The organism is Halomonas sp. SpR1, from assembly GCF_031010175.1.
Classification (GTDB): Bacteria; Pseudomonadota; Gammaproteobacteria; order Pseudomonadales; family Halomonadaceae; genus Vreelandella.
The window spans coordinates 1-56884 of record NZ_JAUAMB010000031.1 but is presented as its reverse complement, the minus strand read 5'-3'; the positions used below and the strand labels follow the sequence as shown (position 1 = coordinate 56884).

58 protein-coding genes and 1 pseudogene (1 of these 59 cut by a window edge) are annotated in these 56884 nt (G+C 54.2%); 32 read left to right on the top strand and 27 right to left on the bottom strand.

Annotation, left to right across the window (positions count from 1 at the left end):
• The 5 genes in view from QT231_RS18525 to QT231_RS18505 are tightly spaced (at most 53 nt apart) and all read left to right on the top strand, a layout consistent with a single transcriptional unit that may run on beyond the window.
• Positions 1 to 260, top strand: partial view of a tripartite tricarboxylate transporter permease gene (locus tag QT231_RS18525; RefSeq protein WP_308338309.1) — the end only. 1303 nt of this gene lie to the left of the window's left edge; 260 of the gene's 1563 nt are visible here — the last part of the coding sequence; its start codon lies off the left edge, out of view; the stop codon is at positions 258 to 260.
• A complete protein-coding gene (gene garD / locus QT231_RS18520; RefSeq protein WP_308338308.1) occupies positions 241 to 1809 on the top strand; it encodes a galactarate dehydratase in 1569 nt (522 codons plus the stop codon). The genes QT231_RS18525 and garD overlap by 20 nt, the downstream gene beginning before the upstream one ends.
• Before the next feature lie 50 nt (positions 1810 to 1859).
• Entirely contained in the window at positions 1860 to 3185 is a 1326-nt protein-coding gene (locus QT231_RS18515; RefSeq protein ID WP_308338307.1) for an enolase C-terminal domain-like protein, read from the top strand.
• Between the two features lie 53 nt (positions 3186 to 3238).
• On the top strand, positions 3239 to 3997 hold the full coding sequence (locus QT231_RS18510) for a FadR/GntR family transcriptional regulator (RefSeq protein WP_308338306.1): 759 nt from the start codon (positions 3239 to 3241) through the stop codon (positions 3995 to 3997).
• A gap of 48 nt (positions 3998 to 4045) precedes the next feature.
• Positions 4046 to 5623 (top strand): aldehyde dehydrogenase (NADP(+)), encoded by a 1578-nt coding sequence (locus QT231_RS18505; protein WP_308338305.1) that lies wholly within the window; start codon positions 4046 to 4048, stop codon positions 5621 to 5623.
• Between the two features lie 218 nt (positions 5624 to 5841).
• On the opposite strand, the gene QT231_RS18500 is transcribed toward QT231_RS18505, so the two are convergent.
• From QT231_RS18500 to QT231_RS18485, 4 genes are all read right to left on the bottom strand, one after another.
• On the bottom strand, positions 5842 to 6780 hold the full coding sequence (locus tag QT231_RS18500) for a 2-hydroxyacid dehydrogenase (RefSeq protein ID WP_308338304.1): 939 nt from the start codon (positions 6778 to 6780) through the stop codon (positions 5842 to 5844).
• A 33-nt stretch (positions 6781 to 6813) separates the two neighbouring features.
• Complete coding sequence (locus QT231_RS18495; RefSeq protein WP_308338303.1) at positions 6814 to 8295, bottom strand: tripartite tricarboxylate transporter permease; 1482 nt, start codon at positions 8293 to 8295, stop codon at positions 6814 to 6816.
• Between the two features lie 9 nt (positions 8296 to 8304).
• The gene (locus QT231_RS18490; RefSeq protein WP_308338301.1) at positions 8305 to 8817 is read right to left on the bottom strand and encodes a tripartite tricarboxylate transporter TctB family protein; all 513 of its coding nucleotides are present in this window, start codon (positions 8815 to 8817) and stop codon (positions 8305 to 8307) included.
• Between the two features lie 67 nt (positions 8818 to 8884).
• Positions 8885 to 9856 (bottom strand): tripartite tricarboxylate transporter substrate binding protein, encoded by a 972-nt coding sequence (locus QT231_RS18485; RefSeq protein ID WP_308338300.1) that lies wholly within the window; start codon positions 9854 to 9856, stop codon positions 8885 to 8887.
• Between the two features lie 958 nt (positions 9857 to 10814).
• On the opposite strand from QT231_RS18485, the gene QT231_RS18480 reads away from it, so the two are divergent.
• From QT231_RS18480 to QT231_RS18460, 5 genes are all read left to right on the top strand, one after another.
• Positions 10815 to 11576, top strand: a complete 762-nt coding sequence (locus QT231_RS18480) for an NAD(P)-dependent oxidoreductase (RefSeq protein ID WP_308338299.1) — start codon at positions 10815 to 10817, stop codon at positions 11574 to 11576.
• A 65-nt stretch (positions 11577 to 11641) separates the two neighbouring features.
• Positions 11642 to 12397, top strand: a complete 756-nt coding sequence (locus tag QT231_RS18475) for a FadR/GntR family transcriptional regulator (RefSeq protein WP_308338298.1) — start codon at positions 11642 to 11644, stop codon at positions 12395 to 12397.
• 104 nt (positions 12398 to 12501) lie between these two features.
• Positions 12502 to 14037 (top strand): aldehyde dehydrogenase (NADP(+)), encoded by a 1536-nt coding sequence (locus QT231_RS18470; protein WP_308338297.1) that lies wholly within the window; start codon positions 12502 to 12504, stop codon positions 14035 to 14037.
• A 117-nt stretch (positions 14038 to 14154) separates the two neighbouring features.
• Positions 14155 to 15171, top strand: coding sequence for an Ldh family oxidoreductase (locus QT231_RS18465; protein WP_308338296.1), 1017 nt, complete (start codon positions 14155 to 14157; stop codon positions 15169 to 15171).
• 86 nt (positions 15172 to 15257) lie between these two features.
• Complete coding sequence (locus QT231_RS18460; RefSeq protein WP_308338295.1) at positions 15258 to 16205, top strand: AEC family transporter; 948 nt, start codon at positions 15258 to 15260, stop codon at positions 16203 to 16205.
• A 54-nt stretch (positions 16206 to 16259) separates the two neighbouring features.
• Here QT231_RS18460 and QT231_RS18455 read toward each other — a convergent pair whose 3' ends face one another.
• Positions 16260 to 17648, bottom strand: a complete 1389-nt coding sequence (locus QT231_RS18455) for a PLP-dependent aminotransferase family protein (RefSeq protein WP_308338294.1) — start codon at positions 17646 to 17648, stop codon at positions 16260 to 16262.
• Positions 17649 to 17785: 137 nt separating this feature from the next.
• Between QT231_RS18455 and QT231_RS18450 the strand changes: the two genes are divergently transcribed.
• On the top strand, positions 17786 to 18946 hold the full coding sequence (locus QT231_RS18450; RefSeq protein ID WP_308338293.1) for an MFS transporter: 1161 nt from the start codon (positions 17786 to 17788) through the stop codon (positions 18944 to 18946).
• A gap of 28 nt (positions 18947 to 18974) precedes the next feature.
• Here QT231_RS18450 and QT231_RS18445 read toward each other — a convergent pair whose 3' ends face one another.
• Entirely contained in the window at positions 18975 to 19904 is a 930-nt protein-coding gene (locus tag QT231_RS18445) for a cation diffusion facilitator family transporter (protein WP_308338314.1), read from the bottom strand.
• Between the two features lie 233 nt (positions 19905 to 20137).
• On the opposite strand from QT231_RS18445, the gene QT231_RS18440 reads away from it, so the two are divergent.
• The 8 genes from QT231_RS18440 (at position 20138) to QT231_RS18405 (ending at position 31304) form a co-directional block, all read left to right on the top strand.
• Complete coding sequence (locus QT231_RS18440; protein ID WP_308338292.1) at positions 20138 to 22258, top strand: type VI secretion system tip protein TssI/VgrG; 2121 nt, start codon at positions 20138 to 20140, stop codon at positions 22256 to 22258.
• Between the two features lie 2 nt (positions 22259 to 22260).
• Entirely contained in the window at positions 22261 to 23184 is a 924-nt protein-coding gene (locus QT231_RS18435) for a DUF4123 domain-containing protein (protein WP_308338291.1), read from the top strand.
• An 11-nt stretch (positions 23185 to 23195) separates the two neighbouring features.
• Positions 23196 to 26681, top strand: a complete 3486-nt coding sequence (locus QT231_RS18430; RefSeq protein ID WP_308338290.1) for a toxin VasX — start codon at positions 23196 to 23198, stop codon at positions 26679 to 26681.
• Between the two features lie 14 nt (positions 26682 to 26695).
• A complete protein-coding gene (locus QT231_RS18425; RefSeq protein ID WP_308338289.1) occupies positions 26696 to 27829 on the top strand; it encodes a hypothetical protein in 1134 nt (377 codons plus the stop codon).
• A gap of 54 nt (positions 27830 to 27883) precedes the next feature.
• Positions 27884 to 28258 (top strand): hypothetical protein, encoded by a 375-nt coding sequence (locus tag QT231_RS18420; RefSeq protein ID WP_308338288.1) that lies wholly within the window; start codon positions 27884 to 27886, stop codon positions 28256 to 28258.
• A gap of 8 nt (positions 28259 to 28266) precedes the next feature.
• On the top strand, positions 28267 to 29019 hold the full coding sequence (locus tag QT231_RS18415; RefSeq protein ID WP_308338287.1) for a hypothetical protein: 753 nt from the start codon (positions 28267 to 28269) through the stop codon (positions 29017 to 29019).
• 74 nt (positions 29020 to 29093) lie between these two features.
• Positions 29094 to 29492 carry a hypothetical protein gene (locus tag QT231_RS18410; RefSeq protein WP_308338285.1) on the top strand — a complete coding sequence of 133 codons (399 nt, stop codon included), beginning with the start codon at positions 29094 to 29096 and terminating at the stop codon, positions 29490 to 29492.
• A 138-nt stretch (positions 29493 to 29630) separates the two neighbouring features.
• Positions 29631 to 31304: a hypothetical protein gene (locus QT231_RS18405; RefSeq protein WP_308338284.1), complete on the top strand. Its 1674-nt coding sequence runs from the start codon at positions 29631 to 29633 to the stop codon at positions 31302 to 31304.
• 171 nt (positions 31305 to 31475) lie between these two features.
• Here the strand turns inward: QT231_RS18405 and nirD are convergent, their stop codons facing one another.
• Genes nirD through QT231_RS18390 form a run of 3 tightly spaced genes read right to left on the bottom strand, consistent with a single transcriptional unit; the run spans position 31476 to position 35814 of the window.
• The gene (gene nirD / locus QT231_RS18400; protein WP_374694413.1) at positions 31476 to 31913 is read right to left on the bottom strand and encodes a nitrite reductase small subunit NirD; all 438 of its coding nucleotides are present in this window, start codon (positions 31911 to 31913) and stop codon (positions 31476 to 31478) included.
• 47 nt (positions 31914 to 31960) lie between these two features.
• Entirely contained in the window at positions 31961 to 34468 is a 2508-nt protein-coding gene (gene nirB / locus QT231_RS18395) for a nitrite reductase large subunit NirB (protein WP_308338282.1), read from the bottom strand.
• A gap of 2 nt (positions 34469 to 34470) precedes the next feature.
• A complete protein-coding gene (locus QT231_RS18390) occupies positions 34471 to 35814 on the bottom strand; it encodes an FAD-dependent oxidoreductase (RefSeq protein WP_308338281.1) in 1344 nt (447 codons plus the stop codon).
• A gap of 733 nt (positions 35815 to 36547) precedes the next feature.
• Between QT231_RS18390 and QT231_RS18385 the strand changes: the two genes are divergently transcribed.
• The 7 genes from QT231_RS18385 to QT231_RS18355 all read left to right on the top strand — a co-directional run bounded on the left by QT231_RS18385 (position 36548) and on the right by QT231_RS18355 (position 45677).
• Positions 36548 to 39265 carry a molybdopterin-dependent oxidoreductase gene (locus tag QT231_RS18385; RefSeq protein WP_308338280.1) on the top strand — a complete coding sequence of 906 codons (2718 nt, stop codon included), beginning with the start codon at positions 36548 to 36550 and terminating at the stop codon, positions 39263 to 39265.
• A complete protein-coding gene (gene cobA, locus QT231_RS18380) occupies positions 39225 to 40118 on the top strand; it encodes a uroporphyrinogen-III C-methyltransferase (protein ID WP_308338279.1) in 894 nt (297 codons plus the stop codon). The genes QT231_RS18385 and cobA overlap by 41 nt, the downstream gene beginning before the upstream one ends.
• 32 nt (positions 40119 to 40150) lie before the next feature.
• On the top strand, positions 40151 to 40960 hold the full coding sequence (locus QT231_RS18375; protein ID WP_215093853.1) for a formate/nitrite transporter family protein: 810 nt from the start codon (positions 40151 to 40153) through the stop codon (positions 40958 to 40960).
• A 255-nt stretch (positions 40961 to 41215) separates the two neighbouring features.
• Complete coding sequence (locus QT231_RS18370; protein ID WP_308338278.1) at positions 41216 to 42928, top strand: bifunctional protein-serine/threonine kinase/phosphatase; 1713 nt, start codon at positions 41216 to 41218, stop codon at positions 42926 to 42928.
• A gap of 108 nt (positions 42929 to 43036) precedes the next feature.
• Entirely contained in the window at positions 43037 to 43855 is an 819-nt protein-coding gene (dkgB, locus tag QT231_RS18365) for a 2,5-didehydrogluconate reductase DkgB (protein WP_308338277.1), read from the top strand.
• A gap of 148 nt (positions 43856 to 44003) precedes the next feature.
• Positions 44004 to 44153 (top strand): alternative ribosome rescue factor ArfA, encoded by a 150-nt coding sequence (gene arfA, locus QT231_RS18360; RefSeq protein WP_308338276.1) that lies wholly within the window; start codon positions 44004 to 44006, stop codon positions 44151 to 44153.
• A gap of 183 nt (positions 44154 to 44336) precedes the next feature.
• Complete coding sequence (locus QT231_RS18355) at positions 44337 to 45677, top strand: site-specific integrase (protein ID WP_308338275.1); 1341 nt, start codon at positions 44337 to 44339, stop codon at positions 45675 to 45677.
• Here QT231_RS18355 and QT231_RS18350 read toward each other — a convergent pair whose 3' ends face one another.
• From QT231_RS18350 to QT231_RS18285, 15 genes are read right to left on the bottom strand one after another with little or no spacing between them, the layout of a single operon-like run.
• A complete protein-coding gene (locus QT231_RS18350; RefSeq protein ID WP_308338274.1) occupies positions 45678 to 45995 on the bottom strand; it encodes a hypothetical protein in 318 nt (105 codons plus the stop codon).
• Positions 45992 to 46288 (bottom strand): hypothetical protein, encoded by a 297-nt coding sequence (locus QT231_RS18345; protein WP_308338273.1) that lies wholly within the window; start codon positions 46286 to 46288, stop codon positions 45992 to 45994. The genes QT231_RS18350 and QT231_RS18345 overlap by 4 nt, the downstream gene beginning before the upstream one ends.
• A complete protein-coding gene (locus QT231_RS24330) occupies positions 46288 to 46458 on the bottom strand; it encodes a ClpX C4-type zinc finger protein (RefSeq protein ID WP_374694412.1) in 171 nt (56 codons plus the stop codon). The genes QT231_RS18345 and QT231_RS24330 overlap by 1 nt, the downstream gene beginning before the upstream one ends.
• On the bottom strand, positions 46458 to 46952 hold the full coding sequence (locus tag QT231_RS18340) for a hypothetical protein (RefSeq protein WP_308338271.1): 495 nt from the start codon (positions 46950 to 46952) through the stop codon (positions 46458 to 46460). Before QT231_RS18340 ends, QT231_RS24330 begins: the two co-directional genes overlap by 1 nt.
• A gap of 9 nt (positions 46953 to 46961) precedes the next feature.
• Positions 46962 to 47156, bottom strand: coding sequence for a hypothetical protein (locus QT231_RS18335; RefSeq protein WP_308338269.1), 195 nt, complete (start codon positions 47154 to 47156; stop codon positions 46962 to 46964).
• Positions 47149 to 47679, bottom strand: a complete 531-nt coding sequence (locus QT231_RS18330; protein ID WP_308338268.1) for a dATP/dGTP pyrophosphohydrolase domain-containing protein — start codon at positions 47677 to 47679, stop codon at positions 47149 to 47151. Before QT231_RS18330 ends, QT231_RS18335 begins: the two co-directional genes overlap by 8 nt.
• A 14-nt stretch (positions 47680 to 47693) precedes the next feature.
• Entirely contained in the window at positions 47694 to 50009 is a 2316-nt protein-coding gene (locus QT231_RS18325; protein WP_308338267.1) for a replication endonuclease, read from the bottom strand.
• Complete coding sequence (locus QT231_RS18320) at positions 50009 to 50278, bottom strand: hypothetical protein (protein ID WP_308338266.1); 270 nt, start codon at positions 50276 to 50278, stop codon at positions 50009 to 50011. The genes QT231_RS18325 and QT231_RS18320 overlap by 1 nt, the downstream gene beginning before the upstream one ends.
• Entirely contained in the window at positions 50275 to 50532 is a 258-nt protein-coding gene (locus QT231_RS18315) for a hypothetical protein (protein ID WP_308338265.1), read from the bottom strand. The genes QT231_RS18320 and QT231_RS18315 overlap by 4 nt, the downstream gene beginning before the upstream one ends.
• Positions 50529 to 50939: a hypothetical protein gene (locus tag QT231_RS18310; RefSeq protein WP_308338264.1), complete on the bottom strand. Its 411-nt coding sequence runs from the start codon at positions 50937 to 50939 to the stop codon at positions 50529 to 50531. Before QT231_RS18310 ends, QT231_RS18315 begins: the two co-directional genes overlap by 4 nt.
• A 24-nt stretch (positions 50940 to 50963) precedes the next feature.
• Complete coding sequence (locus QT231_RS18305; protein WP_308338263.1) at positions 50964 to 51341, bottom strand: hypothetical protein; 378 nt, start codon at positions 51339 to 51341, stop codon at positions 50964 to 50966.
• Positions 51338 to 51664 (bottom strand): ogr/Delta-like zinc finger family protein, encoded by a 327-nt coding sequence (locus QT231_RS18300; protein WP_308338262.1) that lies wholly within the window; start codon positions 51662 to 51664, stop codon positions 51338 to 51340. The genes QT231_RS18305 and QT231_RS18300 overlap by 4 nt, the downstream gene beginning before the upstream one ends.
• Positions 51657 to 51860 (bottom strand): hypothetical protein, encoded by a 204-nt coding sequence (locus tag QT231_RS18295; protein ID WP_308338261.1) that lies wholly within the window; start codon positions 51858 to 51860, stop codon positions 51657 to 51659. Before QT231_RS18295 ends, QT231_RS18300 begins: the two co-directional genes overlap by 8 nt.
• Before the next feature lie 46 nt (positions 51861 to 51906).
• Positions 51907 to 52107, bottom strand: a complete 201-nt coding sequence (locus tag QT231_RS18290; RefSeq protein WP_125746381.1) for a ribbon-helix-helix protein, CopG family — start codon at positions 52105 to 52107, stop codon at positions 51907 to 51909.
• A gap of 33 nt (positions 52108 to 52140) precedes the next feature.
• A complete protein-coding gene (locus QT231_RS18285) occupies positions 52141 to 52353 on the bottom strand; it encodes a hypothetical protein (protein ID WP_308338260.1) in 213 nt (70 codons plus the stop codon).
• 41 nt (positions 52354 to 52394) lie between these two features.
• Between QT231_RS18285 and QT231_RS18280 the strand changes: the two genes are divergently transcribed.
• The 6 genes from QT231_RS18280 to QT231_RS18255 all read left to right on the top strand — a co-directional run bounded on the left by QT231_RS18280 (position 52395) and on the right by QT231_RS18255 (position 55841).
• Positions 52395 to 52700, top strand: coding sequence for a hypothetical protein (locus QT231_RS18280; RefSeq protein ID WP_308338259.1), 306 nt, complete (start codon positions 52395 to 52397; stop codon positions 52698 to 52700).
• On the top strand, positions 52687 to 53043 hold the full coding sequence (locus tag QT231_RS18275; RefSeq protein WP_308338258.1) for a hypothetical protein: 357 nt from the start codon (positions 52687 to 52689) through the stop codon (positions 53041 to 53043). The genes QT231_RS18280 and QT231_RS18275 overlap by 14 nt, the downstream gene beginning before the upstream one ends.
• Positions 53044 to 53241: 198 nt before the next feature.
• The gene (locus QT231_RS18270; RefSeq protein WP_308338257.1) at positions 53242 to 53925 is read left to right on the top strand and encodes a S24 family peptidase; all 684 of its coding nucleotides are present in this window, start codon (positions 53242 to 53244) and stop codon (positions 53923 to 53925) included.
• Between the two features lie 34 nt (positions 53926 to 53959).
• Positions 53960 to 54751 carry a hypothetical protein gene (locus QT231_RS18265; protein ID WP_308338256.1) on the top strand — a complete coding sequence of 264 codons (792 nt, stop codon included), beginning with the start codon at positions 53960 to 53962 and terminating at the stop codon, positions 54749 to 54751.
• Positions 54752 to 54800: 49 nt separating this feature from the next.
• The gene (locus tag QT231_RS18260) at positions 54801 to 55478 is read left to right on the top strand and encodes a hypothetical protein (RefSeq protein WP_308338255.1); all 678 of its coding nucleotides are present in this window, start codon (positions 54801 to 54803) and stop codon (positions 55476 to 55478) included.
• A gap of 3 nt (positions 55479 to 55481) precedes the next feature.
• A complete protein-coding gene (locus QT231_RS18255) occupies positions 55482 to 55841 on the top strand; it encodes a hypothetical protein (RefSeq protein ID WP_308338254.1) in 360 nt (119 codons plus the stop codon).
• 51 nt (positions 55842 to 55892) lie between these two features.
• On the opposite strand, the gene QT231_RS18250 is transcribed toward QT231_RS18255, so the two are convergent.
• From QT231_RS18250 to QT231_RS18240, 3 genes and pseudogenes are all read right to left on the bottom strand, one after another.
• A complete protein-coding gene (locus QT231_RS18250; RefSeq protein ID WP_308338253.1) occupies positions 55893 to 56297 on the bottom strand; it encodes a type II toxin-antitoxin system HicB family antitoxin in 405 nt (134 codons plus the stop codon).
• Positions 56298 to 56328: 31 nt separating this feature from the next.
• The gene (locus tag QT231_RS18245) at positions 56329 to 56511 is read right to left on the bottom strand and encodes a type II toxin-antitoxin system HicA family toxin (RefSeq protein WP_308338252.1); all 183 of its coding nucleotides are present in this window, start codon (positions 56509 to 56511) and stop codon (positions 56329 to 56331) included.
• Between the two features lie 85 nt (positions 56512 to 56596).
• Positions 56597 to 56884 (bottom strand): annotated as a pseudogene (locus QT231_RS18240) (phage late control D family protein); the annotation flags it as partial.

Here is a 56884-nt window from a genome sequence, read left to right as displayed (position 1 = left end):
CGCCGCTTATCATTGGTTTCATTTTGGGGAGTCAAGCTGAGGTCTATTTCGTCAAGAGTCTGGAGTCGTTTGGCACTTACTCTATCTTTTTCACCAAAAGTCCCATCGCGCTAGTGCTTTGGGGGCTGATTGTGGCCTCAGTGGTGTTCGCTATCGTCATGGGCTTCAAGTCCCGCGCCAGAGAGAAGATGGAACTGTCCCAGGTGACTGGTAGTACACACACATCGGCAGGGAAGGGCCATGATAGAAACAATGACTAATGCGCGCGTGATTCGAGTACATCCCAGCGATAACGTTGCCATTGTGGTTGAGCAGGGTGGCCTTAAAGAAGGCACTGTCATAGAAGGCGGTGTCACCACCACGATGGCTATTCCGCAGGGGCACAAGGTGGCCCTTGCGGATCTGGCAGAGGGTGAGCGAATCATTCGCTACGGTGAAGTTATCGGCACGGCGGCCACGCCTATTCCCCAGGGCGGCCATGTCAGTGAGACCAACTTGCACATGCCGACACCCCCTCCGCTTGCGGATCTACCGCTGGCGACCCGGCCAGCACCTGAGGCCGAGCCGCTTGAAGGTTATACCTTCGAGGGGTTTCGCAATGCTGACGGCAGCGTGGGTACCAAAAATGTGCTGGGTATCACCACTAGCGTGCAGTGTGTCGCCGGTACCGTCGACTTCGTCGTGCAGAGGATCAAGCGCGAGCTGCTGCCGCGATTTCCCAATGTGGATGACGTGGTGGGGCTTAATCACTCTTATGGCTGTGGGGTCGCCATTAATGCACCCGCGGCTATTGTGCCCATTCGCACACTCAAAAACATCGCTCTGAATCCAAATTTTGGCAACGAGATAATGATCATCGGCTTGGGTTGCGAGAAGCTGCAACCCTCCACGCTGCTTGATGATCGACCGGTGAGAATTTACGAAAACACCGAGGCAGCCGACCCAACTGCCAACGTGCTGAGTCTTCAGGATGACTCTTTTCAGGGCTTCGGCGAGATGGTCGAGGGTATCCTGGCCATGGCCGAACGCCACCTTGAGCGACTCAATCGCCGTCAACGCGAAACCTGTCCCGCTTCCGAGCTGGTGGTAGGCATGCAGTGTGGCGGTAGCGATGCCTTTTCCGGCGTGACGGCCAATCCTGCGGTGGGTTTTGCAACCGACCTGATTGTGCGGGCTGGCGGTAGCGTGATGTTCTCGGAGATTACCGAGGTGCGCGATGCCATTCACCTGTTAACCCCGCGTGCTATTGACGAAGATGTGGGCAGGGCGTTGATTGAGCAGATGGCGTGGTATGACAACTACCTGGCGCAAGGCCAGGCAGACCGTAGCGCCAACACCTCACCGGGCAACAAGAAGGGTGGTCTGTCCAATATCGTCGAGAAGGCGCTGGGGTCGGTAATCAAGTCTGGTAATTCGCCGATTGTTGATGTCATCGGCCCCGGTGAACGGCTACGCCGCAAGGGGCTGACATTCGCTGCTACCCCGGCCAGCGATTTCATTTGCGGCACACTCCAACTAGCCGCAGGGATGAACCTGCAGGTATTCACCACGGGGCGCGGTACACCTTATGGGCTAGCCATGGTGCCGGTGCTGAAGGTGTCCACCAACTCGGCGCTGGGAAAACGTTGGCACGATCTCATCGACCTCGATGCCGGGCGTATCGCCACTGGCGAGGCCAGCATCGAGACAGTGGGCTGGGAGCTTTTTCATCTGATTCTCGACGTGGCAAGTGGACGTCAACAGGCCGCCGCTGACCGTCTTGGAATCCATAACGATCTGGTGCTGTTCAATCCCGCACCCGTGACATAACCCCCTGGGTTAACCCCCTTTAGACTGATTATTTAAGAGGCGAGAACAATATGTTTCCCAAGATTAAATCCATGCGTATTGTACCGGTGGCTGGCTATGATGGTTTTCTGCTCAATCTGAGCGGCGGCCATGCCCCCTGGTTCATCCGCTGTGTGCTAATTCTCGAAGATGACGCCGGTAACAAAGGGGTCGGGGAGATTCCTTCAAGCGATGGCATTATCAAAGGATTAGAGCAGTGCCGCTCGCTCGTCGAAGGCTCGCACGTCAATAACGTCAAGCAGACGCTGAATCAGGCGCGCCAGGTGTTGGCCCGCAATGGGCGTGAAGAGCGTGGTCGCCAGACTTTCGATCTGCGCGTGGCGGTTCACGTGATCACAGCCATTGAGTCGGCGCTATTCGATCTGTTCGGTCAAGCGTTGGGTATGCCCGTGGCCGATCTGCTGGGGCAATACGGCCGCCAGCGCGATGAAGTCGAAGCGCTCGGCTATCTCTTCCTGCTGGGTGATCCGGAAAAGACCGACCTGCCATACCCCAAGGCCGAGAACCCCAAGGATGCCTGGGATGAAGTGCGCTATAAAGAAGCGCTCACTCCGGACGCTGTGGCCAAGCTGGCAAAAGCTGCCTATGATCGCTACGGCTTCAAGGATTTCAAACTCAAGGGCGGCGTGTTACGTGGTGAGGAAGAGGCCGACTGCATTCGTGCGCTCCACGAAGCTTTCCCTGAAGCGCGCTTGACCCTCGACCCCAACGGTGCCTGGAAACTCGATGAAGCGGTACGTGTGCTCGACCCGATCAAGCACCTGCTAAGCTACGCTGAAGACCCCTGCGGTCAGGAGGAGAGCTACTCGGGTCGTGAAACCATGGCTGAGTTCAAGAAGCGCACCGGCCTGCCTACAGCAACCAACATGATTGCGACTGATTTCAAGCAATTACAGTATGCCGTGCAGCTTAATTCCGTCGATATCCCCCTGGCGGACTGTCACTTCTGGACCATGCAGGGTGCCGTGATGGTAGGGGAACTGTGCAACGAGTGGGGCATGACCTGGGGCTCACACAGCAACAACCACTTCGATATTTCCCTGGCAATGATGACCCATGTGGCCGCAGCCTGCCCTGGTCAAATCACCGCTATCGATACCCATTGGATCTGGCAGGACGGCCAGCGCATCACCAAGGAGCCGTTCCAGATTCGTGACGGTAAGCTGACCGTACCCAAGACGCCGGGGTTAGGAGTAGAGCTGGATGAAGAGAAGCTGAAAGAAGCGCACGCGCTTTACAAGAGCCTTGACGTGACCCAGCGCAATGATGCCATGGCGATGCAGTATTTGATTGCTGGCTGGGAATTTGATCCTAAGCGTCCTGCGCTCGTAAGGTAAAAACATTGTCGTTCTGATATGATGTATAACATCATATTTTTATTTAAGGATTAATGATCAAGGAAAGCGAAATGATATCGGTTCTTGCTCCTCTCAACTTAAGCAAGGTTACAAGGCAGGGAAGTCTTTCCGAGCATGTTGCCGAGCAGTTAGAGGCCTTGATCATGGAGGGCAAGGTGTCGGTGGGCAACAAGCTGCCCACCGAAAACAGCTTGTGCGAATCCTTTGGCGTCAGCCGGACTGTGGTACGAGAGGCCATTACCCACCTGAAATCGCTGGGGCTGGTGGAGACTCGCCGTGGAGTGGGCACCACAGTTCTGCGAGCCACAGCAGAGGAGCCAAAACCTGCGCAGCACATCAATCCGACAACGGTTGCTGATATTCTGTACCTGCTTGAGCTAAGGTCAAATCTGGAGCCCGCGGCTGCAGAGCTGGCGGCGCTGCGTCACGACGCCGCCGACCGAGAGCACCTAAGGGTGCAGCACAACGCCTTCATCAAAGCTCATGCCGAGAAGAGGCTAGCGCGGCAAGAGGATTACCTCTTTCATTTTGCGATCGCAAAAGCGACCAAGAACCCCTTCTTTATATCTTTCTACGAGCAGTGGAGCCAAAGCGTCATTCCCAGAGCTAAGCTGCTCAGTATCGAAATCGATCCTAAATCATCTGACCGTTACCTGGAGCGTGTCCAGGCAGAGCATGACGAGATCATCGAGGCGATTTTGTCGCGTGACTCACAAAAAGCCCGCGAAATGATGTTTCAGCATCTTAATCGGGCCAAGAACATGTATGCCCAGTATCGCGACCAGGCGTAGCACATTAGGTATTCAATACGCCTGATAATCTAAGCTAAGGAGGAATCTATGACGATCCGTGGTGAAATGCTGATTGGTCAGCAAGCCGTTAGCGGCAATCAAGCCGACATTCAAGCAATCAACCCCGCCACCGGCGAGAAGATGGAGCCGACCTACGGGGGCGGAAGCAAGGCTGAAGTTGAACGCGCCTGCGAACTCGCGGAAGCAGCTTTCGCCAGCTACCGCGAGACCGGCCTCGAAGAGCGTGCCACATTCCTCGACACCATCGCCGCTGAAATCGAAGGTATTGGTGATGAACTCATCGAGCGCGCCGTGGCCGAGACCGGTTTGCCACGTCCGCGCCTAGAGGGCGAGCGTGGCCGTACCTGCGGCCAGCTGCGCCTGTTCGCCTCCGTGGTACGCGCCGGTGAGTGGCTTGATGTACGCATCGACCCGGCATTGCCTGACCGTGCGCCGATGCCCCGTACCGATCTGCGTCAACGTCATATCGGCCTCGGCCCGGTTGCCGTGTTCGGCGCTTCGAACTTCCCGCTGGCGTTCTCGGTAGCTGGTGGTGACACGGCTTCAGCACTCGCTGCTGGCTGTCCGGTCGTAGTGAAAGGCCACTCTGCCCACCCAGGTACGTCTGAGCTTGTCGGTCGTGCGGTTCAGCGTGCCGTAGCCAAGTGCAACTTGGCCGATGGTGTTTTCTCGCTGCTGTTTGGCTCAGGCAAGGATATTGGCCAGGCGTTGGTCAATGATCCGCGCATTCAGGCGGTGGGCTTTACCGGTTCTCGCGGTGGCGGTACGGCGCTGATGGCGACTGCTCAGGCGCGCCCACAGCCTATCCCGGTATACGCCGAGATGAGCAGCATCAACCCAGTGTTCCTGCTGCCCCAGGCGCTTAAAGCGCGCGGCGAGCAGATTGCTGAGGGCTTTGTCGGTTCACTCAATATGGGCGCGGGGCAGTTCTGTACCAACCCTGGGCTTGTCATCGCCGTTAAGGGCCAGGAACTGGACGCCTTTATCGATGCCGCTGGCGAGGGCGTGAAAGCCAGCCCCAGCCAGACCATGCTCTCCCCGGGCATTCATCAGGCCTATGAGCAGGGTGTGGACGCCCTCTCCTCGCATGCCAAGGTGCGCGAAGTGGCCCGTGGTCAGGTTGGCGAAGGCGCTAACCAGTGCTGTGCGGGCTTGTTCGTTGCTTCTGCCGCCGACTTCCTCGCCGATGAAGCGCTGCAGGCCGAGATGTTCGGTGCCAGTTCGCTGGTTGTTGAGTGCGCCGATCAAGCTGAGGTGAAGCGTGTTGCCGCTGAGCTTGAGGGGCAGTTGACCATCACCCTGCAAATGGATGATGGCGACGTGGACGTGGCGAAAGCGCTACTTCCGACTCTGGAGCGCAAAGCGGGCCGCATTCTGGCCAACGGCTGGCCGACCGGTGTCGAAGTATGCCACGCTATGGTTCATGGTGGCCCTTATCCGGCGACGTCTGACTCGCGCACCACTTCCGTGGGCAGTGCAGCGATTCATCGCTTCCTGCGTCCGGTTTGCTACCAGGCACTGCCGGAGGCGTTACTTCCCAGTGCACTGAAAGATGCTAATCCCGAGGGCGTTAGCCGCTTGGTGGATGGCAAACGCGAAGCCTGAACTGGCGTGCAGGTAATCGTAAAGTAGCTGCTTGTTTAGCGCCTAGCAAAGTAGTCTGAAAATTACTGCTTCCTTCGCTAGAGCTACTGTAAGTATTTCCGCCTCTCTTCCCCTTATGGGGGAGGGAGGCGTTTTAATTTGTATAAAGCGCCTGACGTCGTGTCTTACTAGGGCACTGGTGTAAGCTGAGAGGAAAGGCCGTAAGACTCAAGCCGAGTTTAAAAAGCCGGTGTTTTTACCTGACCACTTTCGAAAAAGTATTTAAGATTTTCCAGTACAAGTTCTTCCATGTCCTTACGCGTCTCAATCGTGCCGCTGGCCATATGCGGCGCCAGTACGACGTTGTCCATCGCCAACAGTGATGATGGGACTTTAGGTTCTTCGACAAACACATCCAGCCCGGCGCCTTTGATCTGACCTTGCGATAGTGCCTTAATCAATGCGTCTTCATCGACGACAAACCCCCGTGAAACATTTATTAAAAAACCTTCTTTACCGAGTGCTTGCAGAACAGAGCGTGAAATTAGGTTTTTTGTATGAGCGTTACCCGCCACCGTGATTACTAAAAAATCGCACCATTCGGCGAGCTCTTCCAGATTTTCTTTAAATAAGTGCGGACTGCCTTCAACAGGTTTGCGGTTGTGGTAGGCGATGTCCATATCAAAGCCTTGCGCGCGTTTGGCGACTAAAGATCCGATTTCTCCCATTCCCACGACGCCCAGACGTTTGCCGGATACGCGTGTAGTGAGAGGATAACGACCTTTCAGCCACTCACCGTTACGCACATAACGGTCAGCCGTGCTGACTTCGCGAACAGTGTCTAACAGCAGTGCGAATGCCATATCCGCAACGCACTCATTAAGCGCACCAAAAGTGCCACTTACCTGAATTTTTTTCTGTTTAGCTAGATTAAGATCAATCTTATCCATGCCCACGCCCCGGCATGAAATGACTTTGAGGTTGGGTAAGTGATTAATGATGTCGTTAGGAACGCCGGTAGGCGCTGCGGTAGCTACACCAACAATCGCGTTTCCATGCTCTTTGAAGAACACTTCCTGATCGGTGACGTCGCTCCACTTATGTACGGTAAATAGCTCTGTCAACTGTCGATCAAGCGTTGGTGATAATGGGCACATTTGCAGTAAAGTATGCTTCATAAAAGGCTCCTCAATGTTTTATGGTAGATTCTATTAAACGGGTTTAGGTTTTTTGAACTGGCGAACAATAGTGACGATGACAATACAAACTGTTACTCCAAGAATGGCTCCTGAAATAGGCTGGGTAAGAAAAGGCGTAAAGTCGCCTTGAGTTCTCATTAAGCCTCTTCTTAGATTTACCTCGATAATAGGGCCTAAAATAAAACCAAGTAAGAGAGGGGTAATCGGCATGGAAGCTTTCTTCATAATCCAGCCCAAGACACCAAAAGCGAGCATGCAGCCTACGTCAAACAGACGATTGTTAATTCCATAAGAACCAATGACGCAAAGCGCCATCACGATAGGCAGAAGAATATGTTTAGGTACCGAGAGCACCTTAACAAAGCCACGCATAAAGGCGAACATCGCCACCAGCATGAATAGATTGGAAATAACCAGCGCTGTAAATATGCCGTAAACTAACACCCCTTGGGTTTCAAACAACATAGGGCCGGGGGTAATCCCGTGAATCATAAAACCGGCAAGCAGAATAGCTGCGGTGTTGTCACCCGGAATGCCCAATGTCATTAGGGGAACCAGTGCGCCCCCTGTTGAGGCGTTATTTGAAGACTCGCTGGCTACTAAACCATCCGTAATGCCGGTGCCAAATTTTTCTGGGTGTTTTGAATATTTTTTGGCTGCGCCATACGCGAGTATATTGCATACCGCACCGCCTAAGCCCGGAAGAATACCAATGCCAGTGCCTATCAATGAAGATCTTAGCCAGTTGGTAAAGTGTGATAACCCATTACGTAGTGAGAACCCCATATCGCGTAGGCTAAAACGCTCGGTACGAAAGGGTATCGGTTTTTTTCTGGATTCCGCCTCTTCTAGAATTTGTGCAACAGCAAATAGGCCAATTAACGCGGGCAGTAGCGCAATACCACCATCCAGTTCGGGAAAGCCAAAAGTGAAGCGGGGATAGGCCGTGACAGGTGCCATACCGACGAATGAAACCACCAAACCTATGCCTGCGGCGGCCATACCTTTTGCAAGCGAATCGCCGCTTAGACCAGCAACTAGCGTCAGAGAAAAAAGCGCAATTGCAAAGTACTCATAGGGGCCAAACCTTAAAGCAACGTCAGCCAAGATGGGCGATATACTAAACAAAATGGCAAGGCTAAATATTCCTCCAAAGAAAGAGCAAAGGATCGATATAGTCAATGCTTTTCCGGCCCGGCCTTGTGCAGCCATCGGATGGCCATCATAGGTGGTAGCAATGGCGGCAGGTGATCCTGGAATATTCAAAAGTATTGCGGAGATAAGGCCGCCAGAAGTGCCTCCGATATAGAGCCCCATCAAAAGCGATAGGCCATCAATGGGCGTCATCACAAAAGTGACGGGTAGAAAAAGCGCTACCCCCATGGTGACGGTTAACCCGGGGATAGAGCCTATGATAATGCCTAAGAAGGTACCTCCGGCAATAAAGAAGATGGTCTTGAAAGTTAATACGGAGAGGATTGCATCAATTATCATAAGAAGTTACTACCCTAAGATACCTGAAGGAAGGCTAATGTCGAATACATTGGCAAATAGAAAGTACAGCAGGACGACAGCAATTAGTGTGGTAGCGAAAAACAATCGATGATTTCTCTTTTTATCCTTTTCAAGAATTTGTATCTGTAAAAATACATAGACCAGTGTTGATACTAGAAAACCCACTTTCTCTAAACACAGAAAGTAGATAACCATTAAAAAAATGCTGAGAAAAACGGAAGGTAAACCGCCAAAAACCGCGTCCTCTCCAGCTTCTTCTTGTCCTATTGATGTATCGTTACCTGACTTTACGGGTTTGGTTTTTCGAAAAGACGCTATTACAATGGCCAACCCTAAAATAAGAAATAGCCAAGCAGTGAGTAGTGGTAAAAAATTGGCACCCACACCAATAGAGGCAAAATCCCTAATATTTTGGCTTGCCCAAAATAGAGCAGCGGACAGAAGCAGCAGTACGCAGCCCGTGACAATATCACGGTATTTTTGCTGTTTATCTAAAAACATGGCGACTTCTCCAAGAAAAGGTATCGCTGCCTCTTGTTAAGGCAGCGACGGGAAGTGCTATGAATGATCAGTTAGTGTTCAAGAAGAGTTCTTGATACTGTTGCAACCCTTGGTACTGCTGCTCAACATACTCAGTGGCATCTTCAGGGCCTAAATAGTTAGGCGTTAGATAGTACTCGGCAGCTTCTTCTTGGTACTCAGGGCTATTAACCACGCGTTCTACTGCTGCAGAGAACTTTTCTACAATGCTTTCAGGTGTGTCTTTCGGCATGGCAAAATAGAAAAATTTATTAAACTCAACTGGGTAGCCCTGTTCTGCTGTAGTAGGAACATCTTCAAAGTAAGGATTTCTTTCTTGAGAAAGTAAGCCTAAGTTGATGAATTCGCCTGACTCGAAATAGTCCTCAACCAGGCTGTACTGAACATTAATCAGATCAGTATGGCCGCCTCTTAAGGCAACGATCTTGGCTGCGTTACCGCCGATATCGACCATGGTCAGGTCAATGTCGAGCGCGTCTTCAAGCCCTACGCCTACAAGGTGAGGATACCCTCCCGTCATCATTCCGAATTCGACCGTGTTAGGGTTTTCAGTGGCATAATCAACCAAGGAATCCATATCCGTATAGGGAGCATTTTTGTGAGTAGCCAGAACCGTAGTGTCGTCTAGTATAGCAACTGCAACCATCTGAAAATCGGCTAAGCCAAAATCAACTAAACCAGCGAGTTGAGGCACCATTCCTTCGCCGTGGAAGAAGAGTACGGAGTGGCCATCAGGTTCGGCATCTTTGACGCGACGCATCCCTATGCTGCCTCCACCTCCCCCTACGTTGACAATGGCCAAAGACGCGTCTAGCTCTTCTTCAAGATGGTTGCCAAGAACTCTGGCATTTAAATCAGTATCGCCACCTGGATTTACGGGAACAACTATTTGAATCGTTTTACTGGGATAGCTCTCTTCTGCGTGTAGAGAGAGAGTTCCTAAGGTAAATGTTGCAGCAATGGCGACTGTAAATCCATTTCGTACGCTTGTTATGTTCATGCAGATTTATCCTTGTTGTTGATTTAAATCTAGTTTTTATAGGTAATACATCATACAACCAGGATTTAAGTTAGATGACGCATTCTAGGTCGTCTATACGACCAAAGTATAGGTTTGTTTGTTTAGTAATAAATAAATCACTTTTAGGCTAAATTTATTTGTCTTTTTTCTTATTATTTATTTTATTTCAATATCTTATATTATTTTAAAATATTACAGCTTCCAGGCTACTGCTTTTGTCTAATAAAAAACCTGTTTTTTGAAAAGATGCTGTTTGTTAATCGGCCAAACACAGCATTCAATGCCAAATTTAAAGATAGCTATAATGTAAAAAGCTATCGACGATAATTAACGATATTGCTGCTGGTTATAATGGTCTTGTGAGCTGTTCTTAGTATATTGCTTGTTTTTAATAAATTTTTTGAATAATTACTTGGCTCTAGGTTCTTCCACAAAATTTATTTGCATTGTTAATGTTGTGTTAAAAATTGTCTAATAATACTCATCTGCCCTCCCTGAGCTTCGCTTTACCTTTTTTTATTAATTACTTAGCCTTCGCTTGCCGGGGGTTCTTACAAACCCTAGCTTTCTGAATCATGGAGTGACGTCGGCTATATAAATGATTGCCGCTATATTAACGGTATTAAAATTATAGCGAAAAATGATCTTCTTATTGTTAATCAATGCTTGGCTACATCGCTAAGCTGCTTATTGCACAAGCTCCCGGACGGGTTATTTGGGGATTTAACTGGCCGCATGTTGGAGTGCCAAGATAACAATTTCCAAGCGACCCGAACAGTTAGACGTTTTGTTGCATTGGGCGGATGAGAGAACCCGGCAAAAGATTTTGGTGGGTAACCCCACGGCGCTATACGGTTTTTAAGTCTGCTCATCATTTTATGAAATAGTAAGGAACTCATATGTTAAATCGAATTTTAGTGACCGGGGCGGCTGTGGCTTGGGCAAAAGTCTGCGTCCACATCTTCATAGGCTCGCCAAGCATGTTCGGCTATCCGATATTGCGGATTTAGGTACGGCGGGCGAGGGCGAAGAGTTGTTTCAGGTTGATCTAAGCGACGCGCAGGCTGTTGCTGATCTGGTGCGCGATTGTGGTGGTATCGTTCATTTAGGTGGGATGTCGGTAGAGAGCCCGTGGGAAGCCATTTTGCAGGCCAATATTATGGGTACCTACCACCTTTATGAAGCGGCTCGGAAGCAAGGTAAAACACGCATTGTGTTTGCCAGTTCCAACCATACCATCGGTTTTTATGAGCGCCATCAGCGTATCGACACCCAGGTAGTACAAAAGCCGGACTCCCTGTACGGCGTGTCAAAATGTTTTGGTGAAAACCTCGCTAGCCTGTATCACGACAAATTTGGTGTCGAGACACTGAGTGTTAGAATCGGCTCGTGTTTTGATAAGCCTGCTGATACCCGCATGATGGCCACTTGGCTGAGCCTAGCCGATTTCGTCAGTCTTTTGCAGCGTGCGTTTGTAACGCCGCGTTTAGGGTATACGGTGATCTACGGAGCGTCGGATAATGCTGAGAAATGGTGGGACAATTCTCATGCCGGTTTCTTAGGCTGGCGTCCGCAGGATAGCTCTGAGCCATGGCGGGTTGAAACGGAACAGCTTGACCGCGATATTGATAAAGATGACCTAGCCGTGCGGTATCAGGGCGGTAAATTTACTAAAATAGGCCATCCTAACGACGCTTAGTGGTGCTTATAAGACCTAGGTTGTACGATATAATACAATTAGTTGATTAATGAAGGATAGCTTCCATGGCCAAACCCAGCGCAACGGCATCTGCCCTAAAACCGCTTCAAGTAAGTAAAGTGACGCAGCAGGGAAGCTTGTCCGTTCACGTGGCCGATCAACTGGAAGCTTTGATCACCCAGGGAAAAGTCGCGGTGGGGGAGAAACTGCCCACTGAGAACAGTCTTTGTGACTCTTTTGGGGTTAGCCGCACGGTGATCCGCGAAGCGATTACCCACCTTAAATCGCTGGGACTAGTGGAAACTCGCCGCGGCGTGGGAACCTCGGTGCTGCGCTCCTCCACGGTAGAAGCGCGGCCCGCCGAGCGCATTAACCCCACTACGGTGGAAGATATCCTGCACCTGTTGGAGCTGCGTTTAACCCTTGAGCCCTCAGCGGCAGAGCTTGCTGCTTTACGTCATGATGATGAAGATCGTCAGCGGCTTGAAGTTCAGCATACTGCCTTTAGTAATGCGTTTGCCGCTAAAACCCAAGCCCGTGAAGAGGATTATCAGTTTCACTTCGCGATTGCTACAGCGACCAAAAATCCCTTTTTCCAATCCTTCTATCAGCAGTGGAGCCAGAGCGTGATTCCCCGCGCCAAACTGCTGAGCATTGATATTAACCCGATCTCTTCTGAGCGCTATTTAGAGCGCGTTCAGGAAGAGCACAGCTATATTCTTGAAGCGATTCTTTCCCGCGATGCGCAAGCCGCCCGTGAAACGATGTTTCAGCACCTTAACCGGGCGCGCAACATGTATTCCCAGTATCTTGAAAAATAGTATCGTGAACAGTAGCAACGTGATATCGCCACCAGTGATATCACTGATTTATTAAGGAGCGACCTATGACGATTCGAGGCGAAATGCTGATCGGTTAACAAACAGTGACCGGCACCCAGGCCAATATTCAAGCGGTAAACCCCGCTACCGGCGAAAAGCTTGAACCCATTTATATCGGCGGCAGCCGCGAGCATGTTGAGCAGGCCTGCAAGCTAGCTGAAAAGGCCTATGCCACTTACCGTGAAACGTCCCTTGAAGAACGGGCGACTTTTTTAGAAACCATAGCTAGCGAAATTGAAGCGATTGGCAGTGAGCTGATTGAGCGAGCTATGGCCGAAACCGGTCTGCCTCAAGCGCGCATCGAGGGTGAGCGGGGCAGAACCTGCGGGCAGTTGCGGTTGTTCGCTTCAGTTGTGCGTGCTGGTGAGTGGCTTGATGTACGCATCGACCCGGCCATGCCTGAGCGTCAACCACTGCCGCGTGCCGACCTGCGCCAGCGTCATATCGCCCTGGGCCCAGTCGCTGTATTCGGCGCCAGTAACTTTCCGCTAGCATTTTCGGTAGCTGGTGGCGATACCGCTTCAGCCCTGGCTGCTGGCTGTCCGGTGGTAGTAAAAGGCCACTCTGCGCACCCAGGTACCTCAGAGCTGGTGGGCAAGGCGATTCAAAAAGCTGTGAAAGCCTGCAACTTACCCGAGGGCGTGTTCTCGCTACTGTTTGGCGCCGGTAATGAAATCGGTCAGGCGCTAGTTGATGATCCGCGCATTCAAGCGGTTGGTTTCACCGGCTCGCGTAGTGGTGGTATGGCGCTGATGCAAACCGCCCAAGCACGCCCCCAGCCTATCCCTGTCTACGCCGAGATGAGCAGCATTAACCCTGTTTTCTTGCTACCGGCGGCCCTTAAAGCGCGCGGTAAAGAGCTGGGTGAAGCCTTTGTCGGTTCGCTCAATATGGGCGCGGGCCAGTTCTGCACCAACCCCGGTCTGGTGATCGCGGTCAAAGGCCCTGAACTCGACGCGTTCATTGAGGCGGCACGTGGTGCAGTGGAAGCCAGCGGCGCGCAGACCATGCTAACGCCGGGTATTCATCGTGCCTATCAAGAAGGCGTGACCAGCTTGAGCGGTGCTGACAAGGTGCGTGAAATCGCGCGTGGCCAAACCGGCGGCGATTATCAGTGCCAGACAGGCCTGTTTGCCGCAGCAGCGAGCGATTTCCTCGCATCAAAAGCGCTGCAAGCGGAAGTGTTTGGCGCCACCTCGCTGGTGGTTGAGTGCGAAGACGCGGCGGAAGTAAAACGTGTTGCTGAGCAACTAGAGGGACAGCTCACCGTCACACTGCATATGGACGACGCCGACCTGGAGGCCGCTAAAGCGTTGATGCCTACGCTTGAGCGCAAAGCTGGACGTATTCTCTCCAATGGTTGGCCTACTGGGGTTGAGGTTTGCCATGCCATGGTACACGGCGGGCCGTTCCCGGCTACCTCTGATTCGCGCACGACCTCGGTAGGCTCGGCGGCCATTCACCGCTTCTTACGGCCGGTTTGTTACCAGTCCCTGCCTGAAGGCTTGCTGCCCGAGGCGCTTAAAGAGGGCAACCCGCTGAAAGTATCGCGGTTAGTTGACGGCAAACGCGAACTGTAAAAGATAACTTTCACTATTGAAGTTCGAAAGCAGGCATTGAATGCCTGCTTTTTTTAGCGCGGTTTTAAAATCAGTTTTAATAAAATTATCAATAAAAACAGTTTTTTAGGTGATTATATGAGTGATGATATTACTATTTCTCTACAACAAGCCGAAGCGTTGAGTCACAAGGTGCTCACCCATAACGGCTTTAGCCAGCCCCACGCTGACGCGATTACGCGTAGCGTCATGGCGGCCCAACGCGATGAGTGCCACTCCCACGGTTTATACCGGCTCATTGGCTGTGTCCAAACCGCCTTGAACGGCGGCGTTGATACCCAAGCCGAGCCGACCATCACTGACCAAGCCGCCAGTGTCGTCAAGGTTAATGCCAATAAGGGCTGCTCGCTGCTGTCGTTTGAAATGGGTAAGCCGCATTTGATTGAGAAAGCTAAACGCAGTGGAATTGCGGCGCTGGCGATTAACAACAGCTTTCACTTCTCCGCCCTGTGGCCCGAAGTGGAAGCGCTTTCAGCAGAAGGGCTGGTAGCGTTGGCCATGACGCCCAGCCACGCCTTTGTGGCTCCGGCGGGTGGTACTTCGCCGCTTTTTGGCACCAACCCCATCGCTTTCTCTTGGCCACGCCCAGGGAATACGCCCTATACGTTTGATTTTGCCACCAGTGTGGTCGCCCGTGGCGAGATAGAGCTACATCGGCGAGCGGGTAAGTCGATCCCCGAAGGGTGGGCGATTGATAGCGAGGGGAACTCGACAACGGATCCAGTGGCAGCCCTAGCTGGGGCTATGCTGCCCTTTGGTAGTTATAAAGGCTCCGCACTTTCCACCATGGTGGAGCTGTTGGCAGGCCCGCTGATTGGCGACTTGCTAGGCCATGAAACCCAAGCAGCGAATGCGGAGAAAACCGGCAAGCCCTTCCACGGCGAGCTGATTATCGCCATGTCGCCAGAGGCTTTTTTGGGCAAGGACGCAGAGAGCCACCTCAAACACGCTGAACTCCTTTTTGAGGGCATTCTGGGTCAAGGTGCGCGTTTGCCCTCCCAGCGCCGCTTTGAGGCAAGAGCGCGAAGCCAAGTCAATGGCCTTACTTTCCCCAAAGCGCTGTATGACGAGCTCAACGCACTGACTGTCCAATAACCGCGTTATACCTAATGCGATGAGGCACTGTTGGTAGCGTCGTTGGTGAGAGTATGTGGGGATAGCGTGGGTGAGAGGAACCAATCATGCTTGAAATATTAGCCATCACCACGCCGATCTTTTTAATTATCGGTATGGGCTTTGTGGCTATGCGCTTGAGGATCGTTAGCCGCGAGAAGATGCAGGGGGTCGGCAGCTTTGTGATGTACTTTGCGCTACCTGCGCTAGTGATCCGTGCCCTAACGCAAAACCCGCTTGAGGAGGTATTTAACGTCGATTATTTATTGGCCTATGGATTAGGCTCGGCGATCATCTTCTCACTGGCTTTAGGGCTAGCCGTTTTTATCAAGAAAAAATCCCTGCAAAACGGCGCGATGTTTGCCCTGGGGATGTCGGCCTCCAATAGCGCTTTCACCGGCTATCCCGTCGCCGCAATGGTGTTAGGGCCACCGGCGGTTACCTTTATGACGTTAAGCATGATTATTGAAAATCTGCTGATCATACCCGCCGCGTTGATACTGGCGGAGATGGGACGACAGTCGGGTGGCGGTCTTTCCCGCACGCTTAAGCAGACGGCGAGTCGGCTGATAAAAAATCCTGTCTTGATGGCCATTTTTATAGGCGTAGTGATCGCCATATCGGGGATTAGTTTACTGGGCCCAGTAACCCAATCGATTGATATGGTGGCCAACGCGGCAGGGCCGGCGGCGCTCTTTGTGATAGGGGGAGCGATCTACGGCCTTCGTGTACGCGGCGTTGTCATGGATGTCAGCCAAATTGTGGTGGGTAAACTCATTCTCCATCCATTGGCCATCGTGCTAGCCTTTTTAATCATGCCCACGTCAGATCCACTGCTGCTTGCGGGAGCGATTCTTTTTGCTGCCGCCCCCATGGCGAGTATCTATCCGCTGTTAGGCCAGCGTTACGGCATGGCAGACGTGGCTGCAGGCGCTTTAATGGCCGCTACGCTGGCCTCCTTTGTGACGTTTAGCGTGGTGATTGGGTTGATGCGTTATTTCGGAGTGCTCTCATAGTGACTCGCTTGATCGTCGCTGTTTATGCTTTGTTTGGCGCGGGGCTGGCGACAATTATTGTGCTGCTTCAATAAACGCCTTCGCCCTGGGATCCTGCATATAGGCAACGTTGAGCCGCAGCCAGGGCGTCGGCTGATGATCAGCAAAGAATAAGTGACCCGGCGATAGGGTGATTTCCCAGCGGTTGGCCAGCTCGTTCAGGTTTTCAGGCGTGATGGCTGCTGGTGGTTTTGCCCACACAAACATTCCCCCTGTCGGTTGGGTATATACCTCCCAGCCAGCATTATTAAGCATCGTTAGTGCCATCGCCATTTGATTGGCCAGTTTGATGCGCAGCCGTTCGGTAAGCTTCCGATAGCTGCCGTTTTGTAGCATGACGGTGACCACCTGTTCGGCAAAGCGTGAAGCTGAGATGCTGGTCAACATCTTGATATCCACTAGTCGCTGCACCAACGTCGTTGGCGCGGCGATAAAACCGACTCGCAGTGAAGAGGAGAGGCTTTTCGAAAAGCTGCCTAGATAAAACACCCGGTTTAAGCCATCTAGTGCGGCCAGTCGGGTGGTGGGAGTGTGCTGAAAGTCCGCGTAGATATCGTCTTCAATAATCTCAAAATCGTGCTGTTCGGCTAACTGTAGAACTCGGTGCGCAACCGCTGGGGTGAGGGTACTGCCCGTGGGATTATGAAACACGCTGTTGATATACAACAGCTTAGGGCGGTGCTGGGCTAACAACGCTTCCAGGCGCTCAATATCAGGCCCATCGGCTAATCGCGGCACGCCAATCACGCGAATGCGCTGTAAGTGCAGCAGGCCAAACAGATTGTAATAGCCCGGCGACTCTACAAATACCACGTCGCCGGGCTCAAGCAGCATTCTTACCAGCAAATCCAACGAATGGCTGCCGCCGCCGGTCATCACGATCTGCTGGGCGTCAGCGGTAATCGCCAGTGGGCGCAGGCGTTCCTGGATCAAACCGCGCAACTCCTGGGGCCCTTGAGGGGTGCTGTACTCGAAGATTCCCGAACGACTTTTACGTGCCACTTGGCGAATAGCATGGGTTAGGTCGTCGCCTTCGCGCCAATCGCTTGGCAGCCAGCCGCAGCCGAGTTTTAGCGTGTGCTCATTCGCACTAAAAAGCCCCCACAGCCCGTTGGTGACCTCTTCCAAGCCGTTCGCTGTGGTCGGTGGTGACACCAGCGCTGCTGCGTTATCTGCGACGTAAAACCCAGAACCCGGTTGTGAGCGCACTAATCCAGACGCCACAAGTCGCTCGTAGGCTTCAATCACCGCGTTACGGCTGATGTTATGGGTGGCCGCTAAGCGACGAATAGAGGGCAAACGGCGGCCACCACCGGCACCGTGGGCTTCAATCCAGGCGCGCATAGTCGTTTCGAGCTGCTGAGCGATGGGAGTAGCAGAGTGGCGATTAACCTCTAGCTTCATAACGTGGCCTGTTGTTTTCAACTGTTCGCTAAAAGGGCGGAACAGTGTCTGAAAAGTGGTGGTGAAGTGTACCTTAACGCTGCGGGGTAAGCGTGCGAGCTTAGCAGTTCAACGACTCGCTTATTTAGGACTTTGCTATGAGCCGCGCTGCGACTGCAACGATCAATACAAAAAGTGCCGCCTGCCTGGCATTTGCGCTATGTACCATTACCACGGCGGTTAACTTACAGGCCCCGCTTTACGATGCACTGGCAGCGCGTGATGGCTTGGGCGTCGGGGCCACTACCATCGCTTTCGCCTGCTATGTGTTGGGCATTGTGCCGGTGCTGTTGGGGTTGAATGGTCTGGCTGATCGGGTAGGGCGTAAGCCCTTAATCGTTACTGCGCTACTGCTATGTCTCCTTGCCACCGCGATGACCCTAATCGCGCCTGGTTTGCTGGCGCTGGGGGTCGCTCGCTTTTTGCTGGGTATCAGCACCGGGTTAACCTCCGCGGTGGCGCCCGCTTATATGCACATACTGTTGGGTGGGCAGGATAACCGTATAGCGACCAGCTATGTCACCGCCAGTACCGCGCTGGGGTTTGGCCTGGGGGCTGCGGTCACTAGCCTGTTTGTTTTTCATACCCCCAGCGTATCGCCGCCCAGCCTGTGGCTTTATCTCGCTATCGCTGCGCTGGCGCTGGTGGTGGTCACCACGCTTAAGGATCGCGCACCGAGTGCTGTTAAAAGCCCTATGCTACGCCTTCCCCGTTATTCCAAGGGGACGCTCTCCTATGGACTGGCGATTTTACTCGCCTGGGCCACGGTGGGGTTGGTCATTGCGATTCTACCTTCGGCATTAAGCCAACATGGTTTATCCGCCTGGAGCGGCTTCGCCACCTTCGGTATCTGCAGCTGCGGGGTGCTGTTTCAGCCTTGGGCTAGAAGGCTTGAGCCATCTACCGCGACCAAGCTGGGGTTGGTGATTCTGCCGATTGCCTATGCACTGATCGCCTGGGGCGCCGTTCATGGTTATCTTGTGGCGGTACTGCTGGGCACGGTGGCCGCCAGCAGCGCCTGCTACGGGTTTATCTACCTGGGGGGATTAAGCGGTGTGTTGGCGATAGCGGGCGCGTCGACGAGTCAACAAGCCAGCGCGGGCTACTTTTTGATGGCCTATCTGGGCTTTAGTATCCCGGTGATTACCACCGGGGTACTGATTGATGCCGTGGGGCATACCTTGGCGTTAGCGTTATTTGGCCTCGCGCTACTGGGCGGCGTAATCGCCACGCTCGTTCTGTTGCGCAAGTCGCGTTAGAAAAACACGGCCATTCAAGCTGTCATGATCAGTGCTTCTCAACCAACAGCCCGCAGGAGGGCGCCGCCCAGCGGGTATTGGCGGTAAATACTACATCACACACCACAGGGGAGTAGTAGCGGCGCACCTCGTCATCGATTTTTACCCGCAGAGAATCCTGGCTGGCGACCGAAACGTCGGATGCCTCGGGCAGCACCACATGCACAATCACATACAGCAGGCGCCCGGGGCGCACCATACGCACGCGTACTTCTTGGGTGTCGGTGCCCGCCAGAGCGTTTGCCACGGCCTGGCGAACGGGTGCCGCGATAGCCTCTTCCGGGGTTTTATTGAGCAGTTCCTTTAACGCTTGGGAGGCCATTCGCACCGGTACACCTAGACAAAGCACCACCACGGCAATGACCAACACCGAATCCACGTAGGGCAGAATCGCCTGCCAGCCCAAGCGCTCAAACAGCATCACCAGGCAGAAAGCGGCTAACACGGCAGCTGATATAACGCTGTTGACTAACCAGTTGAGTTTGTCAGCGGCTACCAAGGGGCTGCTCACATGGCGCTGGCTGCGGTGCATCACCCAGGCGGTTAGCGAACAGGCCGCGGTGGCGAAAAGGGCATACAGCACCGCCAAGCCCGCCGCGATCTCACGACCGCCGGTGAGCAGTGCCGCAATGGCATCCACCAAGGCAAAGATAGACACGCCTAAGATTAGAAGGCCTTTGCACAGATTCACCAACGACTCAAAGTAGCTATAGCCGAACGGATAGGATTCGCTATCGGGGCGGCTGGCTAATTTGCTTACCTTGATCGTCACCAGCGCGACGCTGAAATAGATCAGATTGAACAGCCCATCCAGCAGGATCGCTTGGGAGTTAGACGCCAGCGTGGCGACGATGCCGGCACAGCCAATCAGCAGCGCCATAAAGGCGGAGAAGGCTAAGGTGCTCGATTCTGACTTCACAAAGGTTTCTTCCGGTGTGCATAGGTCGAAATAGCCGATAAGCATAGCAACCTTGTTAGCGAATTATCGAATAACGGCTACTTGTTTTATAAGTCTTCGGCTCTATTTTGTAAGAGATCTCTTACAAGCGTGTAAGACATTGACGCTTTGTGCCCTCTGGGGGTTGCCCTCTGCCACCGGCTCGCTATCCTGACTGCCTCTCATTAGCAGATAACGATCCAAGGAGCGGAGCAATGGCAGATAGCACGGGCCTACAGTTCACCTTAACCTTACCTGGGGCCGATGACATCGCCGTGGTGCGTTTTACCCATCGGGAGGCCCTGTCGGAACCGTTTACCCTCTCCGTTGACTTTGCCAGCCGCACCCACACCCTGTCGCCCAGTGATTGTTTGGATCAGGAAGCAACGCTCACCATTTGGCAGGACGGCGAGCCGTTGCGCCGCGTGCATGGCATTATAAGTGAGCTGCATCGAGGCGACAGGGGACATCGGCGCAGCTTTTATCGGGTGGAGATTCGTCCGGCGCTATGGCGGCTATCGCTGCGCCACAATTCGCGCATCTTTCAAGACACGTCGCCTTTTGACGCCATCACCACCTTAGCCAATGAGCGCAGCCTGACCGATATCGGCTTTGCCACCACCCGCACGCCCTTGGATCGGGAGTATTTGGTGCAGTACCGGGAGACCGACTTAGCCTTTATCGAGCGCGTGGCCGCTGAAGAAGGTTGTTTCTATTTCCATGAGTTCGAGAACGCCGAAGGCGGTAAGCATCAGTTGGTGTTTGCGGACGCCACGGTGGTATTGCCCAGTGTGGGCGAGCGCACCTACCACGGCCGCGCCGGGGGCACCCCGCCCCGACGTCATATACGTAAACTCCGCCAGGTCAACCGGGTGTGCCCCGCCTCGGCAATGCTTAAAGACTACACGTTTAAGAACCCTGCCTACGCCCAGATCCATGAGCATCAAGCAACGGGGCTGGGTGAGCACGCCCAGCGGGAAGATTACGAACACTTCGATTACCCCGGCCGCTATAAGAAGGACGCCTCCGGCAAGCCGTTTACCCGCCACCGCCTGGAATCCCTGCGCGCCGACGCCACCACCGCCGAAGCGGAAAGCGACCTCCCCGAACTTGCCCCTGGCATCTGTTTTACCCTCGCCGACCACGATATCGATAGCCTCAACCAGGCGTGGCAGGTGGTAGCCGTGGTGCACCACGGCGAGCAGCCCCAGGCGTTGGAAGAGGACGGCATGGCCCGGGGTGGCAATGGGGCTCTGAGTCGTGGGGCACTGTCGGATGCGTCAGGCGAACAGATGACCCGCTACTATAACGAGCTGGTGATCATGCCCAGGGAACAGACCTTCCGCCCGGAGCCCAATCCCAAACCGCGCGTGGACGGCCCCCAGGTCGCCTTTGTGGTGGGGCCCGAAGGCGAAGAGATCTACTGCGATGAGCACGGTCGGGTCAAGGTGCAGTTCCCCTGGGATCGTTACGCCGAACCTAACGAGACTGCCAGTTGCTGGGTGCGGGTGGCCCAAGACTGGGCGGGCGGCGGCTACGGCAGCATGGCGATCCCCAGGATTGGAAATGAAACGGTCGTTTCATTTTTGGAGGGTGACCCCGATCAGCCATTGATCACTGGTCGCGTTTACCACGCGGTGAACACGCCCCCGTACCCGCTACCGGAACACAAAACCCGCACGGTGATTCGTACCCAGAGCCATAAGTCCGTCGGCTTTAACGAACTGCGTTTTGAGGACGCCACCGGAGAGGAGCAGATCTGGCTCCACGCCCAGAAAGACCTGGAGCTGTTGACGCTTAACGACCGCACTGAAGAGATCAAACGGGACAGTCACCTCAAGGTGCACAACGACCGCATCAGCGAGATCGATAACGACGAGCATCACACAGTGCACCGCCACCGCTTTGAGCACACCGAAGGCGCCCAGCATTTAAGCGTGGAAGGCTCCATGCATATGCGCGCCGGGGAGGCTTGGCTAAGCGAAAGTGGCCGGGAACTGCATATCAAATCGGGCCAAAAAGCGGTACTCGAAGCCGACGGCGAAATCACCCTAAAAGCCGGTGGCAGTTTTATCAAGCTTAACGCCAGTGGCATTACCATTGTGGGCCCCCAAGTCAAAATCAACGCTGGTGGCAGCCCCGGCAACGGCACAGGGCAAGCGGTCGAGATGCCCAAACTGCCGCCCGTGCTGGAAGGCAAAGACCATGACCGGGCAGAGGCGATTGGGCACTCGCCGTTGCTCAGTAGTGCTATTGAGCCAGCCACGCAGTACGCCGCGCTGTTGCAAGAAAGCGCGTTATGCCCACTGTGCTCCCCCCGTAAGGAAGCGAAGTAATTATGGCCACTGCTAATCAGCCTACCCAGTTGCTCAACACCACCAGTTGGCAATGGCCGCGTCACCGGAATGTTTTTCTTATCTTAGATGGCGTCAGGGTCAAAAAAGCCGCGCAGCGTTTATATAACTGGTCAGAAGGTAACTTAAACGCAGAGTTGCTTTATGCCGGGACGCCCTTGTCATCATTGAACGATATTTCGCCATGGCTAATCCAGCTGGCGGGGCCTCAGGATTTAGTATTGAAACACTATCTGGCGCAAGGAACGCTGCCTGAGTGGGGCTATTTAATCGAAAGTGACGCCCCTCTTACCGAGGTGGCAAAACACTACCGCTATCTATTAGTTGTGTTACACCCATTGGGCACACCCATGATGCTCAGAGTAGCCGACCCGGCGGTGATTGCCGCCATGCTGCCTAATAATAGCTCAACGGCCGCAGCCCCATGGGGGCCTATACAGCAGTTACATCTGCCCGATGCAGTGAAAAGCGCGTGGCAGCATCATGCGCCCCAATCCACTACGGAGGCACCACTAACGCTTGACGTGAGTGGCTACCCATTGAACGAAGAGCAGCATCAACGCCTGCAGGCCTGTAATCGGCGTCGCGACATTCGTCACCTGATGGCATTTGTGGAACAGCATCATGGCGGCTGGCCATGTACAGACTCAACCCTCCAACGCTTTCAATTACTTGCGTTATTAGTCGAAGATGCGCGTCATTACGGTTTCAACTCGCCTAAAGAGTGGGCGCTGTTGTGCACCTTAATGGCTCGTTTGAACCTTACCTCCTGGCAAGCGCTAGAAAAGCATTCGATTTATCCATTGTTAATCGCCAGCAGCGATTCAGCCCTGCAGCGCCTGAAGCAAGCGCTAGCCACTACTTCACCAAAAACTGGGTCATCAAACACCGCCGCTGCGGCGATATAAGGAAGTTAACGATGTCTGCGTTTGAACGCCCCTCAGATGAACGTGACAATGCCGAAATTGCCGCCCACGAACTCTCCTCACGGGATAGCGACGAAGCCGCTACGTGTCCTCTTTTCACCGGCAAAGTGAGGCTGGTGCCGCTTCGTTACGGCATTGTAGAAGAGCTTGAACCCGACAAAAGCATGCCTTACTCACTGACAGCCCGTCCGCTAGGCATTCGCCTGCTGCGCAATGGCTTTCTTTATGTGCTGGATGGTAAAAGCAACGAACTGCATGAGTATGAGTATCGCGACCAAGGGGATACCCTTAAAGGGCACAATGGCGGCAAGCTCGAATACGAGACCGACCGCACGATTTACGTCTGCTTTTCAGAGATCCAGTGGACAGGCTCAAAACGCGCCCAGGTGCAGGAAAGCGAAGAGGATCGCGATGCCTTTATGCAAGCGATCAATCTTGCCAGTGCCAACCCGCTCACCGGTGGCGGCAGGGATCTGATCACGACAGCCCAGGCAGAAGAGTGGGTAGCCGAGTTTGCAGAAGACGCCGAGCTAGAGGTGCCGGAAGAAGGTTACGAGCATGAGGCGGAGCCCTATCTCTGGGAAAATGATCACTACTACCACAAAACACGTTTAGGCAAGCTGCTAGCTCAGCATGAGGTCGAGGATCGCGACGAGTGTCTTTGCCTGATTGCGCGCGATGATATTGGCGTGATGCGTGATTTGGCTCAGTTCCAAGATGAAGTTGTGGGGTGGATAGAGCAGTGGGCTACTGAGAAGGAGGGGCGTACCGAGCGGGATTACATGCTGGCCTGCTATATAGAGTCGCTCTCCCAACTGAACGAAGCGTCATTGGACGACATGCGACAGATGTCCGATGATCCAGCCGTTCAGGCGATGCTGGACGAAGTGGCCGCGATGGAGGAGCCGCGGCAAAGTGAGGTTCGGCAGGAGTTGCTTGATTTTCTCAATCAGGAGAGTAATACCGGTAGATTGCCACAGTCCTACGACCCGGACTTGCCCGAGGATCTTAAAGAGCGCCTTGACGACATTCGTGACGATGCGAGTCTCACTAATTCGCGTACAATCTCTGATCGGTTAAAGAGAGAGACGAATCGCTACTACCTCGAAGAGAGTCTTAGCGACAGCTTAGGGAGAGACTTTGTCGATCGCCACAGCGAGGCGCTGCTCTCGATGAAGCAGGAGCACAATGAGCGGCTCAAGGCCCTGCTGAAAGGCAGTAAAATCGGACAGCGAGGCATTAATGAGTTGGTTGATCGGGGGCGCATGGATGACTTCCTCGCCAAACAGCGCCCCCGGCTGCAGCGCTGGAATGCTTTGCTCGATACTATCTCTGATGATCGTGCCGATATGCTGTGCAATACACGCTTCCATAACGCTGCCTGGTATTTTGATGCCCAGGTTGACGAGCAGGTGCTTGAGGGCTTCAAGGCCCAGTACGGCTGCTTGAAAGATATCTGCCGCAACGACGAGGTAACGGAGCGGATAGCCGATTGGCTGGAGGGCGCGCCGTACTACGACCGACCGCTGTTCCATACGCTGCCGCTTGCTGACCAGAATGATTTCATCGGCCAGTACTCTACCATTGCGAATGCTGGCTACGGCACCTTGCTCAAGCTGGATGATTTACGCAGTGAGCTTACCTCCCTAGAGGTGGGGCGGTTACCCGCAGTTGATACACTGCCCGAGAATACTCAGGTTATTGCTGATAGTGCCCATCAAACCCTGGGGCCGGCTATCTCGCGGGGAATCGCCCACGTTATGGATGAGTTTTATCAGAGCATTGACCGTCAAGCGATGCCTGATATTGAGGAGCTGTTCCGGCGCCTGCCCAAGGCGCTACCAGCGAGAATTCTGGATGCCGCCCAACGCACGGGGGCCTCCTTTGTGGTGGCATCGCCAGAGGAGTTAGTGAATTTCCGTCGTACTGTGCAGCGCGTCTTGGCGCTGCGTGAGGAACTCGACAGGATACGCAAGCGCCGCAACGAGGTGAAGAAAACCGCCGGACACCGCTCCCCTGAAGCTAAAGATCTGCTTGATGAATTTAAGCGCCTGCGCCATGAACTACAAACGGTGCATGAGCCCGCCCTTGCTAAAGCCATTAGCCCAATCGAAGAGCTTCCCGAGAACAGCGTTCGTATCGCGGGGGCTAAACCCGGACGCATTGGTCTGACCGCGATATTTTCCGCCGCCCAGCAGGCCGAGGTGGGCAGGTTAATTAGCAATATACGCCAGGGGATTGCGGCAGCGCCGAGGGTCAATCTGGCTGGGGATGGGTTGGGGCTGTTGGTGTTTGCATCTCAATTTTCAGTGTTATACAACGCTACAAAAGTACTGGTGGAAGATTATCTTAATGGTGGAGAACGTGATTGGACTCCTGTTATAACGAGTTTTGTCGCGACTGGCAGTGCGGGGTTTCTTGCCGCTCAGGGGATTATGGATACTGCCCTCGGCGCTAGAGCGAAAGCGCTTGCCAGTGACTTCAATGTGCCCGGTGCTCAAAGTGTGAGCGCCTCCCTTGGAAGGCTGCATGTTTTTCTTGGCGGTTTTACATACTTCTTTGGATCTTTTGCAGCGTATTCAAGTTTTTCTAACCGCCACGGAACATGGCAGGAAGCCGTCCGTAGTGGTAACCGTAGCGCTCAGAGTGCTGCCATGGCGAGTACAATCGGTGCGGGTGGCATGCTGGGCGCCAATATATATGGGTTAACCCATACACTACAAACAGGTTTCTCGGTGTTATTCCGAGGCGCCGAGTGGGCCGCGGCGGGTACGCGCCTGGGGACAGTGTTTTGGCGCTTTAATCTCGCCGGGGGCTTGTTTAGCATACTTGAACTGGGAGGGAGCTGGCTTACTAACTATTACAGTATTAGTCGCCATGACGAATGGTTGCTTTCCACTCCCTGGAGCCAGGATGACTCTAAAGCCGGTAATGATACGCTTGAAGCCTATCAGTTGAGGTTACAGGAGATCGCCCGGGCACCCAAAATCAATGTCACTATTGAAGAGGCTGACAGCTGGTGGAAGAGGAAAATAAGTGGGCCAATATCGGTCGATTTTAAACTCGCCTTGCCTATTACTCTTCAAGACCTCACGGCGCCGTTTGGCGGCAAGGCGCCGGTGCGCCTTTCCCTGGGGGCCTACCAGGTACTGCCTGAAGATGGTGGCCGAGATTATCGGCCTGAGCGTTGGGTGACGGCCACCGATAAGATCGTGGAAAGCTTGTCCCTTGCGGATAAAGCGCCACTCGCGTTTGCCCTGCCTCAGCCCGAGCCACTGAACTCAATATCCGCACGCCCAACCCATAATGTTTTTGCCGTTCGGCTGGAAGTGCTGGGCCGCGATGGCCAGTATCAGGCCAACGATTACCATATTTATGTGTCGCCTTCGGGTGGCGGTGGAGATTATACGCCATCGGATGTTGCTATTCGTGGTGGGGAAGCTCCCTGGCAGCAAATCGACCCCCTTCTTTTTAATTGATTTAAGGCACCGCTATGTCGGCTAAGCAAAATCCAACCCCGCGCCCTGATATGCTCCAGCCCCACCGGGCTGGTGATATTGAGCCCTTTCCAGGTGGCAAGGTTGTTTACCTGTCGCCAGCCCCCTTGCCTACGGGTGCCCCCCCCTTGGATTTCAACCAAGCGATTGGGGAAGTAAACGATGCCTACTTGGATTTCGGTGGCAGTCTTCCTACTCCCTTCACTTGGCAGTTTACGTTAGGCATACCCTTTATAGGTTTTTTAATGTTGGTTTTTGTTATTCCAATGTTGGGGGGGGGGCTAATGTGGATAATAGGGAAGGATATCGCACTATTTTACGCAGGGATTGCTGGGCTCTTTAATGAGGTATTTGCTCAAGCCGTAGTGTTCTCGACATTGGTATTACTATTAGCCTTAGTGATCAAAACCCACTACCACTTTAGGTTCCGTGAGGCTGTCCCCACCCGTTTTCATCGCCAGCGCCGTGAGGTGGCCTTTGCGCCGGGCGATGGCAATCCGCCTATCATCGTGCCCTGGGAAAGCGTGGCGGCCTGGGTGACCCAGGCGCAGGGGGTAACACAATACGGTGTGCAGCGTCAGTATGGCTTGGGGATAGGCTTTATCGAGCCTGAAACAGGGCAGCAGCACTTTATTGAATTATCACAGCCGGGCATGCCCTTGGCGTTGGGGCTTTGGGAAGCGGTGCGGGCTTATATGGAGTACGAGGTCAACACCCGCGAGGAACTCCAAGACCCCCACGGCCTACATCGCCCCGGTGATCCGCCCTACGAGGGCGTGCACACCTTCCACAATGCCCGGCGCCGGTTGCACCGCCGCTACCGAGAGGGCGACATTGGGCTGTTCGCGGTCACCATGTGGTACCTGTGGCACATTCTCGACCTGTGGACGATACCTTTTCACCTTGCGGAATGGGAGATAAGCGTCATCCAAAAAGCCGGGCAGAAAACGCTACCAGCGAGTCTTGATCAGTGGTCGCAACCCTTGTCCGAAGAACAGTGGGCCAAGCCTAGCGCAGAGCTCACGCGCCTCTCGGCGGAAGTCAGGCAACGTCATGCGCAACAGCCAAACCGACCGATCACCGCTATCTTCGCCGAGGTCTATGCCGAGGAGACGACACTCTCTGCCTGACGAAGTGGGCAGCATATCGACCCTCTTCTTTATTAATTGATTTAAGGCAGTCCTATGTCGGCCAAACAACACCCAACGCCGCGTCCGGATATCCTTCAGCCCCACCGGGCTGGAGATGTTGAGTCATTTCCAGGTGGTAAGGTTATCTATCTGTCGCCTGCTCCCTTGCCCACGGAAGCGGCGCCATTGGATTTCAACCAGGCGATTGGGGAAGTAAACGATGCCTATTTGGATTTCGGAGGAAGCCTTCCTACACCTTTTACCTGGCAGTTCACATTAGGAATACCTTTTATTGGTTTCTTAATAATGGCTTTAGTATTTCCGACATTCTCTGCGGCTATAACGTCGAATTCAGAATATTTATTCTTCAGTGAATTTAAGATTTTTTTTGATGTGGGGTTCAAAATGGGGGCGTGGGGGGGGGGCTGACTCTTGCTTTGGGGTTGTTTATTAAGGCCCACTACCACTTTAAGTTTCGCGAGGCTGTCCCCACGCGTTTTCATCGCCAGCGCCGTGAGGTGGCCTTTGCGCCGGGTGGCGGAAAACCGCCTATCACCGTGCCCTGGGAGAGTGTGGCAGCCTGGGTGACCCAGGCGCAGGGGGTAACACAATACGGTGTGCAGCGTCAGTATGGCTTGGGGATAGGCTTTATCGAGCCTGAAACAGGGCAGCAGCACTTTATTGAATTATCACAGCCGGGCATGCCCTTGGCGTTGGGGCTTTGGGAAGCGGTGCGGGCTTATATGGAGTACGAGGTCAACACCCGCGAGGAACTCCAAGACCCCCACGGCCTACATCGCCCCGGTGATCCGCCCTACGAGGGCGTGCACACCTTCCACAATGCCCGGCGCCGGTTGCACCGCCGCTACCGCGAAGGTGACATCGGGCTGTTCGCGGTCACGATGTGGTACCTGTGGCACATTCTCGACCTGTGGACGATACCTTTTCACCTTGCGGAATGGGAAATAAGCGCCCTCCAAAAAGCTGGACAGAAAACGCTACCAGCGAGTCTTGATCAGTGGTCGCAACCCCTGCCCGAAGAACAGTGGGCCAAGCCCAGTGAAGCGCTCACGCGCCTCTCAAAAGAGGTCAAACAGCGCCATGCGCAACAGCCAAACCGGCCGATCACCGCTATCTTCGCCGAGGTTTATGCGGAGGTCGGTGCAGAACAAACGTCTTTCTCGGCTTGATGCACCGAGAGTAGATGCGCAGTCAGCGCGTTCAACGATAGCGCATCAATAGCTCAGTATTGGAGAGTACAGCAGTGAGTGAAAATGCAGTCAGCACAAAAGAAGAGAAAGCCTTAGTTGAAAACATTGATTTTGAGTGTCCCTCGTTCAGCTCTTGTTTCTGCGAGGAGTCACAATGGATTACCGACCTTTTGAAAGCCAATCAGGCTAGTTGTCCGGGTTGTGAAAGCAAGCTGCTGATTGGGACTGAAGACAAGGATCGCCTAGCGAGTGTTATGAAGAAAAGAGAGCGATTCGGGAAGACGATGGTTGTCTTTATGCTGCTCTATACCATAGGGGGGCTAATAGTGTCTCTCTATTTTGGCGGGCTTGGCTTTATTCTTTATATGCCCGTCGGGCTGGGGATTTTCGGTTTGCTGAAAGCGCTCGTTGATAATCAGACCGATTTGACGATTAGCCTGAATCAAACCTGATAACGGTAATGCTGTCTATTTAGTCGCGGGTTGACCTGTATGTTAAAAGTATAGCTGGATTTTGGAGCTGATTTGTTAGCCTACGCCACATTTTTAAAAAAGTGATTGCAAACAAAAGTGTGTTGTTGATAATTTGTTGTGCTGGTATTTGATGCTGTTAATATTTTTCCTTTTAATTTAGGACACACCATGAATGGTTGCATGCAGACGCAAGTAAGCGCGCTTATAGAAAATAAAGTTTCCATGTATTCGCTACACAATAATATTTTTTGTTTTTTAAACTATTCACCCAGTAATAGCTATACGGATTTAAAACATAGGTTGCAGCATAATATTCAGAAATCCTGCTTAAACGACGAGGAGACTAACACGATTGAGTCTATTCTAGTAGATTCAGCTATGCGTTTAAAGGCAGAGGTGGCGTGGTTGCCAGGTGTTGGTTTTACCCAAGCCCTTCAGGCGGTTGAAGGGCAACTTGATAAAGATGCGCTGAGCTCACCATTGGCTAGACTTAACTTGTCGGTTCATAATTTAACAGCCGAAAGTATGTTAATGCCTGATATGTTGAATAATATTTTAGATGAGTGGCAGCAACTAAATAAGACTGCTTTGTTGGATAGTATCAACCAGCAACGACGTTCCGGTCAATTCAGTGAAGTGTCTCTGGGAGAGCTTGAGGATGCCCTGGAGTGGCACGTTCAGTGCATTGCTCATACGGTAGTGAACGTCTTTGAACAGCATAATACTTCTGTGCTGGGCAGTGCTTTAATGGCGATAAGTGAAAACAGAAAAATTGATGTTGTTAATAACCAGCTAGCTGCTTTTTTGTATGCTGGTTATCATAAGAAAGTCGCTGAAGTGCTAACGGCGTTAGAAGAAGATATTGAGTCTATATCTAATGAGATTTATCAAACGGTTGATTTTGAAAAAAGATTATCCTATGAAGACACGATGTCGAATGAGCTAGTTGAATCTGAAAAAACACTTTTTGAGTATGTCGCCACCACTGAAGATAAAGCTCGTAAGTGGGCGTCTATTGCTCAGCCATTAGTAGTGTTTCATAATCGAGCGGGCAGTCGTTTTGTTCCCCATGAATATTTAATGTGGCTTATTTCAGAGTGCTCTGCAAATTTTAGTTCATCAATTGGCCTATGTACCAGAGATCTGAACGAGCGCTTGATTAATCTAGCGCTAGAAGTAGCCCTGGATGCACCTGATGCATTGGATCGTGCACATTTGATACAAGAACTCCACGTGTATATGACGGCACCATTGGCGAGCGATAAATATGAACCTGGCTCTATACAAAGAGGGGGAGGGCGACAAGACTTACTAAACGATATTAGACAACATGATGCTCGCCTTGAAAAAGCAGGCAGCCCCATGACGCTTAGTAATAATTTCTTCAGTGAATTTATCGAGTACCTGAAACAGAACCCCTCCGAACAAGACCAATTGCAAGCGTGGCATACGCTTTTTATTACGGTAAACAGCCTTTTATTTGATCATGCAGAGTATGATCATGCGGCCTCACAGCTATTGTTGGTTGAACAGGCTTTTCCCTTAACCAGTGAGCCTGGGCGCCGCCTAAAGCAGTGGTGGTTAGCGTTTATTGAGGATGAAGTTATCAGCCTTCCGCCAGAGCAGGGTGGGCAGCCAATGCCTAAAACCCGCGCGGTTATTCAGGGTGACACGGTGCTAGATAATGCTGATACGACTCAACCTTTATCTTCAACAACGACGTTACTCCCTCGTTTTTCTGTGAAGAAAATTTTGCAATGGTGGGGGAGGGTAATCCCTTCAAAAGAATAACGATCGTCAATAGTAGCGCTGCCGTCAGCTAAGCGTAAGGAGGTTCTGCATAAGGCAATCCGATTTTCGATAGTCAGATGCAGTCGATTCTAAAGCAAGCTGAAATTGTGGTGTGCTTCAATAATGGTAAGAGCGGCTGCTAGCCGCCCTTACCAGAGTCAAGCAGTGTTATCACCCCTCCACCCACACCTCACTACCTTTAAATTCGATCTTCCAGGTACGTAGCTTGACGTTTTCATCCTCCAGGCACTGGCCGTCCTCAAGACGGAAGTGTTGCTTGTAGATAGGCGAGGCGACCACAGCTGCACCTTTCAGGTCGCCGACGATGCCGCGGGCGATGACGTTGGCGTTAGAGAAAGGATCATGGTGGTCGAGGGCGTACAGTTCATCCCCCTGTCTTTGTTGCCCCCCAGGTAAATAGAAAATAGCGACCTGAGCGGGGCCATCGGCGGTTTCGAGCCAGGCAGCGACGCCGGAATATTCCACGAGGTCTGCCTTGGTACAGACTTTTTGCCACGCCGTGTTGTTTTCAGAAGCGTGGTTTTCAAAAGCCTCGCTGTTTGGGGAATCTGCCATATCCATCTCTTTTTTCAGTGCCGTTGCGGTCATGGGTTGCCTCGTTTTTATTCAGTATTCGTGAAAAAGCACAGCGTCGCTTAAGCGGGGCGTAGCTGGCCGCGCTCGGAGGTCATAATGATCGACGGATCCGGGCGGTCGTCGTTGACGAAGCTGCGGAAGCGCTTGAGCTTCTCCGGGTCGCTAATCGCGTCAGCCCATTCACACTGGTAGGTATCCACCACACTTTGCATCTGGCGTTCCAGCTCGTCGTTGATGCCTAGGCTGTCTTCCAGAATCACCTCTTTGAGGTACTCCAGGCCGCCGTCGAGATTTTCCCGCCATACCGAGGTGCGCTGTAGCCGGTCGGCGGTGCGCACGTAAAACATCAGGAAGCGGTCAATGGTGCGGTAGAGCTGCTCGTCGTCGAGATCGGTGGCGAACAGTTCGGCGTGGCGTGGGCGCATGCCGCCGTTACCGCAAACGTAGAGGTTCCAGCCGTTTTCGGTGGCGATAATGCCGATGTCTTTGCTCTGGGCCTCGGCGCATTCGCGGGTACAGCCGGAAACGCCGAATTTAATTTTGTGCGGTGAGCGCAGGCCCTTGTAGCGGTTCTCCAACTGAATCGCCATGCCGACGCTGTCCTGCACGCCGTAGCGGCACCAGGTGCTACCCACGCAGGATTTCACCGTGCGCAGCGACTTGCCGTAGGCGTGGCCGGTCTCGAAGCCTGCAGCAATCAGCTCGCTCCAGATATCTGGCAGGTCTTCCAGACGGGCGCCGAACAGGTCGATGCGCTGGCCGCCGGTGACTTTGGAGTAGAGGTTGTATTTTTTGGCCACTTCGCCCAGCACGATCAGTTTGTCTGGGGTGATCTCGCCACCGGCCACGCGGGGCACTACCGAGTAGGTGCCGTTCTTCTGCATGTTGGCCATAAAGGTGTCATTGGTATCCTGCAAGGGAATATGCGCCGCGTCGGTGATCGGCTCGTTAAAGCAGGAGGCCAGAATGGACGCCACGGCGGGTTTGCAGATATCGCAGCCCAGGCAGTGGGTGTCCTGATTGCCGTGTTTGGCGATCAACTCGCTGAAGGTTTTGATGCCTTCCACGCGCACAATGTCGTAAAGCTCCTGGCGGGTATGGGCGAAGTGCTCGCAAATCGATTTGTCGACTTCAACGCCGCGGGCTTCCAGCTCATGGTCGACTACACTTTTGAGTAGCGCCGTACAGCCACCGCAGCCGGTACTGGCTTTGGTATCGCCTTTCACCCCGCCTAGATCTATTGCACCCGCATCAATGGAGGCGCAAATATCGCCCTTTGAAACGTTATGGCAGGAGCAGATGGTGGCGGTTTCTGGGAGCGCCCCAGGGCCGAGCGTGGGCGCTGCGCCACTGCTTTGCGGCAGTATCAGCGAAGCGGGCTCATCGGGCAGCTCAATACGGTTGGAGTAGTACTGCAGCAGGGTGTCGTAAACGCCGTTGTCACCCACCAGCATGGCGCCGAGCAGCTTTTTACCATCGCTGGAGACCACCAGCTTGCGGTACTCCTGCTTGATGGGGTCAAGGTAGCGGAACATCCGCGCGCCGGGGTTCTGGTTGCCATGGGCGTCCCCGATTGAACCCACATCCACGCCGAGCAGTTTGAGCTTGGTGCTCATGTCGGCACCGCCAAACTGCGTATCGCCATCGGTCAGCGTTGAAAGGGCGGTTTTGGCCATTTGATAGCCGGGGGCGACCAGACCAAAAATACTCTGGTTCCACAGCGCCACCTCGCCAATCGCCAGGATGGCCGGGTCGCTGGTCAGGCATTGGTTATCCACCACCACGCCGCCGCGTTCGCCTATCTCCAGACCACAGTCACGGGCTAACTGGTCGCGGGGGCGGATGCCCGCGGAGAACACAATCAGGTCGGTTTCCAGCACTTTGTCGTCTTGGAAGACCATGCGGTGACGGCTGGCTTCGCCATCCTCAATACGCTGGGTGGCCCGTTCCAGGAGGACTTGTACGCCCAGCTCTTCGATTTTTTCGCGCAGTAGCTCGCCGCCTTCGCTATCCACCTGCATAGGCATCAGGCGTGAGGCGAATTCCACCACCGCCGTATCCAGATTCAAACCGCGCAGGGCGTTAGCCGCCTCCAAGCCGAGCAGGCCGCCACCCACCACCACGCCGGTAGTGGCATTTTCGGCAGCCGCTCGGATGGCGTCTAAATCGTCCAGGGTGCGGTACACCAGGCAGCCATCGCGGTCATTACCGGGAATCGGCGGCACAAATGGGAAGGAGCCGGTGGCCAATACCACGCGATCGTAGGGGTAACGGCCCTGGTCGGTGACCACTTCTTGCTGGTCGCGGTCGATTTCAATGACGGCTTCGCCGGTGCGCAGTTCCACACCGCTAACGGCGTAGTAATCTGCCTCGCAAAGCGCTAACGAGTCCGCATCGCGGCCGCTAAAGTATTCGGATAGGTGCACTCGGTCATAGGCGCGGTGGCGCTCTTCGCCAAACACGGTGACTTGATAACGCTCAAGCCCGCCGTTATCGACCAACTGCTCGACCAAGTGGTGGCCGACCATACCATTACCAATAATGATTAACTGCTGTTGGGTAGACATGCTTAAGCCGCCTCCGACGTATTATGAGAAGAATGTTTTGAAGAAGAGCATGTAGAAGAGTATTCAGAAGAATCTGGGGTATGCTGAGATGCCGCTTCGCGTAGCACGTCGACATCCGCCGCACCAAACAGCAGGGCTTGGCGGTAAGCGTTAAGATCACTACCCGCAAGCGCCTGTTCGAAGTACCAGGGCCCCTGGCTGGTGTCGCCGTAAAGTACCGCGCCCTCTATCTGGCCATCGCGTAGCAGCAGGCGGCGGTAGTCGCCGCGCTCAAGGTCGTGGTAATTCAATACGTCATGCTCGGCGCTGGCCTCGGTGGGGCCAAAGGCATAGAGCGCTACGCCGCTGATTTTAAGTTTGGTGGCGCTGGGGGCATCCGCGTAGCCTTGGGTGGCCGTGCCGCACAGCGTTGCGGCAAGCACTTCTACCTGGCACCAGATCGGTTCCACCAGGCCGTAGGTAGTACCCTCAAACTGGCAGCACTCGCCGAGGGCGGAGATTGCCGGGTCAGAGGTGGTCAGAAACTCATCTACAACAATGGCACGCTCGGTGGTCAGGCCCGCTTGGCGGCCCAGTTCTGCATTCGGGGTAATGCCCGCGGCAACGATCACGCTGGAGGCGTTCAACTGACGGCCATCGGCAAGATGCAGCTTGGCGACCCGACCCCGTTTGTCTCCCTCCAGCCGCGCTAACTGCGCACCGGTGATGATGTTCAAGCCGCGTTGAGTGAGGGTGTCTTTGAGCAGATGCGCGGCGGTCACATCCAACTGGCGGTTCATCAGCCGCTCGCTGCGCTGGAGCACGCTCACCTTGATATCATTGCCGCGCTTACGCAGCCCTTCAGCGGCTTCAAGACCCAGCAGGCCGCCACCAATAACGACAGCGTCGCCGCCGCTGTGAGCAATTGCTTCAAGTGCTTCGGCGTCTTGCAGGTCGCGAAAGCCGTGTACTCCCTCAAGCTCAATGCCGGGAACGTCGGGCAGCGCTGGGCGCGAGCCGGTGGCGATGACCAAATGATCGTAATCAAGCGATTGGCCGCTATCGGTGGTCAATGTTTGGCGTGCGCGGTCAAGCGTCTCGACCTTTTCGCCCAGTATCAGGGTGATGCCTTGATCGGCGTACCAGGCGGTATCGCGCAGGGTAAGCGCATCTTGCTGCATCTCACCAGCCAGCAGTGGCGAAAGCAGAATACGGTTATAGGCAGGGGTTGGCTCGGCGCCAATCACCGTGATGCGCTGGGGGCGTGTGGGCTGTTTGACCAGCGCCTCGATGAGGCGGTGGCTTGCCATCCCATTGCCAATAATCACTAGATGGTCGTTGGGTGAGCACCGGGAAGTGGTTTCCATGGGTGGCTCCTCTTGTCGTTGCGGCTGCTTGAGCACCAAACAAAAAAACGCCCCTGTCGCGCCCTCTGTTCTGCAATTTGCAGAAGGAGAGCACAGCAGGGGCGTCGTTGCCCGATAGCGCTATTTAAAAGCGTATGTTTTAAACCTGTGACAACCGCCATTGGCTGTCAGCTGATTAAAAACCTTACCCAGTAACAAGCAAGGAGCTAGCCAACTGGCCGTCTGGAATGTTTTTTTAAATAACTTCAGATGTTTAGATGTAGATGGTGGATAAGCACTGGCACGGCTCTTCGCATAGGCTGCACAGTGATGGTGCGAAAAGGGTGGTGGCGTGCACTCTCGCACACCATTTAGCGTGTGAAAGGTATTAAAACAAGTGCCAAAAAGCGTGCTGCGTCGTCATCTCCTTATTTTTAAGTGACTGTTTATAAAAAATAAGTTTTCAATAAGACATTCTTAGGCTTGGCTTTTGCAGCTTCTAGGCAACAAGTGAGTTAACAAGGGATAAGCGCTCATTGCTAGGCGATGGCAGCGAACAATTTCAAAGCCGTTCGAAAAATAACTAGCCGTTAGAAAATGTGTAGCTGAAATTAAAGTAAATTTTGCACCGACGAAGGTGCGCTGTGGCAACGACGTCCAGCCCTCTTCTCTTAATGCGTTTATATAGCGCCTTAGAGAAAGGGACTGGGCGTTTTTTTATGCGTGGCGTTAATGAGCAACTCGAGGAGTAGCTATGACTCAGGCCAAAACGACTTGCCCCTATTGCGGCGTTGGCTGTGGCGTGACGGCGACCGTTGAAGCGGGCACGCTAAGCGCTGTCGAGGGCGACCGCGAGCACCCGGCCAACTTCGGGCGGCTGTGCGTCAAAGGGTCAGCGCTACACGAAACCTTGGGCGAGCAGGGCCGCCTGACACATCCTCGGGTCGATGGTGTAGACGTCTCCTGGGACACTGCATTGAGTGCCACCGTTGATCGTTTGAATGACCTGCGGGCCGAGCACGGTAACCACAGCGTGGCAGCTTATCTTTCGGGTCAACTGCTCACCGAGGATTACTACGTGGCCAATAAGTTGTTTAAAGGCTTTTTGGGCACACCTCATTTGGATACCAACTCGCGGCTATGCATGGCTTCAGCGGTGGTTGGCTACAAGCGCGCCTTCGGTGCCGATGCGGTGCCCTGTAACTACGAGGATTTGGAAGAGGCTGAGCTGGTCGTGTTGGTGGGATCCAACCTGGCTTGGAATCACCCGGTGCTCTACCAGCGCATTAAAGTCGCTAAAGAGCGCAATCCGCTGATGCGTCTGGTAGTGATAGACCCGCGGGTGACCGACAGCTGCGAAATCGCCGACCTTTACCTGGGCGTAAAACCGGGCAGCGATGCTTACCTGTTTAACGGCCTGCTGGCGTGGATGGCAAAGCGGCGCAGGCTTGATACCCTCTACCTTGAGCGCCACACCGAGGGCTTTGACGAGGCCCTGGAAGCTGCGCAGCAAACGGCGGGGTCGGTGGCCGAGGTAGCAGAGGCCTGTGATGTTGACCCTGAGCGCCTGGAGACCTTCTATTACTGGTTCGCCAGCCAGCTGCATGTGGTCACGCTCTACTCCCAGGGCGTTAATCAATCCGCCAGCGGTACCGATAAGTGCAACGCAATTATTAACTGCCACCTGGCCGGCGGCAAAATCGGCCTGCCGGGTGCTGGGCCGTTCTCAATTACTGGCCAGCCCAATGCCATGGGCGGCCGTGAAGTGGGCGGGTTGGCTAATCAGTTAGCTGCGCATATGGATTACCACACCCCAGGCGCCCTCGATCTGGTCAGCCGCTTCTGGGCTACCGACAGCCTGACGCCAAGTCTGCCGGAAGAACCGGGTTACAAAGCCGTGGAGCTGTTTGAAGCCATTGAGCGCGGCGAGATAAAAGCGCTGTGGGTGATGGCGACTAACCCCGCCATCAGCCTGCCCGATGCCGCGCGGGTGCGTGCCGCGTTGGAAAAGTGCCCGCTGGTGATCGTTTCCGAGTGCGCTGCCCATACCGATCTGCTGCCCTACGCCGATATCGTGCTGCCTGCCTCGGGGTGGTCGGAAAAAGATGGCACCGTGACTAACTCCGAGCGGCGTATTTCTCGCCAGCGGGGCATGCTGCCGCCCCCCGGTGAGGCTCGCCACGACTGGTGGATAATGTGCGAAGTGGCAAAACGATTGGGCTTTGCCGAGGCGTTTGACTACACCCACCCCTGGGAGATTTTCGACGAGCACGCCAGGCTCTCGGGGTTTGAAAATAACGGTTCGACTGACAGCCCAAAACGGCTGTTTGATATTTCGGGTTTGGTGGGCCTGGGCCGGGATGGCTATGACGCCTTGGCACCCATCCAATGGCCGGTCACAAAGGCCGCTCCCCATGGCACGGCACGGCTGTTTGAGGATGGCGAATTTGCCACCGCCAATGGTCGCGCCAAGCTGCTGGCGATCCATCCCCAAGGGCCTGAAAAGAGCCTTAGTGCCGCCTATCCGCTGCGGCTGAATACCGGCCGGATTCGTGATCAGTGGCACACCATGACCCGCACCGCGCGTTCACCGCGGTTAATGAATCACCGCGCCGAACCCTTTATGGACGTGCACCCGGACGATGCCCATAGCGCCGGTGTCACCGATCAGGGATTGGCAGTGCTAACCGCCGCGAAGGGCGAATTTCGCGCTCGGGTGCGAGTATCCAATGCCCAGCGCCGCGGTGAGATCTTTGTACCCATCCACTGGACTGACTGCTTCACCCAGCAGGCGAGAAGCAGCTCGCTGATCGACAGCATTACCGACCCGCTCTCTGGGCAACCGGAATCGAAGCACGGCGCCGTGGCGCTGGCGCCTCTTGCGACCGATTGGCAGGCCACCCTGCTGGTCGCCGATGGAGTAACGGAATCAACGCCGTGGTGCACCAGTGCCTACTGGACACGTATTCCCATGCGCGGCTGCCAGCGTTGGCAGCTTGCCCATACGCAGTCGGTTAATGACTGGCTGGCGCAGCTTAAAACGTGGCTGCCCGGCGATGTATCGGTCGTCAGCCAAGACCCGACTAACGGACGGCTGCGCGCCGCCTGCGTGGAAAACGATCAACTGCGCTGGTGGCTGATGGTTGGCCCGCCCAAAGAGCTGCCAGGGTTAGCGTGGCTGGAAGCGCGTTTTAACGATGCGACGCTAAACGATACCCACCGTCGCCGCTTATTGGCGGGCTGCGACGACGGCGCTGCCGATACCGGCCCTGTCGTGTGTAGCTGCCATCAAGTGGGCCAAACCACTATTGCCAATGCCATCCGCGAGGGCGATACCACTGTTGAGGCGCTAGGTGCCAGGCTCGCCTGCGGCACCCAGTGCGGTAGCTGTATTCCCGAATTGAAATCACTTATTGAAGAGGAGCGGCCCAATGTCCGCACTAAGCAACCCCTTGCTACAGAAGTGGTTTAACGCCTTTATGCGTTTGTCTCACCGCGCGCTGACGCCGTTGGTTCAGCATGGGGCTGACATACGTTTGCCACTGCGTGGCGAGTGCCGCTCCGGGCAGGTTTACCTGGTCGGCGCAGGCAGCGGCGATGCCGAGCTGCTAACCCTCAAGGCCGCACGCCTACTTATGGAGGCGGATGCGGTGGTGTATGACCGTTTGGTGGGCGATGACGTGCTGGCGCTGATTCCCCGCAGCACCGAGCGCTACTACGTGGGTAAAGCCCGCGGTCATCACAGCGTACCGCAAGCTGAGATCGGCGAGCTGATGGTAAAACTCGCCGGCGAAGGAAAATCGGTGGTGCGCCTGAAGGGCGGCGACCCGGCGGTATTCGGGCGGATGGGCGAAGAGCTGGATGCCCTGGCTGCCGCCCAGGTGCCTGCTGCCATCGTACCGGGGATTACCGCCGCCTCTGCCGCTGCTGCGTGTATGGGCATTCCGCTCACCGATCGCGGCCATGCCCAGCAGCTGCGCTTTGTGACTGCCCAGCTATGTCGCGAAGACGGCACCCCGGATTGGGCCTCGCTGGCGCGCAAGGATGAAACCCTGGTGTTTTATATGGGGCTTTCCAAGGTCGACGCGATTTGCCACGGCCTGCGCCAGGCAGGCCTGCCGGATGAGTGGCCGATCATGCTGGTGGCCAACGCCAGTCAGCCTGAGCAGCAGTCGCTGGTGGGAACGCTTGCGGATATGTCCGAGAAGCTTGCCGCATCCCCCTTGCCGTCCCCCTGCTTGATTGTGGTGGGCAGCGTTGTTCAACGAGTCGCCACCACGCCTGCTGTAAAAATCACCGATGTTTGCGCTGCACCTCTCATCTGACCCTGAAACTCACAACAAAGGAAACGCTCTCTATGTCCTACTTATTGCCTGCCGAATTTGCCACCAAGATGGTAGATGCTGGCGAAGCAAAGCTACATATGTCTACCCGCGATGCGCTGATTCGTGCCTTTATGGCGGGGGCCATTTTGGCCATCGCGGCGGTGTTTGCGGTGACCGTGGCGGTGCAAACCGGCTATCCAATTATCGGCGCTATCCTGTTTCCGGTGGGGTTCTCGATTCTTTACCTTATGGGCTTTGATCTTTTGACCGGGGTTTTTGTGTTAACCCCGCTGGCGTGGCTGGATAAGCGGCCGGGCGTGACGATTCCGCGTATTCTCAAGCACTGGGGTATTGTGTTTGTGGGTAATTTTGGTGGGGCATTAACGGTCGCTTTTCTAATGGCGATTGTGTTTACCTACGGCTTTAGTACCGAGCCTAGCGAAGTAGGGCGGGTGATTGGTGAAGTAGGCGAAGGGCGCACCGTGGGGTACAAGGAGTATGGTGCTGGCGGCATGGCGACGATTTTTATTCGCGGCATACTGTGTAATTGGATGGTCTCGCTGGGCGTGGTGGGGGCGATGATTTCAACCACGGTGAGCGGCAAGGTGATTGCCATGTGGATGCCGATTATGCTGTTCTTCGGCATGGGCTTTGAGCACTCGGTGGTCAACATGTTCCTGTTCCCCTCCGGGCTGATGATGGGCGGTAATTTCTCGATTATGGATTACCTGATCTGGAATGAGATACCGGTAGTGTTGGGTAACTTAATTGGTGGTTTGGCATTAACCGGCCTGACGCTCTACACCACCCACGTACGTACCGCGCCGCAAAAAGCCCTATGATTAGCTATTGTGAGTGAGCATTGTGCATCCAAACGGTCTGAACAACCCTACGCGGGGGCGCTGTAGACCCATCCCTGGGCGCTACTTTCGCCATCTGACCGCCATGGATGGCGGAAATGCCGGAATTGTTGGGAACATTTTCCGGCCATGGCGAAAGACCCCCGCTACGGGTTGATTCAGACCTCCGTAAAATTGCTAAAGCTTGTCATTAACCAAACCTTCGCTCCGGCGGAGGCTTTTTTTAGGGGAAGCATAATGGCAGCGCTGACCATTTCGCTCGGCCAGCACTCTGATAAAGGGCGCAAGCCAAGCAATCAGGATTTTTATGGCGCTTACCTGCCCAGAGATCCCCTGCGCGACACCAAAGGCATTGCGATCGCATTAGCCGATGGGATTAGCAGCAGCGATGTGAGCCGCGAGGCCAGCGAAGCAGCAGTAGGTGGCTTCTTGACGGACTACTACGCCACCCCGGCAACATGGGCGGTTAAAACCTCGGCCCAGCGGGTACTGCAGGCCACCAATGCATGGCTTTATGCCCAAACCCGGCAGAGCCAATACCGCTACAATCTTGACCGTGGCTATGTGTGTACCCTGAGCGCGATGGTGATTAAGTCTACTACCGCGCACCTGTTTCACGTTGGCGATAGTCGTATCTATCAGCTCGCTGGCAATACGCTGGAGCCGCTGACCGAGGATCACCGTTTCTGGGCCTCCCGGGAAGTCAGTCATTTAAGCCGCGCCATGGGGGCTAGCCAGCACCTGGAACTGGATTACTCCTCGGTATCGCTGAGTGTGGGCGATGTGTTCGTGCTCGCCACCGATGGCGTTTATGAGTGGCTAACTGGCGCCGAAATGGCCGCCCTGATTCACGCCCATTGGGGGGAACTAGACACGGCGGCTGAAGCGTTAATCGCGGCTGCTCTCGAGAAAGGCAGCGACGATAATCTCACCGTGCAGATTGTGCGCATTGATACCTTGCCCGAAAGCCATGCTAACGAACTCTATGCGGCGCTGAGCACGCTACCGTCACCGACCGAACTGCGCCCAGGGAGTGAGCTGGATGGCTACCGCATTGTGCGTCAATTGCATGCCAGTAGCCGCAGCCATGTCTACCTGGCGGAGGATATCGTCGGTGGCGAGAAGGTGGCGCTAAAAACGCTTTCGACCGAGCTCAGCCAAGACCCGGCAAGCATCGAGCGGTTTGTGCGTGAGGAGTGGATTGCCCGGCGCATCGATAATCAGCATGTGCTCAACGCCCCCGCTCAAGAGCGCCCTCGCAACTCCCTTTACACCGTGTTGGCGTATATCGAAGGGCAAACACTGACCCAATGGATGCGCGATCATCCCCAAGCTGAATTGGCCAGCGTACGCCCCATCGTCGAGCAGGTCGCCAAGGGGTTGCGCGCCTTTCATCGCCTGGAAATGCTGCACCAGGATTTGCGCCCCGACAACGTCATGATCGACAGCCATGGCACGGTGAAGCTGATCGACTTTGGTGCCGCCAAGGTGGCGGGCATTGCCGAAGAGGTAACCGAGAGCGACGATATCCTCGGTACCGCCCAGTACACTGCGCCGGAGTATTTTCTGGGTGAAGGTGGGTCGCCCCGTTCGGATCAATACTCCCTGGCGGTGATTACCTACCAAATGCTAACCGGCACGCTGCCCTACGGCACCGAAGTGGCCAAAACTCGCACCCGGGCGGCGCAGCATAAGCTTGCCTATCAGTCAGCGCTTGGTGAAAACCGCGAACTGCCCGCCTGGGTAGATGAGGTGCTCAAAAAGGCACTACACCCCAGCCCCCATAAACGTTTTCCGGCGCTTTCGGAGTTTATCTTCGAACTACGCTCGCCAAGCCCAGATATGCTGAAGCGCGCCCAGTTACCGCTGCTTGAGCGAGACCCGGTGCTGTTCTGGAAAGGTGTATCGTTAGTTCTGGCGCTAATGGTGATCTTCCTGTTAGTGCGTTAACAGCACTGAGATTAAGCAAGAAACAACAAACAGTAAAACCACAAAAAACGGGGTTGAAGTGGGGCGGATACCACCCCATATTAGTTAACACGCTATCAATAGAAAAGGATGTTAATGATGCAAACTGTGATACCCAACCCCGGTTTTGGTACTTTTCGCCTGGAAGGCGATACGCTCAAGCAGAGTATTCATGCGGCGCTTGAGGCGGGGTACCGGCACATCGATACGGCGCAGTTTTATGGCAATGAAAAAGGGGTAGGGGAGGCGATTCGCGACAGCAGCGTGCCACGTAGCGATATTTTTCTAACCACCAAGGTGTGGTTCGATAACCTAGAGCCCACAACGCTTAAAGCTAGCGTGGACGAAAGTCTGCAGAAATTAGGCACCGATTACGTTGACCTGCTGCTGATCCACTGGCCATCCCCAGAGGATGAAGTGCCGATGGTCGATTACCTGACGGCGCTTAAAGAGGTGAAAGCAGAGGGTAAGGCGCGCAATATCGGTATTTCCAACTTTACCATCGCACAGGTGGACGAAGCGGTTAGCATTCTGGGCAAAGGTGAAATTCTCACCAACCAGATCGAGGTTCATCCTTTCTTACAGAACCGTAAGCTGGTCGATCACTGCGAGCAGCATGGCATTCAGATTACCGCCTTTATGCCGCTGGCCGTGGGTAAAGTAATGGATGATCCGGTGCTTAAGCAGATCGCCGACGCACATAACGTTACGCCCGCGCAAATAGCGCTTGCTTGGGTAAAACAGCGCAACATGATTACGATCCCTTCATCGACCAAAGCGCGTAATATTCAAAGCAACATTGCCGCCTTTGATTTAGAACTAAGCGACAGCGAAATGGCGGAAATCGCCAAGCTGGATCGTAAAGAGCGTATTGCCAACCCGGATTTTGCACCCGCCTGGGATGAATAATGGGCATGAATACGCGGGCTGAAGATGTTAAAAGTTTTTGCTCGACTTGGAACACTAGAGAGTAGGCTTTGTCATAGCTCGTGTAATAGAGGGCGCCTGCTTAAAGCAGGCGTCTGTTAAATGCAGTGCTGTAAGCCAGGAGAAAACGATGAAACAGCGCAAGATTAAAGACAATGCGTTAAAAGCGCAGCTGCGAACGCCGATGTTTAAAATGCAGCAGCAAACGCCGAAAAAAGGCAAAGGCAGCTACTCCCGTAAAGGACACAACTCTCTGAGAGGGCATCGCCAAGCCGCTTAACCCAGCGTTTTGGCGATGCCTTCCCCAGGCTTGTGGATAAGATAACTCGGTATATCCCCATATTGGTGTGTATAAGTTAGGCCAATATAAATCAAACGCTTACACTCCATTTATATATTCTTCTTGTTGCTGGACTTGCCTGCTTTTATCCTCCGCTTAGAACCTATTTGGAACCTAGTTTTTATGGGCAAGACTACAGCGAAGCTAACAGCGCGATTATTGGAACGGCTGGCCTCCGAACTGCCAGAAGGGGATGAGGTTTGGGATTCAGAGTTTGGCGGTTATCACGTTCGCGCTGGTAAGCGAGGTTTATCAATACGCCTTTCCTACTACAACTCGCTGAATAAGCGGCGCGTTCTCACTATTGGTAAGTTTGGGGTCTACACCGCTACCCAAGCGCGTGAAACCGCTCGCGATGCACTTGCCGTTGTTGCCCAAGGCGGGGATCCCCGCGCCGCGATTGAGCAATCAAAAGCTGAGGCGACACACCAGCAGCAACAAACGCTTAGATCCTACCTACAGACTGATTATGCCGACCACCAGAAACGGCGTAAGGATGGCGACGCGACTCTAAGGCGCATTAAAAATAGCTTTGGCGATTGGCTTGACAAACCTATGGATACTTTCAGCCTGGGCGATGTTGAGCGATGGCAATCCAAAAAAGAGGCTGGCGATCCCGATGCATCTCCGCCGATAAAACCCCAGGCCTACGAGACCTTTAAACGCTCCTATGGAGCACTGCAAACACTACTTAACCACGCGGCGAAGCGTGGCGTCATCACACAAAACCCGTTAAAAGATATCACGCTGCAAAAGCCAGCGCTTACCAGCGATCAGCTTGAAGCCGAAGAAGGTCGCCGTTACCTTGAAAACAGCGAGCGCGAAGCCTTTTTTATGGGCCTTGAAGCCTACCAGCAAGAGAAGCGAGCCCAACGCCGGAGCAGACGTGCCAACGGTAGGTGGTATTTATCCGACCTCGATTCGTTTGCTTATGTTGACCATGCAGTACCGTGGCTAATGCTCATGTACTACACCGGCTTTCGTCCTGGTGATTTGTTTGGGCTGCGCTGGTCACAAATTAATTTTGAGTTTAAGAGCATTCGGAAGATCATCGAAAAAACCGCGCACCAATCGCCCGAGCCGCAGACTTTCCCGCTTTCGGATCAAGCCTTTCAGGTTTTGGAAACATGGTGGTTGCAGCGTGGCAAACCCAGCAGCGGGTTTGTTTTCCCCTCGCCGGAGACCGGCAAGCGACTAGGCAAAGATGCAATGCGGAGGCCATGGCAGCGCATTCGAAAATTGGCGGGACTATATGAGGGGATGGTGCTTTATACGCTTCGCCATAACTTTGCGAGTCAGTTGGTTATGGTGGGCGTCGATCTTCTTACCGTTAGCAAACTGATGGCTCACACCGATATTCAGACCACTATCAAATATTATGCCCACCTCCAGCCCGACCATAAGCGAAACGCGGTTCAGTTGTTCGCTCAGATCGGGCAGGGGGAAGAGGACATAGGCGATTAATTACGAGGCGATTGACGAACCGCGGTGCATTGAAGCTTCGGCGGTGCTTGAATAACTGTCGCTCGCTTCCAGCCATGCGTATACATCGGATAGGCGATAGCGCACATGGTGGCCACGCTTCACGAATTTAGGGCCAGGCCTACCAAGTAGCTGGCCAGTGCTGCGAGCTTTTCGCGCAGTGGCGGGCATGGCGGGAATTAGCCGGGGAAACACCACCACATCGGGTAGCTCGATCATGGCTAGGTCAACGCCTGCTTTTGCTCGGGCCAAAGCATCGGTTAACTCTTTATCAATATCGCGCATATCTGTAGTGCTCATTGGCTCTTCTCTCCCTTTTGACGCGCCCGCCAGCGGTTGAAGCGGTTGCGGATCATACGAAACGTTTGGCACGCGGCTGGGTTGCTATCCAGCTCGGCGCGGCTGGTGATTTTGCAGGCGGCGATTAGCCAATCGCGGGCGTCTTCTGCAGTATGGGTGCCGTCGGGTAATTGGCTTTCTGTTAGCTGGTGTTTGTACCGGCGGCGGCGATCTAGGTAGAGCTGGAACGCTTTATCTTGGCAAAGCATTGCTGCTTGGCGGGCGTTGGCGCCGCCTTTTGTGATGTTTTTCATCACTCCGCATCCTCTGCTTTGCTTTCTATTTTTTTGTCATCGGCCATTCTAGCCGCGCTTTTTGCGCAGCTATCACAAATCGCCACATTGCCCCTGTCGCCTGGGCGCTCTGCTGCAATTATGGCTTCCGCCTGATGCTCATTTTGGCCGCAAAAATCACAGCAAATCATCACGCACCCCCTTCGGCTTGGCGGCGTATTCTATCGGCTTCGTTCCAACACTGATTGGCGGCGATGGGCTGACTGTAGGCCTCAAGCCGCTCTGACATATCCAAAAGCGCCTTGGCCTTGATTAGCGCATCGCGCTTGCTCATGTCGATGGTTTCGATATCAACCGGCATGTTTACAAACGTCGCATTTCCTGCCGTATATTTTCTTAACTCCTCGCCGATTTTGCGCGCCGTATCCCGTTCTATATCGCCGGTCATTTTTATAATCACATAGCGTTTTTTGAGGTCAGTGGGCAGTGCTTCCAGCTTCGCTTTTTTAAGCGCAGCATATTTTTTTTCTAGAGAATCGAACGCTTCTGCAAACTCGACGCAGCCACCGAAGCCGCGGGATTCCCATAAATAGCGAACATGATCAACGTGCATATCACCGAGCACATCCAGTTGCCTTGCTGCCTCTTCGGGGTTTTCGCGAACCCAATCTGGATCAATGGCCATACTTCTCCCCTAAAATTCGAAACTTTGACGAGTGCCTTTCGGCGTGGGTTTCATTTCGATCGCTTCGCGGATCTCGATGACCTCTACCCGCGGCTTTATGTGGCTCGCGGCGCTCATGCCTAGCTGTAAGGCGCTGCCCACGCAAAAAGCCAGAACCGTAAACTTGATGACGTAGCGCCAATCTTTGGGTATTGGGTTATGCATCGTCCACACCGTCCTCTTTAACGTGCTCGATGGCTTTATCGGTATCGGCTTTCAGCCAATCGGGCCAACTGCGCTTAATGTTCTTTTCAATCTTTTGATGAACAGCGCCCGCCACTTGATAAGGGTTATTGCCTGCTCGCCACGCTCCATCCAATGCCAGCAACACAACATCGACCCACTCTTCTAGCTCGCCGCCGGATTGCTCTACCTCGATAAGCTCTTTGCGTATGTGGTCAATAATTCCTTTGAGTCGAGCACCAGGACCAAATCTCTCGCTAGAAAACTCCATTTGACGTTTAACTAAATTCGCTAAGTTCACGTTTTTACCGCCAAACTCTTCACCGGCATTCATCCACTCGAAGCACTTTTCGGCTTTCCAGTTATCGGGAAAAACTGCGTACTTACCGTTTGGAGCACGGTTTCTATCCATACCGCCTATTTGCTCTTGCTCGTGCTCTGAAACCTGCAGGCAGATAGGCTCTAAGCTGCTGTCGTGCCATTGGTCGCCAATTTTTACGCGCATGATTTACTCCTTTTTCAACAAGGTTCGGGCGGGAAGTATTCTTCCTGCTCGCTATAGGGTGATGGGGGGGCCGGGGCGAAGAGTTTTCGGGCGGCTTTTCGGGCTGCGATAGCGTCTTGGTACTCCGCTTCGCGGTCGGCCTTATAAAAATCGGAGCTCTGCCACGCTTTGAAGCGTTCGAGCTGGGCTTTTAGCTCCGCTGGGGAAGGCTCTCGGGGCTGAATATCTGGCCCCTGCGTACAGTTAGTGACACGAGTCCAAGGGCTTTCGGCTTCGCCTACAGCCTGAAAATCAACCCCCAACCCCGCGCCTTTCGCGCGCACTTGCCATTTATAAACGCGGGTCATGTACTCGCTGGAAAAGCCAGGGCGGCCGGTGGCCACTAGGCCGAACGTGACTTTTTGCTCTTCGCCGTACCGGCCTTTGGCGACCATGGCCTCGCTGCCGTAGTACTCGCCGGTGGCGTGGCTGAACGTCTCGATGTGCTCGCCCATGTTCATCTTGGTTTCGATCCATGGCTTAACCGGCTGGTCTTTGCGTTTGGTCATCGGGCCACCCATGAGCCTCAGAAATTGATCCCACTGACCCGCGTTGGCGGCTTTGCGTATTTGAGCGAAGCGCATGGCGGCGCAGGGGTACGGGCGGGTTGCGGCTTCCCAATCCTTTAGCATCGCGTCTTGCTTTTCGGTGAGGCGGCGCACTTCACGCCATACCGTGACGGAGGGCAGGCCGAGGAACTGAAACTGGCGGATGCCCCACACGCTCGCCCAGGCTTCGATACGCGGGGCGCTGTCGGTCATGGAGTGGTCGTATTTGTCGGCGTCCATGAACTGTTCGCCGTTTATGTTTTTGCTGATGTACTTGGCGACGTAACCGGCGGCGGTGCCTTTGCTGTAGTCGATGCGCTTGGCATCAAAGCGGGCTGTGGTTTTTCGGCCACGACTGAACAGCTCTTCTTGCTGCGATTCTTCGGCATACTCGCGCATAGTTTCAGTGACGGTCGTTTCGTCTTCCGGCTTCATCCAAAGCAGCAAATGCCAGTGGGGCGTGCCGTCGTGGTGGGGCTCTACGACGCGGATGCCGTAAACGCCGATGTCATCGCGGGCGAGCTTTGCGCGGATCTTCGCCCATAGCCCCTGCAGGTACTGCTGAGCCTCGCGGGGTGTGGCGCCTTCATATTTGCGGTTTCTAGCGCAGTTATTGGCAATCACGGCGTGCCACTTCGACGGCGTGGTCATGGTGTAGAACATGCCTTTATGGCCCAGGCGGCGAGCCTCGGCTTCGGTGTCACGTATGCGCAGCATCAATTCAGCGCGGCGGTGATCGGGGTTGGCCAAGCCCAACTCTGCGAGTTCTGCGAGGGTGTAGGTTTGGCCTTCCTGGTTGATGGCTTCGAGGGTTTCCAGCAGGGCGTTATTGCGTAAACGCTGAGAACGGCGGCGTTCGACCGTGAAGTCGCTGCAGTAGATGCCCGCCTGCTTGTGCACGCGGTGGGCTTCGCGCATGACTTGCTCAACCGTGCGGCCGCACTGGCGGCGCAACTTACGACGCCACCAAAGCGAACAGCTCAAGCGGGCTAGCTGGGTTTTGGCCGGGAGCTTGTCGCTGGGCGGGGCGATACCATGGAGTGCGCAGCGGTGGCGGCCCTGCTCGATGGCACTTGCACGAACGACCGACAGGCATAGCGGACGCAGGTAGTGCCACTGCTGAAAGCGGAAGTTGCCGATAAACGGCGGCGGTGTGAACTGGTTGCGGGCGCGGGCACAAGCGTCTTGATAGGCGCGGAATTGCTCATACAGCGGCTTGCTAGTGGCTACCATTTTTGGCTTGGCAGGTGGGAAGATGCCCAACCGTTGCAGGCGGTTTGCTTTAGCAATATCGCCTATCAAGATGCTCGCGTTTTTGTCGATGGCCGCCGCTTGGGCCTGGGCGTAATTGACCAGGGCGTCGTCGTCGTGGGTGGCGTTGAGGCTGCCGATAACCAAGCGCTTCTCAATGCTGACGATCCACTCGCTAGCGGCATGCAGACCTTCGATGGTGGTGGAGCCGCGATTAACCAGCGCATTCATTGCGCGGGTCAGCGCGGCTCGGATCGGCAGAAAGCGACCAAGGATAAACGATGGTTCTACCAGACCTTGAGCGTTGCGGCGTAGCCAGCGGTTACCCGCGGCGTTGCCGTGCTGCTTGGCCACGTAGACGAAACCGGCGGCGAGCTGTTCGGCCCAGGTGGGGAACTGGTCAAAGTATTGTTGCCGCCACTCGGCGCAGCCCATGCTGTTACGTGTGCCGGGCGCGCCGTAGTCGCGGGATTGTTCTATTGCCGACAGCATTAGCGACCCAACCCACTTTCTGCTTTTGCCAAGTCAATTCCCACCCAGCGATCACTAGCCCGCTCCGGGCGATGCTGGGCGGCGGCGATGTCGACTTGGTAATCATCAAATACGCTATCCAGTTGTGAGAGCTGGCAACCGAACTTATCTGATTCACGCAGAAGCTCAGCAGCGGCCATCTTGTGCCCCTTTTCGTTGAGCTGCTTAGCGAGATAGTCGAATCGGGCTTTCACGACATAAAGCGCGTGCATGGTGGTTTGAATGTTCACGCGACACCCCCTTCGATCATGCTTAACCAGCGGCGGGCTGCTTGGGAGTTGCCTTCCTCTTGCATGGCGTACATTTGCACCTTGTTAATATTCAGTACTGTATCCAGATCCCTTAGCCGCCCACCCAAGCCGCGAATTTCACGGCGAATCAAAGCCGCGCCAAATTTTTCACCGGCTGCCTCTAATTCATCGGCCAACTGCTCAAGCTGCGCCCCAATATCAAAATTGCCGTTCAATACATCGCTGATATTCACGCGACACCCCCTTCAATCATCGATAGCCAGTGATGGGCGGCTTGTGCGTTGCCCTCTTTCAAAGCGGCGATAGCGTGGCTGGCTAGCTCGCGGCTTGGGTGCGGGCGGCTGCCGTGCAGGCGTCCTTTTAGTTGGTTGGCGTAGCTGCTCATGCGGTGGATAGCACCGCGCAGGGCGTCGCGCTCGCGCTTGTTGAGCTGGCTGATTTGCAGCGTTGAATCCTGCAGCAAGTCAGCCGATTTAAGCAGCATGCGGCGCTCAGCGTGGGGCAGCTCTGCCCACAGCTCGACGAGGTCTAAATCATCCGAGCGCTTGTGCAGCTCGGCGCGGAGTTCACCGAAGCCCGCGCGGTCGGTTTGAACGCGGGGAGGGGCTTGGCGGGCGGGTAGTGGGGTTACGTTGGTCATGGCGGCCTCTCTCAGCAATTCAGCTCAGTGCTCTAAAACGATGGGGCGGCGGGTGTCGGCATCGACCACTTGGGCGAGGCCTGCGTCGCGGGCCTGCTGGATCATGCGATCCAAGTCGCGGGCGGTGAGCATTACCGGGCGGCCGGTGCTGTCGCGGAAAATCACAACGTGCGAGGTGCTCGCATCGACGTCGATCCGCGCGGACTCATTGACGCTATCGAGGTCAGCAAACGCCTGAATGGCTGCAACTTCGGCGGTGGCTTCACTGATGGCGTAATCGTTGACCAGCGTACCGATGGTGATGCGCAGCGCTTCGGCGCGGCTATCCCAGCGGTTTTGCCAGAGGATTTCGGTAGCCAGGTCAAACGGGGCTTTGGCGGCTTGAATCGGTGTGACGTTCATCGTTTGGCTTCCTTCTTGGGTTCGTCTATCAGGCGGATTTGGCCTTGGTTTTCTAGCCCCACCTTTTGCTTGAGCCAGGGTGAGAGCTTGATATTCACCGCCAGATTGGGGCGGTAGCTCGGTGCTAGCGTTTCTGAAATACTCAGCGCTGCTTTGCAGCGGTACCCGCATTTGAATTCATTGGTGCAGTGCAGGTAGAGCTCGCGGTACTCAGGCAAATGCGTCTTCGAAGTCCGCACTTTCATGTAGCTACCGCAATGAGGGCAGTCGAACCGAAGCCGACTGACCTCCTGCATATCGTTCTCTTCGTTTTGCTCAGTCACTTGGCCCTCTCTTCACTTCGTAAAGCGCTCGGCCCCGCCCGGTCATCCGGTTGCCATTGACCCGGATGCTCCGCGATATCAGGAACTCCATGGCGGCTTCGTCGGAATCAAGCCCGTGGCTTTTGCGAACCTGCCTCAGCGTGGCTTCAAGCTCAGGATCTATCGTGATTTCTGTTCGCCTATCTCTGGTGGGCATGCGTCACCTTTTCGGGGGTGGAACAGGGGTTGAAGAAGGGGCGGCATTACCCCGCACGGTCGCCCATACTTTTTTCGTGCAAGTCGCCAAGGCCTACCAGCTCGCGGGCTTGTCTCATTATCATTTCCCGCATGAGCGCGGCTTTGCTAATGCCTTGAAGGTTTGCGTGAGCCGTAATCACGGCGTCTTCGTACTCATCCAGGTAAACGCTTTTCTTGGTGCGGAGGCGCTTAGTGTCCTGATACATGAGGGTTTTCCTTATGCAGTGCGTGAGCTGGGGTTAATCGGCGATGAGGGTGTCGGCTTTGTACTGGCTCAGGCCGCGAAGCGAGAGCATGCGGATGGTTGCAGAGACGGTGCGCATTTCTTCACGCGCTACTTGTTCGATCCGCTCGCGCTCTTCGGCGGTGATGTAGATGTTGAGCTGCTGGTTACACGGTGCCTGCTGGGCACGAACGTTCTCTTTTGAGGGCATGGCGTTTACGTTTGGCATGGTTTAGGCTTCCTATTAATTCAATTTGGAGTACGTTGGTTATGAAAAATCGTTACCTTGACGGTGTTGCGGTGCCTGATTACGACGAGAAAGTTACCCAGGCACTGGCCGATGAATTCCCCAATAACGACGATGATGAAAATTGGCTTTCCGGCGGTTTCAATGACTTCCTTATGGGCATTGAGAATGAGACGGGCGAGGTGTATCGCCTGATTGGCTTGAGCATGAGTGAGCTGGTTGGTCTGACGAATCGCCTTGGCGACGTTGGCTTTCGTGACCAAGTGGGCGAACTAGAAGGGTCGCGGCGTGGATGCGCGTCCTTGATGGCCCATATTGGCGATAGCTAAGTTCGACATCTGGCCAGCCGCAGCTAAAGACATCATTGATGAAGCGAGCGATATCGCCGGTTTCTTCCAGTTTGGCCGCTGCCTTTTGCAGGTGGCCATTGGCTTGAGCAGAGGAAAGACCGGGATGGTTTGCTGGGTCGCCGGAGCTTGTGGCCGACAGCACACAAATTGGGTAATTGACTTTAGCGCCGGCCGCTTCTACGAACGCCTGCTCTACCTTGGCCAGTTCCTCATGAGCAAGCCCACGGCTGTCGTTGATTTCTCGAAGGCCGATTCGAAGCGCCGAGGCGAATTCATCGGCGATGTCTTCGAGCTTGCCGTGATTGATACGGTGCCTGGCTAGCTCGCCCATCACCTCGATAAAGACACGGCTAGCGAGTGCGCTTTGCTTGGGGTTGAGCTGGTCGGCGGGTGCTTTTGGGTCGGGATGGGCAATCATGGTCTAAGGCTCCTGAAGGTGTAGCAAATTGAACAAACGTGCATCATGGATCGAAAGATAATGCACATAATTGCATTAGTCAAAGGTTGACGAGGATATTTTGTGCAAATTTTTGATCGGCTAAAAATCGAAAGGCAGAGGCTGGGTCTATCTCAGGACGAATTTGCTCGTCAAGCGGGCGTGTCCAAACGTGCACAGGCAAACTATGAAAGCGGCGAGAGATACCCGAAAACGGATTACTTAGAAACAATTCACAGCTTTGGAGTGGATACGAATTTCATTGTCACCGGCGAACGCAGTGATGGCTCGACCAAGACCAGCAGCGCTGAACAACAAGCGGCTTATCTAGATCAGCAACTAAACGATCCCAACGTGGCATCAATACCGATGTATGACGTTGAGTGTGCGGCGGGTAGTGGGCGGAGTTTTGAAGGCGAAACGGTTCTGGGCTATTTCCATATGGATCGCACGGTTCTCGCAGAGCTGAAACTCCCTGCTGATTCGGGCGCCTGGGTGCGGGCGCGCGGCGATTCCATGGTCGGCACGATTGACGATGGCGATTATGTCTTTGTCGACTTCACCCAGCGCGACCCTAGCCGCGAGGGCGTGTACTTGATTTTGATGGATGGCGAGCGCCGGATTAAGCGCATGCAGCGCGTGGCGGGCGGGGGCTGGCTGCTGATTAGTGACAACACACGGTACGACAAAGAGTTGATTAAACCGGAACAAAAGCAGTTTGTAGAAGTGCTGGGGCGGTGTTTGGTGAACTTAGGGCAGGTGCTTTAAGAAATTTGTAGAAATAATAAAGGGGTTGGGAACAATGGAGATAATCTTAGTCGCTATTATTTTTGTCGCTGTATTTGGCTTTTTTAGCGCGGCTATCAATGATCGCAAGGCCGCCAGAAAAGCCGGTGAACCCACCGGTTCTTTGCGATGGCATTTTAAGCAATATATAGCTAAAGAGGATGCGAAAAAGCGAGAACGAAAAGCCGCCAAGCAGGCTAATAAACAGCAAAAGCCCACCTCCGGCGAGCGCGTCTTTAGTCGTAAAGGTAACGATCTTTCAGGGACTGTAAACAACAAGCCTAGTGTTAGCCCAACTGAAAGCCGCTCTACTAAAACCGTTTTACCACTTGGTGCGTTACGCTTCACTTACGAAGACTTCAATGGCGGTATCACGCATCGTGAGGTCACTAATTGGAAAGAAGAAGGCGATTATATCAAGGGCTTTTGCCTTGACCGCCGTGATACGCGCACTTTTCGCAAAGATCGGATTATTGCCTTTAGCGAGGGCGAGCATCTGTTAAAAGGCGTTACAGCGCCAAGCTATTCACGCCCTCGACCAACCACAAGCAAGCCCATCGTTAGCTCCAAACCTATGGAAATTCTGTTCACTGGCTTTCCAAAAGAAAAACGTGCGTCTCTTGAGGCGCAGGCTGCCGATGAAGGTATGTTGGTTCGCACGCGCGTTACTAAAGCACTGGACTTTCTTTGTGTTGGCCCAAAGGCGGCACCTTCAAAACAAGTTGAGGCCGAGCACCGTGGCGCGACGGTGCTTGATGAAATGGCATTTTATGATTTAGTTGAAAGCGGCGAGTTACCAGACCGCTAACACGAAGCACAGAAAATATTTTAATTAAACAGTGAAAGGGATTAAGGGAATGAAAGTATTTCAACTAGCAGCAATTGCGTTTACTGGCTTGGCTTTAGCGGGCTGTAAAACTGAACTCAATGCAGATATTCCATTAAGCGCACTCTTAGATTCAGAGGTGGCCAGCGTTCCAGGCACAGTTCGTCTTGAGGTGCTTAATTGCAATGATTACGAGGATAGCCGCCAGCCCTCCGATTCGCTGGTGAAAGCTCAAGAGATACTGCCGACTATCTTCCCTGGCGCTGAATTTACTGAGTGCTATTCGCAGAATATGAACAGCTGGGCGGAGTTCAATATTGATTTGCCCATTGATCGTGATGATAATTCCGAAGCTTTCGCTTCTGATGACTCTTTCAATATCACTACTACTGAGAACCTTCCGCTTGGTGTTGCCGCGCCGCCTGCCTTGCTTAATCGCATGGAGAAAGCCCGTGAGTCTGAAATGATGATGCCCGACTTTGAATACGGCATCAGTTTTAATGTGATTAACGATACTGATGATGTATTTCCGGTAACGGTACTCTCTGCATGGGCCGACGATATACCTCTTACTTTACAGGGCTTGAACATCCCTGCTGGTGAGCAATTTACGCTCCGTCTTTCTGACGTAGTCATTGACCGCGCTATTTATAACGGTGAAGCATCGGTGCTTATCGACCTTGAAAAACTGATAGATCAACGCGGCTAATCTATGCGCCTAACCTACCTTGGCCCGTTGGCGATGGGGCTAGACCACCCCGCACTTGAGGCCGTGACGTGTGATGACTACTCGCCGAACTGCTTTGCCGTTGAGGCAACCAGCGATGCAGGTGTACATGGTTCGGTGATCGAGGGTGATGTGCTGGTGGTGGATGAGTCGCGCAGCCTGGGGCATGACGATCTAGTGGTGGTGGAAATGGACGATGCGCTGCACTTGTATAAGACGTTTCGTATCGGCCCACGGTTTCGGTTGCTGCCGCCGGGCGGCGGTACCGGCCTAATGGCCACGGCGCGGATGGTGCGCGGCGTAGTGGTGCATCAAGCGCGGTTGGCATTGGATGAGGCATTATGACGATGAATATCGCCAGCGCCTAAAAATAGCCCCGCTTTGCGGGGCTTTTGTTTATGCATGGGTTAACTTTTCTAGCGCGGCGGTGGCGATAAATGCTGAGCGGCTTTTGATACCGTGTGTGTTGACGTATTTGTCGATTTGGCGGATGACATGCCCTGGCAGCGTGACATTTACTTTTTCAGTTTTGCCCAGGTACGGGGTGATATCGATGTCGATAATTCCCCAGCCCCATCCTTCAAAGTCAGGGTTTTTCCGGTGCTCTGCAATGCTGCGCGGCATCGGAATGTCTTTTCCGTCGTTTGCCAGCTCTTCTAGCTGAATATGTGCGACTTCAACCGCCATTTCATAGGCGTGCTCGGTAGTGTCGCCCGCCGTTACGGCGCCTGGAATATCCGGAATCACGATGCCGGTGGCGTACTGTTCATCACCCCACTCGATTGCAATCGGATATTGCATAGTTTTTCTCCTGGTTGGCTTAACTGCCGGGCTACTTGAGCCCGGCGAGTTTCCTGATGCTGTGTATGGTGCCTTTTGGTAGATCTTTTTTCGGATGTGGTATTGGTACGCTGTTGGTTTTGGTGGGGTGCTTAAAAATGTGGTGACTCCCACTAACCCGATCAAGGTACCAACCATCCGCTTCTATCTCTTTGATAATGTCGCTGCTTTTCACCCCCTACTCCTTATTTGCCCTTATGTTGTAACTATAACCCTGGAGTTACCTTTGGTCAATATTTTTATAACTCTGGGCGTATATTTTAGCCTTTTGTTTCCATCCTAATACTGCAGGTATACCCCCGCTCCGTGAAATTGTGGGTGACTTCGTCAATGATCCAGGGCGTGGCGTCGATCTCTGGCTTGTAGCCTTCGGCAGTGACCGGGGTTTCGGGGTAGATGTCGGCGCGGCCTTCGGCTAGATCCAGCGTTAATTCTGAATGTTTCCTCTGCAGGCGCTTGAGTTCGGCGCTTGCCTCTTCAATGGCGTGGGCTTCGCTTGCGTAGGTGTGGCGTAGCCGCTTGGTGTTGTCGCTGCTGCCCACCAGTAC

Excerpts from the sequence above, each read along its gene's own strand:
- QT231_RS18285 (WP_308338260.1), bottom strand. The coding sequence starts at position 52,353 with ATGCCAAACGTAAACGCCATGCCCTCAAAAGAGAACGTTCGTGCCCAG.
- QT231_RS18485 (WP_308338300.1), bottom strand. The coding sequence starts at position 9,856 with ATGAACATAACAAGCGTACGAAATGGATTTACAGTCGCCATTGCTGCA.
- QT231_RS18430 (WP_308338290.1), top strand. The coding sequence starts at position 23,196 with ATGTCTGCGTTTGAACGCCCCTCAGATGAACGTGACAATGCCGAAATT.
- QT231_RS18250 (WP_308338253.1), bottom strand. The coding sequence starts at position 56,297 with ATGCAATATCCGATTGCAATCGAGTGGGGTGATGAACAGTACGCCACC.
- QT231_RS18330 (WP_308338268.1), bottom strand. The coding sequence starts at position 47,679 with ATGCGCGTAAAAATTGGCGACCAATGGCACGACAGCAGCTTAGAGCCT.
- QT231_RS18370 (WP_308338278.1), top strand. The coding sequence starts at position 41,216 with ATGGCAGCGCTGACCATTTCGCTCGGCCAGCACTCTGATAAAGGGCGC.
- QT231_RS18425 (WP_308338289.1), top strand. The coding sequence starts at position 26,696 with ATGTCGGCTAAGCAAAATCCAACCCCGCGCCCTGATATGCTCCAGCCC.
- QT231_RS18255 (WP_308338254.1), top strand. The coding sequence starts at position 55,482 with ATGCGCCTAACCTACCTTGGCCCGTTGGCGATGGGGCTAGACCACCCC.
- QT231_RS18260 (WP_308338255.1), top strand. The coding sequence starts at position 54,801 with ATGAAAGTATTTCAACTAGCAGCAATTGCGTTTACTGGCTTGGCTTTA.
- QT231_RS18390 (WP_308338281.1), bottom strand. The coding sequence starts at position 35,814 with ATGGAAACCACTTCCCGGTGCTCACCCAACGACCATCTAGTGATTATT.
- QT231_RS18385 (WP_308338280.1), top strand. The coding sequence starts at position 36,548 with ATGACTCAGGCCAAAACGACTTGCCCCTATTGCGGCGTTGGCTGTGGC.
- QT231_RS18305 (WP_308338263.1), bottom strand. The coding sequence starts at position 51,341 with ATGAACGTCACACCGATTCAAGCCGCCAAAGCCCCGTTTGACCTGGCT.
- QT231_RS18460 (WP_308338295.1), top strand. The coding sequence starts at position 15,258 with ATGCTTGAAATATTAGCCATCACCACGCCGATCTTTTTAATTATCGGT.
- QT231_RS24330 (WP_374694412.1), bottom strand. The coding sequence starts at position 46,458 with ATGATTTGCTGTGATTTTTGCGGCCAAAATGAGCATCAGGCGGAAGCC.
- cobA (WP_308338279.1), top strand. The coding sequence starts at position 39,225 with ATGTCCGCACTAAGCAACCCCTTGCTACAGAAGTGGTTTAACGCCTTT.
- arfA (WP_308338276.1), top strand. The coding sequence starts at position 44,004 with ATGAAACAGCGCAAGATTAAAGACAATGCGTTAAAAGCGCAGCTGCGA.
- nirB (WP_308338282.1), bottom strand. The coding sequence starts at position 34,468 with ATGTCTACCCAACAGCAGTTAATCATTATTGGTAATGGTATGGTCGGC.
- QT231_RS18295 (WP_308338261.1), bottom strand. The coding sequence starts at position 51,860 with ATGCCCACCAGAGATAGGCGAACAGAAATCACGATAGATCCTGAGCTT.
- QT231_RS18475 (WP_308338298.1), top strand. The coding sequence starts at position 11,642 with ATGGCCAAACCCAGCGCAACGGCATCTGCCCTAAAACCGCTTCAAGTA.
- QT231_RS18280 (WP_308338259.1), top strand. The coding sequence starts at position 52,395 with ATGAAAAATCGTTACCTTGACGGTGTTGCGGTGCCTGATTACGACGAG.
- QT231_RS18265 (WP_308338256.1), top strand. The coding sequence starts at position 53,960 with ATGGAGATAATCTTAGTCGCTATTATTTTTGTCGCTGTATTTGGCTTT.
- QT231_RS18345 (WP_308338273.1), bottom strand. The coding sequence starts at position 46,288 with ATGAAAAACATCACAAAAGGCGGCGCCAACGCCCGCCAAGCAGCAATG.
- QT231_RS18490 (WP_308338301.1), bottom strand. The coding sequence starts at position 8,817 with ATGTTTTTAGATAAACAGCAAAAATACCGTGATATTGTCACGGGCTGC.
- QT231_RS18325 (WP_308338267.1), bottom strand. The coding sequence starts at position 50,009 with ATGCTGTCGGCAATAGAACAATCCCGCGACTACGGCGCGCCCGGCACA.
- QT231_RS18310 (WP_308338264.1), bottom strand. The coding sequence starts at position 50,939 with ATGACCAACGTAACCCCACTACCCGCCCGCCAAGCCCCTCCCCGCGTT.
- QT231_RS18465 (WP_308338296.1), top strand. The coding sequence starts at position 14,155 with ATGAGTGATGATATTACTATTTCTCTACAACAAGCCGAAGCGTTGAGT.
- QT231_RS18335 (WP_308338269.1), bottom strand. The coding sequence starts at position 47,156 with ATGCATAACCCAATACCCAAAGATTGGCGCTACGTCATCAAGTTTACG.
- QT231_RS18340 (WP_308338271.1), bottom strand. The coding sequence starts at position 46,952 with ATGGCCATTGATCCAGATTGGGTTCGCGAAAACCCCGAAGAGGCAGCA.
- QT231_RS18350 (WP_308338274.1), bottom strand. The coding sequence starts at position 45,995 with ATGAGCACTACAGATATGCGCGATATTGATAAAGAGTTAACCGATGCT.
- QT231_RS18355 (WP_308338275.1), top strand. The coding sequence starts at position 44,337 with ATGGGCAAGACTACAGCGAAGCTAACAGCGCGATTATTGGAACGGCTG.
- QT231_RS18495 (WP_308338303.1), bottom strand. The coding sequence starts at position 8,295 with ATGATAATTGATGCAATCCTCTCCGTATTAACTTTCAAGACCATCTTC.
- QT231_RS18455 (WP_308338294.1), bottom strand. The coding sequence starts at position 17,648 with ATGAAGCTAGAGGTTAATCGCCACTCTGCTACTCCCATCGCTCAGCAG.
- QT231_RS18375 (WP_215093853.1), top strand. The coding sequence starts at position 40,151 with ATGTCCTACTTATTGCCTGCCGAATTTGCCACCAAGATGGTAGATGCT.
- QT231_RS18440 (WP_308338292.1), top strand. The coding sequence starts at position 20,138 with ATGGCAGATAGCACGGGCCTACAGTTCACCTTAACCTTACCTGGGGCC.
- nirD (WP_374694413.1), bottom strand. The coding sequence starts at position 31,913 with ATGACCGCAACGGCACTGAAAAAAGAGATGGATATGGCAGATTCCCCA.
- QT231_RS18290 (WP_125746381.1), bottom strand. The coding sequence starts at position 52,107 with ATGTATCAGGACACTAAGCGCCTCCGCACCAAGAAAAGCGTTTACCTG.
- QT231_RS18515 (WP_308338307.1), top strand. The coding sequence starts at position 1,860 with ATGTTTCCCAAGATTAAATCCATGCGTATTGTACCGGTGGCTGGCTAT.
- QT231_RS18435 (WP_308338291.1), top strand. The coding sequence starts at position 22,261 with ATGGCCACTGCTAATCAGCCTACCCAGTTGCTCAACACCACCAGTTGG.
- QT231_RS18500 (WP_308338304.1), bottom strand. The coding sequence starts at position 6,780 with ATGAAGCATACTTTACTGCAAATGTGCCCATTATCACCAACGCTTGAT.
- dkgB (WP_308338277.1), top strand. The coding sequence starts at position 43,037 with ATGTTAATGATGCAAACTGTGATACCCAACCCCGGTTTTGGTACTTTT.
- QT231_RS18510 (WP_308338306.1), top strand. The coding sequence starts at position 3,239 with ATGATCAAGGAAAGCGAAATGATATCGGTTCTTGCTCCTCTCAACTTA.
- garD (WP_308338308.1), top strand. The coding sequence starts at position 241 with ATGATAGAAACAATGACTAATGCGCGCGTGATTCGAGTACATCCCAGC.
- QT231_RS18450 (WP_308338293.1), top strand. The coding sequence starts at position 17,786 with ATGAGCCGCGCTGCGACTGCAACGATCAATACAAAAAGTGCCGCCTGC.
- QT231_RS18420 (WP_308338288.1), top strand. The coding sequence starts at position 27,884 with ATGTCGGCCAAACAACACCCAACGCCGCGTCCGGATATCCTTCAGCCC.
- QT231_RS18505 (WP_308338305.1), top strand. The coding sequence starts at position 4,046 with ATGACGATCCGTGGTGAAATGCTGATTGGTCAGCAAGCCGTTAGCGGC.